General features: G+C 30.1%; 64 protein-coding genes and 1 pseudogene (2 of these 65 cut by a window edge). 20 read left to right on the top strand and 45 right to left on the bottom strand.

What is annotated here, in order from left to right; translation table 11 throughout:
* The 5 genes and pseudogenes from LPB03_RS15590 to LPB03_RS15575 form a co-directional block, all read left to right on the top strand.
* Positions 1-512, top strand: the 3' portion of a protein-coding gene (locus LPB03_RS15590) for a hypothetical protein (protein ID WP_065320215.1). 166 nt of this gene lie to the left of the window's left edge; only the last 512 of its 678 coding nucleotides appear in the window; its start codon lies off the left edge, out of view; it ends in the stop codon at positions 510-512.
* 45 nt (positions 513-557) lie between these two features.
* Positions 558-668 (top strand): annotated as a pseudogene (locus tag LPB03_RS16865) (dienelactone hydrolase family protein); the annotation flags it as partial.
* Positions 669-790: 122 nt separating this feature from the next.
* A complete protein-coding gene (locus LPB03_RS15585) occupies positions 791-1,354 on the top strand; it encodes a PAS domain-containing protein (protein ID WP_065320216.1) in 564 nt (187 codons plus the stop codon).
* Between the two features lie 106 nt (positions 1,355-1,460).
* Positions 1,461-2,282, top strand: coding sequence for a class I SAM-dependent methyltransferase (locus LPB03_RS15580; RefSeq protein ID WP_065320217.1), 822 nt, complete (start codon positions 1,461-1,463; stop codon positions 2,280-2,282).
* 73 nt (positions 2,283-2,355) lie between these two features.
* Entirely contained in the window at positions 2,356-3,096 is a 741-nt protein-coding gene (locus LPB03_RS15575; RefSeq protein ID WP_065320218.1) for a hypothetical protein, read from the top strand.
* Positions 3,097-3,099: 3 nt separating this feature from the next.
* Here the strand turns inward: LPB03_RS15575 and LPB03_RS15570 are convergent, their stop codons facing one another.
* The 36 genes from LPB03_RS15570 to rpsL form a co-directional block, all read right to left on the bottom strand.
* A complete protein-coding gene (locus tag LPB03_RS15570; RefSeq protein WP_065320524.1) occupies positions 3,100-4,014 on the bottom strand; it encodes a dimethylarginine dimethylaminohydrolase family protein in 915 nt (304 codons plus the stop codon).
* A gap of 72 nt (positions 4,015-4,086) precedes the next feature.
* The gene (locus LPB03_RS15565; RefSeq protein WP_065320219.1) at positions 4,087-5,373 is read right to left on the bottom strand and encodes a citrate synthase; all 1,287 of its coding nucleotides are present in this window, start codon (positions 5,371-5,373) and stop codon (positions 4,087-4,089) included.
* Positions 5,374-5,576: 203 nt separating this feature from the next.
* Entirely contained in the window at positions 5,577-6,866 is a 1,290-nt protein-coding gene (gene eno / locus LPB03_RS15560; protein ID WP_065320220.1) for a phosphopyruvate hydratase, read from the bottom strand.
* Positions 6,867-7,127: 261 nt separating this feature from the next.
* A complete protein-coding gene (carA, locus tag LPB03_RS15555) occupies positions 7,128-8,246 on the bottom strand; it encodes a glutamine-hydrolyzing carbamoyl-phosphate synthase small subunit (protein ID WP_065320221.1) in 1,119 nt (372 codons plus the stop codon).
* A gap of 184 nt (positions 8,247-8,430) precedes the next feature.
* Positions 8,431-8,913, bottom strand: coding sequence for a 50S ribosomal protein L17 (gene rplQ / locus LPB03_RS15550; protein WP_065320222.1), 483 nt, complete (start codon positions 8,911-8,913; stop codon positions 8,431-8,433).
* A gap of 149 nt (positions 8,914-9,062) precedes the next feature.
* Entirely contained in the window at positions 9,063-10,055 is a 993-nt protein-coding gene (locus LPB03_RS15545; RefSeq protein WP_065320223.1) for a DNA-directed RNA polymerase subunit alpha, read from the bottom strand.
* Positions 10,056-10,147: 92 nt separating this feature from the next.
* Positions 10,148-10,753, bottom strand: coding sequence for a 30S ribosomal protein S4 (gene rpsD, locus LPB03_RS15540; protein WP_065320224.1), 606 nt, complete (start codon positions 10,751-10,753; stop codon positions 10,148-10,150).
* A gap of 153 nt (positions 10,754-10,906) precedes the next feature.
* Complete coding sequence (gene rpsK, locus LPB03_RS15535; RefSeq protein WP_026775239.1) at positions 10,907-11,290, bottom strand: 30S ribosomal protein S11; 384 nt, start codon at positions 11,288-11,290, stop codon at positions 10,907-10,909.
* An 88-nt stretch (positions 11,291-11,378) separates the two neighbouring features.
* Positions 11,379-11,744 (bottom strand): 30S ribosomal protein S13, encoded by a 366-nt coding sequence (gene rpsM, locus LPB03_RS15530; RefSeq protein ID WP_065320225.1) that lies wholly within the window; start codon positions 11,742-11,744, stop codon positions 11,379-11,381.
* Positions 11,744-11,860, bottom strand: coding sequence for a type B 50S ribosomal protein L36 (gene ykgO / locus LPB03_RS15525; RefSeq protein WP_004568720.1), 117 nt, complete (start codon positions 11,858-11,860; stop codon positions 11,744-11,746). The genes rpsM and ykgO overlap by 1 nt, the downstream gene beginning before the upstream one ends.
* A 68-nt stretch (positions 11,861-11,928) precedes the next feature.
* Positions 11,929-12,144 (bottom strand): translation initiation factor IF-1, encoded by a 216-nt coding sequence (gene infA / locus LPB03_RS15520; protein WP_004568721.1) that lies wholly within the window; start codon positions 12,142-12,144, stop codon positions 11,929-11,931.
* A 1-nt stretch (position 12,145) separates the two neighbouring features.
* Entirely contained in the window at positions 12,146-13,468 is a 1,323-nt protein-coding gene (gene secY / locus LPB03_RS15515) for a preprotein translocase subunit SecY (protein WP_065320226.1), read from the bottom strand.
* A gap of 13 nt (positions 13,469-13,481) precedes the next feature.
* Positions 13,482-13,931, bottom strand: a complete 450-nt coding sequence (gene rplO, locus LPB03_RS15510) for a 50S ribosomal protein L15 (protein WP_065320227.1) — start codon at positions 13,929-13,931, stop codon at positions 13,482-13,484.
* A gap of 14 nt (positions 13,932-13,945) precedes the next feature.
* Positions 13,946-14,128: a 50S ribosomal protein L30 gene (gene rpmD / locus LPB03_RS15505; RefSeq protein ID WP_065320228.1), complete on the bottom strand. Its 183-nt coding sequence runs from the start codon at positions 14,126-14,128 to the stop codon at positions 13,946-13,948.
* Between the two features lie 11 nt (positions 14,129-14,139).
* On the bottom strand, positions 14,140-14,664 hold the full coding sequence (gene rpsE, locus LPB03_RS15500) for a 30S ribosomal protein S5 (RefSeq protein ID WP_036841128.1): 525 nt from the start codon (positions 14,662-14,664) through the stop codon (positions 14,140-14,142).
* Positions 14,665-14,667: 3 nt separating this feature from the next.
* A complete protein-coding gene (gene rplR / locus LPB03_RS15495; protein ID WP_065320229.1) occupies positions 14,668-15,018 on the bottom strand; it encodes a 50S ribosomal protein L18 in 351 nt (116 codons plus the stop codon).
* An 11-nt stretch (positions 15,019-15,029) separates the two neighbouring features.
* Positions 15,030-15,575, bottom strand: coding sequence for a 50S ribosomal protein L6 (rplF, locus tag LPB03_RS15490; protein WP_065320230.1), 546 nt, complete (start codon positions 15,573-15,575; stop codon positions 15,030-15,032).
* A gap of 10 nt (positions 15,576-15,585) precedes the next feature.
* Positions 15,586-15,984 carry a 30S ribosomal protein S8 gene (rpsH, locus tag LPB03_RS15485; protein ID WP_065320231.1) on the bottom strand — a complete coding sequence of 133 codons (399 nt, stop codon included), beginning with the start codon at positions 15,982-15,984 and terminating at the stop codon, positions 15,586-15,588.
* A 161-nt stretch (positions 15,985-16,145) separates the two neighbouring features.
* Positions 16,146-16,415 (bottom strand): 30S ribosomal protein S14, encoded by a 270-nt coding sequence (gene rpsN / locus LPB03_RS15480; protein WP_065320232.1) that lies wholly within the window; start codon positions 16,413-16,415, stop codon positions 16,146-16,148.
* A gap of 3 nt (positions 16,416-16,418) precedes the next feature.
* The gene (rplE, locus tag LPB03_RS15475; RefSeq protein ID WP_065320233.1) at positions 16,419-16,970 is read right to left on the bottom strand and encodes a 50S ribosomal protein L5; all 552 of its coding nucleotides are present in this window, start codon (positions 16,968-16,970) and stop codon (positions 16,419-16,421) included.
* Positions 16,971-16,978: 8 nt separating this feature from the next.
* The gene (rplX, locus tag LPB03_RS15470; protein WP_026775250.1) at positions 16,979-17,281 is read right to left on the bottom strand and encodes a 50S ribosomal protein L24; all 303 of its coding nucleotides are present in this window, start codon (positions 17,279-17,281) and stop codon (positions 16,979-16,981) included.
* An 11-nt stretch (positions 17,282-17,292) separates the two neighbouring features.
* The gene (rplN, locus tag LPB03_RS15465) at positions 17,293-17,661 is read right to left on the bottom strand and encodes a 50S ribosomal protein L14 (protein ID WP_004568733.1); all 369 of its coding nucleotides are present in this window, start codon (positions 17,659-17,661) and stop codon (positions 17,293-17,295) included.
* Position 17,662: 1 nt separating this feature from the next.
* Positions 17,663-17,920, bottom strand: a complete 258-nt coding sequence (gene rpsQ, locus LPB03_RS15460; protein ID WP_065320234.1) for a 30S ribosomal protein S17 — start codon at positions 17,918-17,920, stop codon at positions 17,663-17,665.
* Positions 17,921-17,940: 20 nt separating this feature from the next.
* Entirely contained in the window at positions 17,941-18,132 is a 192-nt protein-coding gene (rpmC, locus tag LPB03_RS15455; RefSeq protein ID WP_065320235.1) for a 50S ribosomal protein L29, read from the bottom strand.
* 11 nt (positions 18,133-18,143) lie between these two features.
* The gene (gene rplP, locus LPB03_RS15450; protein WP_026775252.1) at positions 18,144-18,575 is read right to left on the bottom strand and encodes a 50S ribosomal protein L16; all 432 of its coding nucleotides are present in this window, start codon (positions 18,573-18,575) and stop codon (positions 18,144-18,146) included.
* A gap of 22 nt (positions 18,576-18,597) precedes the next feature.
* The gene (gene rpsC / locus LPB03_RS15445) at positions 18,598-19,320 is read right to left on the bottom strand and encodes a 30S ribosomal protein S3 (RefSeq protein WP_065320236.1); all 723 of its coding nucleotides are present in this window, start codon (positions 19,318-19,320) and stop codon (positions 18,598-18,600) included.
* 11 nt (positions 19,321-19,331) lie between these two features.
* Positions 19,332-19,736, bottom strand: a complete 405-nt coding sequence (rplV, locus tag LPB03_RS15440) for a 50S ribosomal protein L22 (protein ID WP_015482225.1) — start codon at positions 19,734-19,736, stop codon at positions 19,332-19,334.
* 6 nt (positions 19,737-19,742) lie between these two features.
* Positions 19,743-20,021 (bottom strand): 30S ribosomal protein S19, encoded by a 279-nt coding sequence (gene rpsS / locus LPB03_RS15435; RefSeq protein WP_015482224.1) that lies wholly within the window; start codon positions 20,019-20,021, stop codon positions 19,743-19,745.
* 6 nt (positions 20,022-20,027) lie between these two features.
* The gene (rplB, locus tag LPB03_RS15430; protein ID WP_065320237.1) at positions 20,028-20,852 is read right to left on the bottom strand and encodes a 50S ribosomal protein L2; all 825 of its coding nucleotides are present in this window, start codon (positions 20,850-20,852) and stop codon (positions 20,028-20,030) included.
* Positions 20,853-20,860: 8 nt separating this feature from the next.
* A complete protein-coding gene (gene rplW, locus LPB03_RS15425) occupies positions 20,861-21,151 on the bottom strand; it encodes a 50S ribosomal protein L23 (RefSeq protein WP_065320238.1) in 291 nt (96 codons plus the stop codon).
* A 9-nt stretch (positions 21,152-21,160) separates the two neighbouring features.
* Positions 21,161-21,790 (bottom strand): 50S ribosomal protein L4, encoded by a 630-nt coding sequence (rplD, locus tag LPB03_RS15420; protein ID WP_065320239.1) that lies wholly within the window; start codon positions 21,788-21,790, stop codon positions 21,161-21,163.
* Entirely contained in the window at positions 21,790-22,407 is a 618-nt protein-coding gene (rplC, locus tag LPB03_RS15415) for a 50S ribosomal protein L3 (protein ID WP_065320240.1), read from the bottom strand. The genes rplD and rplC overlap by 1 nt, the downstream gene beginning before the upstream one ends.
* Positions 22,408-22,697: 290 nt before the next feature.
* Positions 22,698-23,003 carry a 30S ribosomal protein S10 gene (gene rpsJ / locus LPB03_RS15410; RefSeq protein ID WP_004568745.1) on the bottom strand — a complete coding sequence of 102 codons (306 nt, stop codon included), beginning with the start codon at positions 23,001-23,003 and terminating at the stop codon, positions 22,698-22,700.
* A gap of 18 nt (positions 23,004-23,021) precedes the next feature.
* The gene (gene fusA / locus LPB03_RS15405) at positions 23,022-25,139 is read right to left on the bottom strand and encodes an elongation factor G (protein WP_065320241.1); all 2,118 of its coding nucleotides are present in this window, start codon (positions 25,137-25,139) and stop codon (positions 23,022-23,024) included.
* 3 nt (positions 25,140-25,142) lie between these two features.
* Positions 25,143-25,622: a 30S ribosomal protein S7 gene (gene rpsG, locus LPB03_RS15400; protein WP_065320242.1), complete on the bottom strand. Its 480-nt coding sequence runs from the start codon at positions 25,620-25,622 to the stop codon at positions 25,143-25,145.
* Between the two features lie 26 nt (positions 25,623-25,648).
* Positions 25,649-26,023 carry a 30S ribosomal protein S12 gene (gene rpsL / locus LPB03_RS15395; protein WP_018943587.1) on the bottom strand — a complete coding sequence of 125 codons (375 nt, stop codon included), beginning with the start codon at positions 26,021-26,023 and terminating at the stop codon, positions 25,649-25,651.
* A 373-nt stretch (positions 26,024-26,396) separates the two neighbouring features.
* Between rpsL and LPB03_RS15390 the strand changes: the two genes are divergently transcribed.
* The 6 genes from LPB03_RS15390 to LPB03_RS15365 all read left to right on the top strand — a co-directional run bounded on the left by LPB03_RS15390 (position 26,397) and on the right by LPB03_RS15365 (position 36,317).
* Positions 26,397-27,863 carry a BamA/TamA family outer membrane protein gene (locus LPB03_RS15390; RefSeq protein ID WP_139058999.1) on the top strand — a complete coding sequence of 489 codons (1,467 nt, stop codon included), beginning with the start codon at positions 26,397-26,399 and terminating at the stop codon, positions 27,861-27,863.
* Positions 27,864-28,074: 211 nt separating this feature from the next.
* A complete protein-coding gene (locus LPB03_RS15385; protein WP_065320244.1) occupies positions 28,075-31,368 on the top strand; it encodes a SusC/RagA family TonB-linked outer membrane protein in 3,294 nt (1,097 codons plus the stop codon).
* 26 nt (positions 31,369-31,394) lie between these two features.
* Positions 31,395-32,918 carry a RagB/SusD family nutrient uptake outer membrane protein gene (locus tag LPB03_RS15380; RefSeq protein WP_065320245.1) on the top strand — a complete coding sequence of 508 codons (1,524 nt, stop codon included), beginning with the start codon at positions 31,395-31,397 and terminating at the stop codon, positions 32,916-32,918.
* Between the two features lie 57 nt (positions 32,919-32,975).
* Positions 32,976-33,707 (top strand): DUF1735 domain-containing protein, encoded by a 732-nt coding sequence (locus LPB03_RS15375; protein ID WP_065320246.1) that lies wholly within the window; start codon positions 32,976-32,978, stop codon positions 33,705-33,707.
* Positions 33,708-33,784: 77 nt separating this feature from the next.
* Complete coding sequence (rlmB, locus tag LPB03_RS15370; RefSeq protein ID WP_065320247.1) at positions 33,785-34,537, top strand: 23S rRNA (guanosine(2251)-2'-O)-methyltransferase RlmB; 753 nt, start codon at positions 33,785-33,787, stop codon at positions 34,535-34,537.
* Between the two features lie 193 nt (positions 34,538-34,730).
* Positions 34,731-36,317 carry an aryl-sulfate sulfotransferase gene (locus LPB03_RS15365; RefSeq protein ID WP_065320248.1) on the top strand — a complete coding sequence of 529 codons (1,587 nt, stop codon included), beginning with the start codon at positions 34,731-34,733 and terminating at the stop codon, positions 36,315-36,317.
* 265 nt (positions 36,318-36,582) lie between these two features.
* Here the strand turns inward: LPB03_RS15365 and LPB03_RS15360 are convergent, their stop codons facing one another.
* On the bottom strand, positions 36,583-37,326 hold the full coding sequence (locus LPB03_RS15360; RefSeq protein ID WP_231953112.1) for a rhomboid family intramembrane serine protease: 744 nt from the start codon (positions 37,324-37,326) through the stop codon (positions 36,583-36,585).
* Between the two features lie 22 nt (positions 37,327-37,348).
* On the opposite strand from LPB03_RS15360, the gene LPB03_RS15355 reads away from it, so the two are divergent.
* Positions 37,349-38,620, top strand: a complete 1,272-nt coding sequence (locus LPB03_RS15355; protein ID WP_065320249.1) for a replication-associated recombination protein A — start codon at positions 37,349-37,351, stop codon at positions 38,618-38,620.
* On the opposite strand, the gene LPB03_RS15350 is transcribed toward LPB03_RS15355, so the two are convergent.
* The 4 genes from LPB03_RS15350 to LPB03_RS15335 are packed head-to-tail and all read right to left on the bottom strand — an operon-like array spanning position 38,617 to position 42,065.
* Positions 38,617-39,411, bottom strand: a complete 795-nt coding sequence (locus LPB03_RS15350) for a hypothetical protein (protein ID WP_083187316.1) — start codon at positions 39,409-39,411, stop codon at positions 38,617-38,619. The genes LPB03_RS15355 and LPB03_RS15350 overlap by 4 nt on opposite strands.
* 2 nt (positions 39,412-39,413) lie before the next feature.
* Entirely contained in the window at positions 39,414-40,790 is a 1,377-nt protein-coding gene (locus tag LPB03_RS15345; protein ID WP_065320250.1) for a DUF5723 family protein, read from the bottom strand.
* 1 nt (position 40,791) lies between these two features.
* Positions 40,792-41,343: a hypothetical protein gene (locus LPB03_RS15340; protein ID WP_139059000.1), complete on the bottom strand. Its 552-nt coding sequence runs from the start codon at positions 41,341-41,343 to the stop codon at positions 40,792-40,794.
* A gap of 35 nt (positions 41,344-41,378) precedes the next feature.
* Positions 41,379-42,065, bottom strand: coding sequence for a YjjG family noncanonical pyrimidine nucleotidase (locus LPB03_RS15335; RefSeq protein ID WP_065320252.1), 687 nt, complete (start codon positions 42,063-42,065; stop codon positions 41,379-41,381).
* A 38-nt stretch (positions 42,066-42,103) separates the two neighbouring features.
* On the opposite strand from LPB03_RS15335, the gene LPB03_RS15330 reads away from it, so the two are divergent.
* A complete protein-coding gene (locus LPB03_RS15330) occupies positions 42,104-43,381 on the top strand; it encodes a lipopolysaccharide biosynthesis protein (protein ID WP_065320253.1) in 1,278 nt (425 codons plus the stop codon).
* A 1-nt stretch (position 43,382) separates the two neighbouring features.
* The gene (locus tag LPB03_RS15325; RefSeq protein ID WP_065320254.1) at positions 43,383-44,972 is read left to right on the top strand and encodes an asparagine synthetase B family protein; all 1,590 of its coding nucleotides are present in this window, start codon (positions 43,383-43,385) and stop codon (positions 44,970-44,972) included.
* Here LPB03_RS15325 and LPB03_RS15320 read toward each other — a convergent pair.
* The 3 genes from LPB03_RS15320 to radC all read right to left on the bottom strand — a co-directional run bounded on the left by LPB03_RS15320 (position 44,969) and on the right by radC (position 47,984).
* Positions 44,969-45,877, bottom strand: a complete 909-nt coding sequence (locus LPB03_RS15320) for a GNAT family N-acetyltransferase (protein ID WP_065320255.1) — start codon at positions 45,875-45,877, stop codon at positions 44,969-44,971. The genes LPB03_RS15325 and LPB03_RS15320 overlap by 4 nt on opposite strands.
* Positions 45,878-47,182 carry a polysaccharide deacetylase family protein gene (locus LPB03_RS15315; protein ID WP_065320256.1) on the bottom strand — a complete coding sequence of 435 codons (1,305 nt, stop codon included), beginning with the start codon at positions 47,180-47,182 and terminating at the stop codon, positions 45,878-45,880.
* Positions 47,183-47,297: 115 nt separating this feature from the next.
* Positions 47,298-47,984, bottom strand: a complete 687-nt coding sequence (gene radC, locus LPB03_RS15310) for a RadC family protein (RefSeq protein WP_065320257.1) — start codon at positions 47,982-47,984, stop codon at positions 47,298-47,300.
* Positions 47,985-48,094: 110 nt separating this feature from the next.
* Between radC and trkA the strand changes: the two genes are divergently transcribed.
* From trkA to LPB03_RS15285, 6 genes are all read left to right on the top strand, one after another.
* Positions 48,095-49,441: a Trk system potassium transporter TrkA gene (trkA, locus tag LPB03_RS15305; protein WP_065320258.1), complete on the top strand. Its 1,347-nt coding sequence runs from the start codon at positions 48,095-48,097 to the stop codon at positions 49,439-49,441.
* A 3-nt stretch (positions 49,442-49,444) separates the two neighbouring features.
* Positions 49,445-50,944, top strand: a complete 1,500-nt coding sequence (locus LPB03_RS15300) for a TrkH family potassium uptake protein (protein ID WP_065320259.1) — start codon at positions 49,445-49,447, stop codon at positions 50,942-50,944.
* A 619-nt stretch (positions 50,945-51,563) separates the two neighbouring features.
* Positions 51,564-54,479 (top strand): DUF8693 domain-containing protein, encoded by a 2,916-nt coding sequence (locus tag LPB03_RS15295; RefSeq protein ID WP_065320260.1) that lies wholly within the window; start codon positions 51,564-51,566, stop codon positions 54,477-54,479.
* 24 nt (positions 54,480-54,503) lie between these two features.
* The gene (locus LPB03_RS16790) at positions 54,504-54,674 is read left to right on the top strand and encodes a hypothetical protein (protein ID WP_170324237.1); all 171 of its coding nucleotides are present in this window, start codon (positions 54,504-54,506) and stop codon (positions 54,672-54,674) included.
* 93 nt (positions 54,675-54,767) lie between these two features.
* Positions 54,768-55,895, top strand: coding sequence for a hypothetical protein (locus LPB03_RS15290; RefSeq protein WP_231953111.1), 1,128 nt, complete (start codon positions 54,768-54,770; stop codon positions 55,893-55,895).
* A complete protein-coding gene (locus tag LPB03_RS15285; protein ID WP_065320262.1) occupies positions 55,885-56,997 on the top strand; it encodes a nucleotidyltransferase family protein in 1,113 nt (370 codons plus the stop codon). The genes LPB03_RS15290 and LPB03_RS15285 overlap by 11 nt, the downstream gene beginning before the upstream one ends.
* On the opposite strand, the gene LPB03_RS15280 is transcribed toward LPB03_RS15285, so the two are convergent.
* Positions 56,981-57,671 carry the 3' portion of a UDP-N-acetylmuramate--L-alanine ligase gene (locus LPB03_RS15280; protein WP_065320263.1) on the bottom strand. The gene runs 662 nt beyond the window's last position, so the window shows 691 of its 1,353 coding nt (coding positions 663-1,353); its start codon lies beyond the right edge, outside the window; the stop codon is at positions 56,981-56,983. The two genes, LPB03_RS15285 and LPB03_RS15280, sit on opposite strands and share 17 nt — an antisense overlap.

Below are 57,671 nucleotides of genomic sequence, written 5' to 3'. Positions count from 1 at the left end.
ATTTTAATAAAAAGAAAAAAGGCAAATACAAAAGTATTGAAGTTGATAATGTGAAAAAGATTACTGTATACGAATCTACAGGAAAAGTTGTTTACTATACCATAGTAGAAAAAAAGAAAAAAATAGATAAAAACTATTTGGTTCAGTTAGTTTATGACGGAAAAATAAAGCTTTTTTCACATAGATACTTATCAAATTTTGGAGGGACAACTCAATATAATTCTCACTCAACTCCTGCTGGTCAAATAAATGTAACTACAACAAATAGTTCAAGTTCATATAACATGAATATTCTTTACATAAAGAAAGAGGATGAAAAATATGCCACAAATATTACAATGGCAAAAATTGGTGGAAGAACAGATAAAAGTTTTAGGAGATTCCTTAGTGAATATTTTAATAGTTGTCGCGAATTACAAAATAAACTACTGACAGAAGAATTAACAAAAAATGATATCATAGAAATCTTAGAATTTTACGATAGCAAATGTTACAAATTAGAAAATCGTTAAACTTTTACGATATTTTTAAAGTAAATTTTATTGATTTTGTGTTAAAATATTAACTATGGTTTTCATAATAATACAACTCCAAGATTTGATAAAGCAGCAGCAGATTTATCTTGGAAAAGAACCATTGCATTTTTTAATAAACATTTAAAAGCATAGCTTAAAAGTGTGATGGAATAAAACAACGAAAAAATGATGTAAATTTTCAATTTAAAGTTTTAACTTTTCTCTAATCACATTTTTTATTTAACTTAGCTATCTGAAAGAAATAAACTGTAATCATGAAATATAATTTATCGAATATGATGTGTTTAGATTTCTTTTTATCTGCACAAAACAAAGAAGATTACAAAGCAATTGAACCTCTTCTCATTACCCCAGAATTTGCAAATTTCCCATTAAAAAGTTTCGACATATTTGTGGATTCTTTTACATCTAAAATGAAAACTTTAGATAGAGAAAATGATATCAATAGTATAAAAGAATTTGCTGCTAAATATAAATGGACTAGCAATATCGATATCATTTTTAAAGATATAGATTTCGAAGCCATCGTCTTAACAAACGATAAACAGGAAATTATTTGGGTTAATGAAGGTTTTAAAGAAATGACAGGTTTTACTAAAAAGTTTGCACAACAAAAAACACCTTCGTTTTTACAAGGAAAAGATACTTGCAAAGTAACAAAAGAGAGAATTAGAGAAAATATTAAATTAAACAAACCTTTTACAGACATCGTTATTAATTATAAAAAAGATAAAACCCCTTACAGATGTGAGATTAAAGTTTTTCCTCTTTTTACTGAAAATACAACACATTATATTGCTTTAGAAAAAGCTGTTTAAAATATATTTAGGTGTTTATCTATTGATGTCCTCATTTTAAATTTGAAAGGAAACTAACCACTGTTTTTATTTCAAATAAGTTACTTTTATCATTCAAATATTTAAAGTGAAAAACAAACCACTCATCAGCAAAAAACTAGAAGATTTTTACAACAATGCTTCAGAAGAAACCAGACTTGAAAAAGGAATGGGCATTTTTGAATTTGAACGCATTAAAGAACTTATTCAACTTCATATAACTAAACCAAAAGCAACGATTATAGATGTTGGTGGAGGAACAGGAAAATACAGTGAATGGTTGGCAAATAAGAATCATACAGTTCATTTAATTGAACCCGTTTTAAAACATATAAAATTAGCTGAAAAGAGAGCTAAAAAAATAAAAAATCCTTTTTCTGTTCAAATTGGTGAAGCTAAAAAATTACCTTATGGAGACAATGTTGCTGATTTGGTAATTCTTCATGGCCCTTTATATCATCTTCAAAAAAGAGAAGATAGAATTACAGCAATTTTAGAAGCAAAAAGAGTGCTTAAAAAAGGGGGAATTATTTTAGGTTTCGCCATTAATGCAACAGCTTCTACAGTTGTAGGTTTAATGAATGGTATGTTGCATGCAAACTCGTTTTTTGAAATGTGTAAAGAAGAACTCACTACAGGAATTCATAATGCTCCAAAAGATTTTCCTTTTTTATTGGCGGATGCTTTTTATCATAAGCCAGAAAATTTAAAAGCAGAATTTTTAGAACAAGATTTAACATTCATCAACCTTTTTGCTGTAGAAGGAATGATTTGGTTAGACAACGAATACTTTGCAAATATGCTAGATAAAAAGAAATCTAAAACTTTAAAAGCCTTGCAAAATCTTACTCAAAATGATGAGTATTTGTTACCTTTTAGTCCTCACATAATGATTGCTGTTAAGAAATAAAACTTCAAAAACTCTTTTTGTATCTTTGTTAAAATTGATAAAAGAATAAATATTTTACCCTTATTTACAACCAATGATAAAACAATATGAAAACACTTTAAGAAAATTAATTATTGATGTTCTTGGTGATGCTGATGAAAGCGAATATAATATTCCTAAAAATATTACAAATAAATGGTTTAAAAAAAGAACTTCTGAACAGGATAAAAACGATGGTTTTCTTTTTGAAAAAAGAATCATTTTTTATGCTGATTTTGAAAATCTAGGGTTAATTATTGATGAAAATTGGCAAAAGTTCGCTCCTATTTTAAATGATAAAAAAAGATTTTTTGTTTTTTTAAATGAAATTGAGCACTTTAAAAAAATAATTGATAGCGGAAAAAACCTTATAAAAAGTCAAGAAGATTTACTTTCTGGAATTCTGTCAGATTTAAAAAACACTATTACAATTTACAACAACAAGAATAATTTAGTGGATGATTATTTTATTGCCATTACAAAAATATCTGATAATTTAGGTACTTCTTGGACAAATTCAAATAAAGAAAATCAACAAAAACCAGTTCTTAAAGTTGGTGATGACTATGAATTATTAGTACAAGCTAATGATCCAAAAGATCGAGAAATTGAATATCAACTATCTCATTTTACAGGAAAATTAAGAATCAATCAAGATTCAAAAAGATTCAATTTTAAAATAGAAAAAGAATTCGTAGGTCAAAATACAATGCTCATCATCAAAGCATTTACTAAAGATGCTGATTATGTGAATGAAAGTATTTTTAAAATTTATCTAACTGTTTTACCCGAATAAAACTTACTCTCTAATTAATGGCATCGTAGAACAGCGTAATAAACCTTCTTGCTTAGCAATTTCTGTATAAGGTACTTCTTCTACTATAAATCCGTTTTCTCTTAACCACGTATTTAGTCTTGTAAAATTTTGTTCAGAAACAATTACCTGTTCAGAAATAGAAAAAATATTACTGTTCATATTGTACATTTCCTCTTTTGTAATTTCAAACACGTTGTCTTTTCCGAAGTAATTTAGCAACCATTCGTATTCACTTTCAACCAAAAAACCATTTTTATGAAGAATAGCTTTATCTTTTCCTATAGGTTGAAAACAACAATCTAAATGTAGGGCATTTTCTTTAGCATTTGTGTTCGATTTTCTCAACTCAAAAGCTTTGACTATTTTATGTGGAAATAATTTTTGAAGTTCTTTTACAGCCTGTACATTTGTTCTAGCAGTTATAAAATCTGCATAATCATCACCTGAATAAGTACCCATAAAAACATACTCATTCCAAGGCATTACATCTCCTCCTTCTACATGACAATCTGCTGGCAATTGAATTATATTCTTTGGATTAATTTGATCTAAGACATGTTGTATGGCTAAATATTCTTTTTCTCTGTCAGGTAAAATGTTTGCCTTTATCAATTTATCATCAATAACAAAAGCGATATCTCTTGTAAATATTTGATTGTAATTTTCTAAAATTTCTGGCCTAAAGACTTTTATATTATACTTTTTAAAAATAGCTGCAACTGCGTCCATTTCAGAAATCATATCTTGCTCTTTTGGATATGTTCCATTTAAAACATGCTGTAAACTTTTAGGATCATAACAATCTTCTGGTTTTGGAATTGCTCCAATACTCTTTGCTGTTCCTAAAATTACTGCTTTTAATGTAGCAGTTTCATTCTGAATATTAAGTTGTAACATATCTCTTATCATTAAAAAAAAGCTCCATAAAATATGAAGCTTTTAATTATTTAGTAAAAATAATATTATTTTTTATCTTTTATCAATATCTACAAAATCTCTAGTAGTTTTTCCTACGTAAATTTGACGAGGTCTTCCTATAGGTTCTTTGTTCAATCTCATTTCTCTCCATTGAGCAATCCAACCAGGTAAACGTCCTAAAGCAAACATTACTGTAAACATTTCTACAGGAATTCCCATAGCTCTGTAAATAATACCTGAATAGAAATCTACATTAGGATATAATTTTCTATCCACAAAATAAGGATCATTTAATGCTTCTTGCTCTAAACCTTTTGCAATTGCTAAAATAGGATCTTCTACACCTAAATCATTTAAAACTTCATCTGCAGCTTTTTTAATGATTTTTGCTCTTGGATCAAAGTTTTTATAAACTCTATGTCCAAAACCCATTAATCTAAAAGGATCATCTTTATCTTTCGCTTTCGCCATATATTTTTTAGTATCTCCACCATCAGCTTTTATAGCTTCCAACATTTCTAATACTGCTTGGTTTGCACCCCCATGAAGTGGTCCCCAAAGTGCAGAAATTCCTGCTGATAATGATGCAAATAATCCTGCATGAGAAGATCCTGCAATTCTTACTGTAGATGTTGAACAGTTTTGTTCATGATCTGCATGTAAAATTAATAATTTGTTTAAAGCTTCAACAACAATATCGTTTGTAACAAATTCTTTGTTAGGTTGCTTAAACATCATTTTATACATGTTTTCTACATAGCCTAAATTACAATCTCCATAATCTAAAGGTAAGCCTTGTTTTTTACGCATTGTCCACGCTACTAATACAGGAAACTTACCTAATATTTTAACAATAGCTTTGTACATGTCTTCTTCAGAATTTACATTTACAGAAGAAGGATTAAATGCTGTTAATGCAGAAGTTAAAGAAGAAATAACACCCATTGGATGTGCAGACTTAGGAAAAGCCTCTACAATTTTTCTTACATCTTCATCTAAAATAGATTGATCACAAATATCTTGTTTAAACTTTTTTAGTTGATCTGTAGTTGGTAAATCACCAAAAATTAATGCGTAAGAAACTTCTAAAAATGTAGCTTGCTCTGCTAATTGTTCAATAGGATATCCTCTATATCTTAAGATACCTTTTTCACCGTCTAAAAATGTAATAGCACTTTCACAAGAACCTGTATTTTTAAAACCTGGATCTATTGTAATTACTGAGTCTGTTACTCCTCTTAAAGATTTTATATCAATGGCAACTTCATTTTCTGTTCCTTTAATTAAAGGAAATTCGTAGGATTTATCTCCAATTTGTAATTTAGCTATATCTGACATTTATAGTGATTTTTTTATATAATTTTCTAATCACGAAGATACCAAAATTTACAGCATTTTAAAAGAGGTTAAGCATAGATTTTTAATATAAAAAAATAAGTAGTATTGATTTAACAATTCCTTAATAAAAACATAAAAGCCTTGCAAATTTGCAAGGCTTTTAAAGTAAGTATATTATATTATTCGTTTTAAAAATAATCTAATTAAATATTAAACGCATTCTGTTTAGGAAAATAAGCTACATCTCCTAATTCTTCTTCAATTCTTAATAATTGGTTGTATTTTGCCATTCTATCTGAACGTGAAGCAGAACCAGTTTTAATTTGACCACAGTTTAAAGCTACTGCTAAATCTGCAATTGTATTATCTTCAGTTTCTCCAGATCTATGAGACATAACAGAGGTATAACCAGCATTTTTTGCCATATTTACAGCAGCAATAGTTTCTGTTAACGTACCAATCTGGTTTACTTTAATTAAAATTGAATTAGCAATTCCGTTTTCGATTCCTCTTCCTAAACGTTCAACGTTTGTTACAAATAAATCATCTCCAACTAATTGAACTTTATCACCAATTTTATCAGTTAAATATTTCCAACCTTCCCAGTCATTTTCATCCATACCATCTTCAATAGAAATAATAGGATATTTTGTAGAAAGCTCAGCTAAATAATCTGCTTGTTCTTCAGATGTACGGATTTTTCCTGTTTCACCTTCAAATTTTGTATAATCGTATTTACCATTTACATAGAATTCTGCAGCAGCACAATCTAAAGCAATCATAATTTCATCACCAAAAGAATACCCAGCATTTTTAACAGCTAAAGCAATTGTTTCTAAAGCATCTTCTGTACCACCTGCTAAGTTTGGTGCAAAACCACCTTCATCTCCAACAGCTGTAGATAAATTTCTATCGTGTAAAACTTTCTTTAAATTGTGGAAAATTTCAGAACCCATTTTCATAGCTTCTGTAAAATTTTTAGCTTTTACTGGCATTACCATAAATTCTTGAAAAGCAATAGGCGCATCAGAATGAGAACCTCCATTGATAATATTCATCATTGGTAAAGGCAACGTATTTGCTGAAACACCACCAACATATCTATATAAAGGCATTCCTAATTCATTAGCTGCAGCTTTTGCTACTGCTAAAGAAACTCCTAAAATTGCATTGGCTCCTAATTTCGATTTATTTGGTGTTCCATCTAAATCAATCATTAATTTATCAATACTATTTTGTTCAAAAACAGAAACTCCTAAAAGTTCTTCAGCAATTAAAGTATTTACATTTTCAACTGCTTTAGAGACTCCTTTACCCATGTAATCTTTACCTCCATCACGTAATTCTACAGCTTCATGTTCTCCTGTAGATGCTCCAGATGGAACAGCTGCTCTTCCTAAAACTCCATTTTCTGTAGTTACATCAACTTCTACTGTTGGATTTCCTCTTGAATCAAAAATTTGACGTGCATGAACGTTTATGATAATACTCATTGTATTTTTTGTTTAATTAATTTAATATTCAGTTACTTCTGCTAAATTACAAAATGTAAAAAGAATTTAAGAAAATGTATTTAATTAATTACGAAAACGTTTGCTACCTTAAATAAAAAAACCCACTCAATAAATTGAGTGGGAAAATTGCTATGAAAAAGAATGTGATTTTTCAATCACACATCAAAGATAGTAGAACTATAAAGAAAAAATTCTTTAAAATGATGAACTACTTTTAACGTTAGACGAATAACTTTTAAGTTAAGATAAAACTACTTTTGATGCTTTTATATTTGCTATAAATTGATCAAATAAATATACAGAATCATTAGGTCCTGGACTTGCTTCTGGATGGTATTGAACAGAAAAAGTATTCTTATCTTTTAATCGAATTCCTGCAACAGTATGATCATTTAAATGAACATGTGTAATTTCTACTTGTTCATTTGCTTCTGTTTCTTCTCTATTGATGGCAAAACCATGATTTTGAGAAGTAATTTCTCCTTTTGTTGTTAATAAATTCTTTACAGGATGGTTAATTCCTCTATGACCATTATGCATTTTATATGTTGATATTCCTTGTGATAATGCAATAACTTGATGTCCTAAACAAATACCAAATAAAGGTAAATCTCTGTTAATAATTTCTTTAGCTAATTGAATCGCATCTGTTAAAGGTTCTGGATCTCCAGGTCCATTTGAGATAAAGAATCCATCAGGATTAAAAGATGATAAATCTTCAAAAGATGAATTATAAGGAAACACTTTTATATAAGCTCCTCTTTTTGATAAATTCCTTAAAATGTTCTTTTTGATACCTATATCTAAAGCTGAAATTCTTATTTCTGAATTTTCATCGCCTACAAAATAAGGTTCCTTAGTAGATACTTGCGAAGCCAACTCTAAACCTTCCATACTTGGTACATTAGATAATTGTTTTTTTAATTCGTCAATATTATCAACTTCAGTAGATATGATTGCATTCATAGCTCCATGATCTCTAATGTAAGAAACTAATGCTCTAGTATCAACATCAGAAATTGCGACTAAATTATGCTTCGAAAAATAATCTTTTAAATTTCCATCAGAATCTGCTCTAGAATGTGTAAAACTAAAATTTCTACAAATTAAACCAGAAATTTTAATCCCATCAGATTCAACATCATTATCATTTACTCCATAATTACCAATATGGGCATTTGTTGTTACCATTAATTGCCCAAAATAAGATGGATCTGTAAATATTTCCTGATACCCAGTCATCCCTGTATTAAAACAAATTTCTCCAGTAGCTGTTCCTTCAATTCCTACAGATTTACCGTAAAAAATTGTTCCGTCTTCTAATAATACTAATGCCTTTTTTCTTTGTTGATATTTCATTGGTGATAATTAAATTACTTACTTTACAAATTTACAAAATATATATTTCTGTATTTTGAAATTTATATATTGGTTTTAAAAAAATTAATAACTTTTGATTTATTATTTAATAATACAAAACATAAAAAAAGGAGATAAACGTTAACGTTTATCTCCTTTATATAAATTAAAAAATTTTCATTTTTTATTCTTCTGATTTTTCTTCGGTAGCAGTATTTTCTACTTGAGCAGTTTCAGTTTTATTAGATCCTCCTCTTCTACTTCTACGTGTAGATTTTTTAGCTTTTGTTCCTTTAGGATTATAAATTTCGTTGTAATCAACTAATTCAATCATAGCCATAGGAGCATTATCTCCCTGACGATTTCCTAATTTTATGATACGTAAGTAACCTCCTGGTCTGTCAGCTACTTTTACAGAAATTTCTTTGAATAATTCTGTAACAGCATATTTATCACGTAAGTGAGAAAAAACGATACGTCTGTTGTGAGTTGTATCACTTTTAGACTTTGTAATTAAAGGCTCTGCAAAAACTCTTAAAGCTTTCGCTTTAGCAACAGTTGTATTAATACGTTTGTGTTCAATTAAAGAACATGTCATATTAGCTAACATTGCTTTTCTGTGAGCTGTTTTTCTTCCTAAATGATTATGCTTTTTTCCGTGTCTCATTTTATGTTTGTTTTATGTTTTCATCTTGCATCTACCCATTTTGAGGAGCAAATTATGAAAAATTATTGTTTACTATAGATTATAAAATACGTCATATAAAAATATTAGAAATTAAAATTAACTTCTAATATTTTTATATGTTTTTAGTATTAATCTCTATCTAATTTATATTTTGTTAAATCCATTCCAAAACTTAAACCTTTAACAATCACTAGTTCTTCTAGTTCTGTTAATGACTTTTTACCAAAGTTTCTAAATTTCATTAAATCACTTTTATTAAAAGAAACTAAATCTCCTAATGTATCTACTTCTGCTGCTTTTAAACAATTTAAAGCTCTAACAGATAAATCCATATCGATTAATCTAGTTTTTAATAATTGACGCATATGTAATGATTCCTCATCATATGTTTCTGTTTGTGCAATTTCATCTGCTTCTAAAGTGATACGCTCATCAGAGAATAACATAAAGTGATGAATTAAGATTTTTGCTGCTTCAGTTAATGCATCTTTAGGATTAATTGAACCATCAGTATCGATATCAAATACTAATTTTTCGTAATCTGTTTTTTGTTCTACACGATAATTTTCGATTGCATATTTTACATTCTTAATAGGAGTGTAAATAGAATCAGTAAAAATTGTACCTATAGGTGCAGATGCTTTTTTATTTTCTTCAGCAGGAACAAATCCTCTACCTTTTTCAATTGTAATTTCTGCGTTTAACTTCACAGATTTATCCATATTACAAATTACTAAATCAGGATTCAATACTTGAAAACCTGAAATAAATTTCTGTAAATCTCCAGCAGTAAATTGCTCTTGACCAGAAATTGAAACAGATACAGTTTCTCTATCAGTTTCATCAATTTGTTTCTTAAAACGTACTTGTTTTAAGTTTAAAATAATTTCTGTAACATCTTCTACAACACCAGAAACAGTAGAGAACTCATGTTCTACACCATCTACACGTAAAGATGTAATTGCAAACCCTTCTAAAGAAGATAAAAGAACTCTTCTTAAAGCGTTTCCAACAGTTAAACCAAATCCTGGTTCTAAAGGTCTAAATTCAAATCTACCAGAAAAATCTGTAGATTCAATCATGATAACCTTATCAGGTTTTTGAAAATTTAAAATTGCCATTTTTCTTCGTTTTAATTGTTATTTAGTTGCGCGATTTATGAGTGTGAAGAAATACAAATAAATCCTTTGGCTAAATGTCAATATTATTAATATTACTTAGAATATAATTCTACGATTAATTGTTCTTTAATGTTTTCTGGAATTTGTAGTCTTTCTGGTACTTTTACAAAAGTTCCAGTTTTTGTATCATTATTCCAAGTTAACCATTCAAAAACATTACTGTTAGAAGCTAATGCATCTTCAATAGCTACTAAAGATTTAGATTTTTCTCTTACAGCTACTACATCTCCTTCTTTTAATTGATAAGATGGTACGTTAACGATAGAACCATTAACAGTAATATGTCTGTGAGAAACTAATTGACGAGCTCCACTTCTTGAGTTAGAAACTCCCATTCTGTAAACAACATTATCTAAACGTGATTCACATAATTGTAATAAGATTTCACCTGTAATTCCAGATGCAGCTTGTGCACTTTTAAACAAGTTACTGAATTGACGCTCTAATATACCATAAGTATACTTTGCTTTTTGCTTCTCCATTAATTGAGTAGCATATTCAGATTTTTTTCCTCTTCTTCTTGCATTTCCATGTTGTCCTGGAGGAAAGTTTCTTTTTTCGAAGTTTTTATCTTCTCCGAAGATTGCCTCGCCAAATTTACGAGCAATTTTAGTTTTTGGTCCTGTATATCTTGCCATTTCGTTGTTGTTAAATTAGGGATTATGAATTAAGGCTTTCTCCTTCGATAATCTTAGCTCCTAATTGATTAAAAATATAAATAAATACTAATTGTTATATACAATAAAGTAGATTTAGAAAAAATCTAAATCTACTTAAAATATATAATTTTCTTAAACTCTTCTTCTTTTCGGTGGACGACATCCATTGTGAGGAATAGGAGTAACATCAATAATTTCTGTTACTTCAATACCTGCATTATGAATAGATCTAATTGCAGACTCTCTTCCATTACCTGGACCTTTCACATAAACTTTTACTTTACGTAAACCTGCTTCTTTTGCAACATTTGCACAATCTTCTGCTGCTAATTGAGCTGCGTAAGGTGTGTTCTTTTTAGAACCTCTAAAGCCCATTTTTCCAGCTGATGACCATGAAATAACATCACCTTTTTTATTTGTTAAAGAAATAATGATATTGTTAAAAGATGCTGTTACATGCGCCTCTCCAATAGCATCAATTATTACTTTACGTTTTTTTGCACTTGCTTTTGCCATAATTTTTATTGTTCTGTTATTACTTTCTAGTAAATTGTAATTTAAAATTACGGCACACTAGTAGTTGATAACAAGTTTAATCTCTAACTTATTTTTTCTTGTTAGCTACAGTTTTTCTCTTACCTTTTCTTGTACGAGAATTGTTTTTAGTTCTTTGCCCTCTTAAAGGTAGACCTAATCTATGACGAATTCCTCTTTGGCAACCAATATCCATCAAACGTTTGATGTTTATCTGAACTTCAGAACGTAATTCACCTTCAATAGTGAAAGAACCTACTTGCTCTCTAATTGCTGCGATTTGATCATCAGTCCAATCTTGAACCTTAATACTTTCGTCTACTTTTGCATCTGCTAAAACTTGTTTTGCTCTGCTGTTCCCTATACCAAAGATGTAAGTTAAAGCGATAACACCTCTTTTATTCTTTGGAATATCAATACCTGCTATTCTTGCCATTACCCTTGTCTTTGTTTAAATCTAGGATTTTGTTTATTAATTACATATAATCTACCTTTTCTGCGTACTATTTTGCAGTCGGCACTTCTTTTTTTAACTGATGCTCTAACTTTCATCGTTTCTAATTTTTATTTAAAAATTAAAAGATTAAAACTAATCCTCCAATCTTCTAATTATTTAATTTTTAATATCTATAAGTTATTCTCGCTTTCGATAAATCGTAAGGACTCATTTCTAGTTTCACTTTATCACCAGGTAATAATTTGATATAATGCATACGCATTTTACCAGAAATGTGTGCTGTTACAATATGTCCATTTTCTAATTCCACACGAAACATAGCATTTGATAATGCTTCTGTAATAGTTCCATCTTGTTGTATTGCTGATTGTTTAGCCATATTATTTATTAGATTTTCTATTACTGTTTCCTGCTTTCATTAAACCATCATAATGGCGATTTAACAAATAAGAATTAATTTGTTGTAACGTATCAATTGCAACACCAACCATAATAATCAATGAAGTACCTCCGTAAAACATTGCCCAACTTTGTTGAATTCCAAATTGAAATGCTATAGCTGGTAAGATTGATAAGGCTGCCAAAAATATCGATCCTGGAAAAGTAATTCTAGACAATACAGAATCTAATCTATCTGCTGTATCTTTTCCTGGTCTAATTCCTGGTATAAAACCACCACTTCTCTTTAAATCATCTGCCATCTTATTCGTAGGAATAGTGATTGCAGTATAAAAGAATGAAAATACAATGATTAAAATCGCAAATATCAAGTTGTAACTTAAACCGTTAATATCAGTTAAACCTGCTAAAAAAGGAAACTTATTCCCCAATGCCATTGGTAAAAACATAATTGCCTGTGCAAAAATGATTGGCATAACACCAGCAGCATTTAATTTCAATGGAATATAGTCTCTTGAACCAGCAACATTTTGAACGTTACCTGCAACTGTTCTTCTAGCATATTGAACTGCAATTTTTCTAACAGCTGTAACTAATAGAACTGTAAGTAAAATAACTACAAGCCAAACAATAATTTCAATTAAAATCATCATTATTCCACCAGCACCAGCATTTGTTGTTTTTGCAACAAATTCTTGTAAAAAAGCTGCTGGGAAATTAGCTATAATACCAACTGTAATTAATAAAGAGATACCATTACCAACTCCTTTGTCAGTTATACGTTCTCCTAACCACATAGCAAAAATTGTACCTGCAGTAAGAATAATTATAGATGAAACCCAAAAAGTTGCTCCACTCACTAAAAAAGCTTCAGGACCTAAACCAAATTGTGTTTTAATAGCTGTTATATAAGTTGGTGCTTGAACTAAAGTAATACCAATAGTCAACCATCTCGTTATCTGTGTAATTTTTTTACGACCACTTTCACCATCTTTTTGAAGTTTTTGTAAATAAGGAACCGCAATTCCCATTAACTGAACAACAATAGATGCTGAAATATAGGGCATAATACCTAGTGCCATTACTGACGCTCTTGCAAATGCTCCTCCTGTAAATGCATTCAATAATCCTAAAAGACCACCTTGAGTACTATCTTTTAATGCTGCTAATTGTAAAGGGTCTACTCCAGGTAATGGAACAGCCGCCATAAAACGATATACAGCAATTAAACCGATTGTTAGAAGAATCTTATTTTTTAATTCTTCAATACTAAAAATTTCTTTTAATCTATTAATTAAATTCATCCTTTAAGAATTCTTATAAAGTAACAGCTTCTCCACCAGCTGCTTCAATAGCTGCTTTTGCGGTTGCTGAAAATTTATGTGCAGTTATATTCAATTTAGTTTTTAACTCTCCATTCCCTAGTATTTTTACTAGTTCATTTTTACCTGCTAAACCATTAGCAACTAAAATTTCTAAATTAACTGTATCAGAAATAGTTCCATTATCAACTAAAGATTGTAATTTATCTAAATTGATACCTTGATATTCCTTACGGTTAATATTTGTAAAACCAAATTTTGGCACACGTCTTTGAAGAGGCATTTGACCACCTTCAAATCCTACTTTTTTAGAATATCCTGAACGAGATTTCTGACCATTGTGACCTCTTGTTGAAGTACCACCTTTACCAGAACCTTCACCTCTTGCTATTCTCTTTTCCTTTTTAACGGAACCTTCTGCAGGTGTTAAATTATGTAAACTCATTTTATTTAAATATCTTATTTAATTTCTTCGAAAGAAACTAAGTGTTTAACTGTATTTACCATACCAATTACTGAAGGAGTTGCCTCATGTTCTACAGTTTGGTTCATTTTACGTAAACCTAAAGCTTCTAAAGTCCTTTTCTGACTTTGAAGACGACCGATTTGACTTTTTACTTGGGTAACTTTTATTCTTGCCATCGTTTTTAGATTTATCCGTTAAATACTTTTTCTAAAGATATACCTCTTTGTTTTGCAACATCTACAGCACTACGTAATTGTAATAAAGCATTAAAAGTTGCTTTTACTGCATTATGAGGATTAGATGATCCTTGAGATTTTGATAAACAATCATGTATTCCCACTGATTCTAATACTGCACGAACTGCACCACCAGCAATAACTCCTGTACCAGCAGAAGCAGGTTTGATAAATACTTTTGCACCACCAAACTTACCTTTTTGCTCATGAGGTAAAGTTCCTTCTAAAATAGGTATTCTTACTAAATTTTTCTTTGCATCTTCAACTGCTTTCGCAATTGCAGATGATACGTCTTTAGATTTTCCTAATCCATGACCAACAACACCATTACCATCACCAACAACTACGATTGCAGAGAAACCAAATGCTCTACCACCTTTTGTTACTTTAGTTACACGTTGTACACCAACTAATCTATCTACAAGCTCTAATCCGCTTGGTTTAACTCTTTCTACGTTTTTATATCCTTGCATAATTTCTTAAAATTTTAAACCAGATTCCCTTGCAGCATCTGCTAATACTTTAACTCTTCCGTGATATAAATATCCGTTTCTATCAAAAGCAACAGTATCTACACCTGCTTTTATAGCTTTTTCAGCAATCGATTTACCAACTTCTGTAGAAGCTTCAACCTTAGTAGTTGCTTTAATATTTTTATCTCTAGATGAAACTGAAGCGATTGTCACTCCGTTTACATCGTCTATCAATTGAGCGTAAATTTCTTTATTACTTCTATAAACCGATAATCTTGGTTTTGTAGGAGTACCTGAAATGATTTTTCTGATTCTACGCTTAATTCTTAATCTTCTTTGTAGCTTTGATAATGCCATAATACTATATATTATGCAGATTTACCTGCTTTTCTTCTTAATATTTCACCAACAAACTTAACTCCTTTTCCTTTGTAAGGTTCAGGTGCTCTGAAAGATCTAATCTTTGCAGCTATTTGACCAACTAATTGTTTGTCAAATGAAGATAATTTAATGATTGGGTTTTTCCCTTTCTCTGATATTGTCTCAACTTTTACTTCTGGAGCTATTTCTAAAACAATATTATGAGAGAAACCTAAAGCTAAATCTAATTTTTGACCTTGATTAGAGGCTCTATAACCTACACCAACCAATTCCAAGTCCTTAGTCCAACCTTTACTAACACCTTCAATCATGTTACTGATTAAAGCTCTCATTAAACCATGTTGTGCCTTATGGTCTTTACTTTCTGATGCTCTATCTAAAGTGATAATTCCATCTTCAATTTCAATTGTAATACCGTCAGAAATAGTTTGAGTTAACTCACCTAATTTTCCTTTTACAGTAACTACATTGTCTTTTATGTTTACATCTACACCTTGTGAAATGCTAACGGGATTTTTTCCTATTCTACTCATTTCTTCTAGATTAATAAATATAACATAAAACTTCTCCTCCAACATTGTCTTGCTTAGCCTTCTTGTTTGTCATTACACCTTTAGATGTAGAAACAATTGCGATACCAAGTCCGTTTAAAACTCTTGGCATTTCTGAAGAACCAACATACTTTCGTAAACCTGGCGTACTAATTCGTTGAATTTTTCTGATTACTGACTCTTTTGTTTCTTTATCATACTTTAAAGCTATCTTGATAGTCCCTTGAACTTTATCGTCATTGAACTGGTAACTTAAAATATAACCTTGATCAAACAAAATTTTAGTCATTTCCTTCTTCAAGTTAGAAGCCGGAATTTCTACTACTCTGTGTCCTGCAGCTATTGCATTCCTTACTCTTGTAAGATAATCCGCGATTGGATCTGTATACATACTTATTTATATTGCGACTATGGTTTTCAACTACCTCTATTTACCTACAAATTTCTCTGTGATAATTGAACCTATAATCAGTTAAATTTCTAATACTCAAAAAAAATAGAGCGTGCAAAGATACACATTCTATTTTAGTTTTTATGATTTATTATAATTTTCTACCAACTTGCTTTTTTAACGCCTGGTATTAACCCTTGGTTTGCCATTTCACGAAATGTTACACGTGATAAACCAAACTGACGCATATATCCTTTTGGACGACCAGTTAATTTACATCTATTGTGTAATCTTACTGGTGATGCATTTTTAGGTAATTTCTGCAAAGCTTCATAATCGCCAGCTTCTTTTAAAGCTTTTCTTTTATCAGCATATTTTGCAACAATACGTTCTCTTTTACGCTCGCGCGCTTTCATTGATTCTTTAGCCATAATTTAATTTTTTTGGAATGGTAAACCTAATTCTCCTAATAATGACTTTGCTTCCTTATCAGTATTTGCAGATGTTACAAAAGTAATATCCATACCGTTAATTTTTTTAACTTGGTCAATATTTATTTCTGGATATATAATTTGTTCAGTAATACCTAAATTGTAATTACCTCTACCATCAAATCCATTAGCTTTTATTCCATTAAAGTCTCTTACACGTGGCAAAGAGGCAGTAACTAATCTGTCTAAAAACTCATACATTTTATCACCACGTAAAGTAACTTTTGCACCAATTGGCATACCTTTACGTAATTTAAATGCTGCAACATCTTTTTTAGACATTGTAGATATAGCTTTTTGACCTGTAATTTTAGTCAACTCTTCTAACGCGTAATCTATTAATTTTTTATCAGCAATTGCAGCACCAACACCTTTAGAAATTACAATTTTTTCTAATTTAGGTACTTGCATTATATTTGTATAACTGAATTCCTCAGTAAGAGTATTCACTACTCTTTCTTTGTATTCTGCTTTTAATCTTGGTACGTAACTCATGATTATTATTATTTTTTAGTTTTTTTAGAGAATCTAGTCTTAGTATCTCCATCAACTTTATAACCTACTCTTACAGCTACACCATCTTCTACTAACATTAAATTAGAGATATGTAACGATGCTTCTTTTTTTACAATTCCACCTTGAGGACTTTGAGCACTAGGTTTAGTATGTTTAGATACTAAATTAACTCCTTCTACAAGAACTCGATCTTTATCCTTAATGATTTGTAAAACCTTTCCTTCAGATCCTTTATGATCACCTGCAATAACTTTTACAGTATCTCCTGATTTTATTTTAAACTTCTTCATTTTATGATGATTTAAAGCACTTCAGGTGCTAATGAAACTATTTTCATGAATTGTTTCTCACGAAGTTCACGAGCAACAGGACCAAATACACGTGTTCCTCTCATTTCCTCTGTAGGATTTAATAAAACACAAGCGTTGTCATCAAATCTAATGTAAGATCCATCTTTACGTCTAACTTCTTTTTTTGTTCTTACAACAACTGCTCTAGATACTTGACCTTTTTTTACAGTTCCGTTTGGAGTTGCAGATTTAACAGATACTACAATTTTGTCTCCAATACTTGCGTAACGTTTTCTTGTACCTCCTAAAACTCTAATTACTAAAACTTCTTTTGCTCCAGTATTATCTGCGACTTTTAATCTTGATTCTGTCTGTAACATATTATTTAGCTCTTTCTAGGATTTCTACTAATCTCCAACGTTTAGATTTACTCATAGGTCTTGTTTCCATGATTCTAACAGTATCTCCTTCGTTGCAATCATTCTGTTCGTCGTGTGCAACGTACTTTTTCGTTTTTAATACGAATTTACCGTACATTGGGTGCTTTACTCTCTTAGTTTCAGCAACAACAATAGATTTTTCCATTTTGTTACTAGAAACTACACCAATTCTCTCTTTTCTAAGATTTCTTTTTTCCATCTTTAAAATTGACTATAGAATTATTGTAATTCTCTTTTTGTTAATTCTGTTGCAATTCTTGCTACAGTTCTTCTTAAACTTCTCAACTGCAATGGATTTTCCATTGGAGTTATTGCATGAGACATTTTAAGATCAGTATAATTCTTTTGCAACGCTCCCAACTTTTCATTAAGATCTGCTGTGGATAAATCCTTTATTTCTGATTGTTTCATTCTATTTAGAATTATGCGTTAATATCAAAATCTCTTGCAACTATAAACTTCGTTTTTACAGGAAGTTTTTGTGCAGCTAATCGTAAAGCCTCTTTTGCTACTTCAATTGGTACACCACCAACTTCAAACAAAATTCTACCTGGTTTGATAACAGATACGAAATGATCAGGAGCTCCCTTACCTTTACCCATACGTACTTCTAAAGGCTTTTTTGTAATAGGCTTATCTGGAAATATCTTAATCCATAATTGACCTTCTCTCTTCATGTGACGTGTAGCTGCAATACGAGCCGCTTCAATTTGACGTGAAGTTAATAAATTCTGATCTATAGATTTAATACCAAACATTCCATTAGAAAGTTGCGTTCCTCTACCTGAAAGACCAGACATATTTCCTTTACCTTTCTGTACTTTACGGTATTTTACTCTTTTTGGCTGTAACATTTTTAATTTCTAATTTTAAAAATTATTTTCTTCTACGAGGTCCACGCTTAGATCTATCACTACCACCTTTATTGCCACTTTGTTTCTTAGACAAACCAACTAATGGAGATAATTCTCTCTTACCATAAACTTCACCCTTCATAATCCATACTTTAACACCTAATCTTCCATAAGTAGTATGTGCTTCAACTAATGCATAATCAATATCAGCTCTAAAAGTTGAAAGAGGTATTCTTCCTTCTTTAAAATGCTCTGAACGTGCCATTTCAGCTCCGTTCAAACGACCAGAAATCTGAATCTTTATACCTTCAGCATTCATACGCATAGTAGCTTGAATAGCCATTTTAATTGCTCTCTTGTAAGAAATTCTATTTTCAATTTGACGAGCCACACTAGTTGCAACTAATTTTGCATCTAGTTCAGGACGTTTAATTTCAAAAATATTAATTTGAACTTCTTTACCAGTAATTTTCTTAAGCTCTTCTTTCAGTTTGTCTACTTCTTGACCACCTTTACCGATAATAATACCAGGTCTTGCAGTAGTAATTGTTACTGTAACAAGTTTTAAAGTACGCTCAATAATAATTCTAGATACACTTGCCTTAGAAAGTCTTGCATTAATATACTTTCTAATTTTATCATCTTCAGCTAATTTATCTCCGTAGTCATTACCACCATACCAATTAGATTCCCAACCTCTGATGATACCTAAACGATTTCCTATTGGATTTGTTTTCTGTCCCATTTATACTTCGATTAATTACTTAAATTTTTACTACCTAACTCTAAAGTAACATGATTAGAACGCTTACGAATTCTATGAGCACGTCCTTGTGGAGCTGGTCTTAATCTCTTCAACATACCTGCACTATCAACACAAATTGACTTTACAAATAAACCTGCATCTTCAATAGATGAGTCTTCATTTTTAGCTTGCCAGTTTGCAATTGCAGATAATAATAGTTTTTCTAAATTTATAGATGCTTCTTTAGGACTGAACTTTAAGATTTGTAAAGCTTTTTCAACTTCCACACCTCTTACTTGATCTGCTACTAAACGCATTTTTCTTGGTGATGTAGGGCAGTTTGTTAGCTTTGCGAAAGCGCGTTGCTTTCTATCTGCTTTCAACTGATCTGCCATATTTTTTTTACGAACTCCCATTGCCTACTATTTTTTACCTTTATTTTTAGCACCTGCATGTCCTCTAAAAGAACGAGTTGGTGAAAATTCGCCTAACTTGTGCCCTACCATGTTTTCAGTAACATAAACTGGTACAAATTGACGTCCATTGTGAACAGCAATTGTTTGACCAACGAAATCTGGAGTAATCATACTTGCTCTAGACCAAGTTTTAATTACTGTTTTATTTCCAGCTTCTACATTAGCTAAAACTTTTTTCTCTAATTTATAGTGAACGTAAGGTCCTTTTTTTAATGATCTTGCCATAACTTATTATTTCTTTCTACGTTCTATAATATACTTATTACTTGCTTTGGTTTTAGACCTAGTCTTATAACCTTTAGCAGGTATACCGTTTCTAGATCTTGGATGTCCACCAGAAGCACGTCCTTCACCACCTCCCATTGGGTGATCTACAGGGTTCATTCTTACAGCATTTACTCTTGGTCTTCTACCCAACCATCTTCTTCTTCCAGCTTTACCAGAAACTAAAAGTTGATGATCTGAATTTGAAACAACTCCTATTGTTGCTAAACAGGTTAACAATATTAATCTTGTTTCACCTGAAGGCATTTTAACAGTTGCATATTTACCATCTCTTGCCATTAATTGAGCAAATGAACCTGCTGAACGAGCCATTACAGCTCCCTGACCAGGACGTAACTCAATACAAGATATAGTTGTACCTAATGGAATTTCACTTAAAGCCATTGTATTTCCAATCTCTGGTGCAATACCACTTCCTGAAACAACAGTTTGACCTACTGTTAAACCATTTTGAGCAATTACATATCTTTTTTCTCCATCAACATAGTTTAATAATGCGATAAAAGCAGTACGATTTGGATCGTACTCGATAGTTTTTACAATTGCAGGAACATCTTTCTTATCTCTTTTAAAATCGATAATACGATATCTTTGTTTATGACCACCTCCTATATTACGAGTTGTCATTCTACCTTGACTGTTTCGACCTCCAGATCTTTTTTTCGGAGCAAGTAAACTTTTCTCCGGCTTATCAGTTGTAATGGCGTCGAATCCATTTACAACTCTAAAACGCTGACCTGGTGTTATTGGTTTTAATTTTCTAACTGACATTTTGTATCTTAAAGATTGTTATAAAAATCAATACTTTCTCCTTCTGCTAACTGTACAATAGCTTTTTTATACCCACTCTTAATACCAGTTACTAAACCTTTTTTAGTAAATTTAGTATTTCTTTGAATTGGGTAATTTAAAGTTTTTACACTAGAAATAGAAACTCCATAAGCTGATTCAACAGCATTTTTAATTTCTACTTTATTAGCTTTCTTATCCACAACAAACGTATAACGATTAAATACTTCACTATCGTTTGTAGCTTTTTCCGTAATAATAGGTTTAATTAGAATACTCATTTTGAATCCCTATTTGCTTAAATTTGTATTAATTCCCTCTAAAGAACTTTCAGTAATCACAATCTTATTAGCGTTTAAAACACCATAAGTATTTATTTCTGAAGCTTTCAATACCTTAGAGTTTTTTAAGTTTCTAGACGATAAATACACATTTGTATTTTCACTATCTAATATAAATAATGATTTTTTAGCATCTATGTTTAAAGCTTTTAAAACATCTACAAAGTTTTTTGTCTTTGGTGAATCAAAATTAAAATCTTCAACTATCACTACATTTTCATCACTTACTTGAATACTCAAAGCTGATTGACGCGCTAATCTTTTTAAATTTTTATTCAACTTAAAAGAATAACTTCTTGGTCTTGGACCAAACATACGACCTCCACCTCTAAAAACTCCAGACTTAATTGAACCTGCTCTTGCAGTACCTGTCCCTTTCTGTTTCTTTATTTTTCTTGTAGAACCTGAAATCTCAGCTCTTTCTTTAGACTTATGTGTTCCCTGACGTTGATTTGCCAAGTATTGTTTTACATCTAAATAAATAGCATGATTATTAGGCTCTATCCCAAATACATCTTTAGAAAGCTCTACTTTCCTTCCTGTATCTTTTCCTGTAATATCTAAAACTGCTACTTTCATTATTTCTGAATAGTTACAAAAGCGTTTTTGTGACCAGGAACTGCTCCTTTAACAACAAGTAGATTCTTTTCAGCAACTACCTTTAACACTTTTAAGTTTTGTACTTTCACTTTATCTCCACCCATTCTACCTGCCATACGCATTCCTTTGAATACTCTAGCTGGATACGATGCAGCACCAATAGAACCCGGAGCTCTTAAACGGTTATGCTGACCATGAGTAGCTTGACCTACACCAGCAAAACCATGACGTTTTACAACACCTTGAAAACCCTTACCTTTAGAAACACCAGATACATCAACAAACTCACCTTCTTTAAAGTGATCTACAGTAACTGAATCCCCTAATTTATAAGCTTCCTTAAATCCTTGAAATTCAAAAACTTTCTTTTTAGCAGTGGTGCCAGCTTTCTTAAAGTGACCATCTAACGCTTTGTTAGAACTTTTTGCTTTTTTGTCATCGAAACCAAGCTGCAACGCATTATATCCGTCAACCTCTTCAGTTCTGACTTGAGTGACAACGCAAGGACCTGCTTCAATGACAGTACATGGTATATTTTTACCATTCTCATCAAACAAACTGGTCATTCCAATTTTCCTCCCTATTAACCCAGACATTCTGTTAATTTTTTAGACGATTAAATAATATATTCAGCGCGTCTATTATTAATTTATTATTTGAAACAAAGTTTCATTAACATCCTTTAAGTATTAAGCAAAAAAAAAGCGCAAAACAAATTCAACGCTGATTTTGTTTTTCCGTTTTTCCGTCGCGAAACGCTCTGGACATGTTACCATTTATTAAGCAAAACTTAACAAATAGTTTCCCTACTCTATTTGGGATTGCAAAAGTATAAAAAATTTTCGGTTTAATAAAATTAAACCGAAAATAATTTTAAACTATTTTATTATACTTTTATTTCAACTTCAACACCACTTGGTAACTCAAGTTTCATTAAAGCATCAATAGTCTTTGAAGAAGAACTATAGATGTCTAACAATCTTTTATACGAAGCTAATTGAAATTGCTCTCTAGACTTTTTGTTTACGTGTGGTGAACGTAATACTGTAAAAATCTTTTTATGTGTTGGTAAAGGTATTGGTCCATTTACAACTGCACCAGTACTTTTTACAGTCTTTACAATTTTTTCAGCAGATTTATCTACCAAATTGTAATCGTAAGACTTTAATTTTATTCTAATTTTTTGACTCATCTTGTATTATTTAGTAGATTATCCTTTTGCTTTTGCGATTACATCCTCTGAAATATTTGATGGAGTTTCAGCATAATGAGAAAATTCCATAGTAGATGTTGCTCTACCAGAAGACATAGTTCTTAAAGCAGTTACATATCCAAACATTTCTGATAATGGTACAATAGCTTTTACAACTTTTGAACCTGCTCTATCTGACATATCGTTAACTTGACCTCTTCTTCTGTTCAAATCTCCAACAATATCTCCCATATTTTCTTCAGGAGTTAATACTTCTAACTTCATCAATGGTTCCATAATTTTTGCTTTTGCAGATTTTGCAGAAGCTTTATATCCCATTCTTGCAGCTAATTCAAAAGATAATGCATCAGAATCCACTGCGTGGAAAGATCCATCTCTTAAAGTAACTTTCATTGAATCCATTTCGTATCCTGCTAAAGGTCCGTTTTTCATAGCTTCTCTGAAACCTTTCTCTACAGAAGGAACAAATTCTCTAGGAACATTACCACCTTTAATTACAGATTCAAATTGTAAACCTTGAACACCTTCATCTGCAGGTCCAATAGTAAATACAATATCAGCAAATTTACCACGACCACCAGATTGTTTCTTATAAATCTCTCTATGTTCTGCTTCTGCAGTAATAGCCTCTTTATATTCCACTTGAGGTTGACCTTGGTTAACTTCTACTTTGAATTCACGTTTTAAACGATCTACAAGTACATCTAAATGCAACTCACCCATTCCAGAAATAATAGTCTGCCCTGAAGCTTCGTCTGAACGCACTGTAAACGTAGGATCTTCTTCTGCTAATTTAGCAAGTCCAACACCTAACTTATCTACATCCGCTTTTGTTTTAGGCTCAATAGCAATACCAATTACTGGATCTGGAAAATCCATAGATTCTAAAACGATAGGATGCTTCTCATCTGTTAACGTATCACCAGTTTTAATAGATTTAAAACCTACTGCTGCTCCAATATCTCCAGCTTCGATAAAATCGATAGCATTTTGCTTGTTAGCATGCATTTGATAAATACGAGAGATTCTCTCTTTTTTACCAGAACGATTATTTAATACATAAGATCCAGCATCTAATCTTCCTGAATATGCTCTAAAGAAGGCTAAACGACCAACGAAAGGGTCAGTAGCAATTTTAAATGCTAAAGCAGCGAAAGGCTCTTCAACACTTGGCTTACGTAATTCTTTTTCTTCTGTATCTGGATTTATACCTATAATACCTTCCTTATCCATTGGAGAAGGTAAATAACGACATACAGCATCTAAAAGAAACTGAACACCTTTATTTTTAAATGAAGAACCACAAATCATTGGAATGATAGCCATATCCATAACAGCAGCTCTCAATGCAGCATGCACTTCGTCTTCTGTAATAGAATCTTCATCTTCCATGAATTTTTCTAATAAGTTCTCATCATAACTAGCTACTTCTTCGATTAATAAAGCACGGTATTTACGTACTTCATCTTTCATATCTTCTGGAATAGCAACAACATCGAATGTCGCTCCGAAGTTATCATCATGCCATACAATAGCTCTGTTTTTCACTAAATCTACAATACCTTTAAACTCATCCTCATCACCAATATTTAAAACAATTGGCACTGCGTTAGACTTTAACATATCTTTAACCTGTTGACAAACTTTTAAGAAGTCAGATCCTTGACGATCCATCTTATTAACGAATCCAATTCTTGGAACTTTATAGTTATCTGCTAATCTCCAGTTTGTTTCAGATTGAGGCTCAACACCATCAACTGCCGAAAACAAAAACACCAAACCATCTAATACACGTAAAGATCTATTTACTTCAACAGTAAAATCTACGTGACCAGGAGTATCAATGATGTTAAAATGATAATCTTTTGCCTCTGGAGTTGGTTCTGCATTTTCTTTTGGAAAAACCCAAGTACAAGTTGTAGCAGCAGAAGTAATTGTAATACCTCTTTCCTGCTCTTGTTCCATCCAGTCCATTGTAGCTGCACCATCATGAACCTCACCAATCTTGTGAGAAACACCTGTATAGAACAAAATACGCTCTGTTGTTGTGGTTTTACCAGCATCAATATGCGCTGCAATTCCAATATTTCTTGTATATTTTAAATCTCTAGCCATTTCTTAAAATCTAAAGTGAGAGAATGCTTTGTTAGCTTCTGCCATTTTGTGAGTATCTGTACGTTTTTTAACAGCTGCACCTTCTTCTTTAGCCGCAGCTAAAATTTCAGCAGCTAAACGTTGCGCCATAGTTTTTTCGTTTCTCTTACGAGTATACAAAATCATCCACTTAATAGCCATAGACACTTTACGATCTGGTCTAATTTGCATTGGTATTTGGAATGTTGCTCCACCAACACGTCTAGAACGAACCTCTACATGTGGCATTACATTTGACAAACCTTCTTTCCAAATTTCTAAAGCCGACTTTTCCTCGCCTTCTCCTTTTCTTTCTTCGACTAACTCTAAAGCGTCATAAAACACTTTAAATGCTACTGACTTCTTACCACTCCACATTAAGTTATTAACAAAACGTGTTACTAACTGATCATTAAACTTTGGATCTGGTAATAAGACTCTTTTTTTTGCTGCTCTTTTTCTCATGTCTTTACATTAAAAAAGTTACTAAATTACTTTTTTGGGCGTTTTGCACCATACTTAGACCTACGTTGAGTTCTACCCTCAACACCTGCTGTATCTAATGCTCCACGTACCACGTGATATTTAACACCTGGTAAATCTTTTACCCTTCCACCTCTAACTAATACTATCGAGTGCTCCTGTAAGTTATGTCCTTCACCTGGGATGTATGCGTTTATCTCATTACCATTTGTTAATCTAACTCTGGCAACTTTACGCATTGCTGAATTAGGTTTTTTTGGTGTTGTAGTATAAACACGAGTACATACTCCACGTCTTTGAGGACAAGACGACAAAGCAGCCGATTTACTCTTCTTAGTTATTTTGGTTCTTCCTTTACGAACTAATTGTTGAATAGTTGGCATACTAAATTGTTGCTGTTTTTCGTTTATAATTAAACCTTGCTCTTTTTTAAGAGTTTGCAAATGTACAATTAAAATCTAATTATTCAAATATCAACGAGTTATTTTTTCTAAATGAATTTTTATTAGCTAATTTTTTGAGATTTTAATATACATTTGAATATCATATAAAAATATCTTGAAGCAAAACATATTTATCAAACCACTTATACTACTCTTATTTTTTAGTATAGAAAGCTTATATACTCAAAGGATAAATTTAAAAATATCTAGTGTAAATAAAAATGAAGTAACTATTTTAAATAAAATAAAATATCAAAAAAAACATATTGATTCCACTTCTATTAATTTTGAAATTAATAAGATCTCTAAATATTTGAAAAACATCGGGTATTTTACAAATACGATTGACTCTTTAGTAAAAACAAAAAACAACTACTCAGCTTACTTTTCTTTAAATGAAAAAATCAATCAAAGTGAAATTTACGTAAAACTAAAAGACCAGTATCTTTTTAATGGTTTTGAATTTACAAACAACACGATTAATATTTCTATAGAAAAACTTCAATCTACATTATTAAATATTTCAAAAAATATTGATTTAGAAGGGAAATCATTTTCAAAAATTCAATTAAAAAATATTAAAATTAAAGATAAAAAGTTATTCGCAGAACTCTCAATAGAAACCTCTTCAAAAAGAATTATAAATAAAGTAGTTGTAAAAGGTTATGATGATTTTCCTAAATCATTTTTAAAAAATCATTTTAACATTAGAGCAAATTCAGTTTTTAATGAAAAAAAAATAAAAAGCATCTCTGAAATTTCCAAAAACCTGCAATTTGTATCAGAAATAAAAACTCCAGAAGTTTTATTTACAAAAGATTCAACCTTTTTATACGTATATTTAAAAAAAAGGAAAAATAACAGTTTTGATGGACTCATAAATTTTGCAACAAAAGAAAATGGAGATTTATTATTGAATGGCAATATCGACTTAGAATTAAATAACATTCTAAATACAGGAGAAAAATTCAAACTTTTTTGGAATAAAATTGCAGATGAACGTCAAGAGTTTGAGATTGCATTAAAAACACCTTATATATTTAAATCAAAAATAACACCTGAACTATCATTTTCTATATACAAACAAGATTCTACATTTTTAAATACCAAGTTTGACTCAAAAATATTCTATAACCTAAATACAAAAATTAAATTTGCATTAACATATAATTCTGAATCCTCTATTAACTTAGATAAAAGAATTGAAAATAACATAGAAAATTTCAGTAATTATTTTTTAGGCTTTCAATTTGACTTTGTAGTCCAAAAAAATGATTTCTTTTTTAATGATAAAATTCTTTTAAAAATTAACCCATCATTTGGAGAAAGAAATTTAAACTCTAGTAGTACGAATCAAATAAAAATAGAAACCACTGCATCTTACATTTGGGAATTAAATTCACGAAATAGTTTTTACATTAAAAACACTAATGGTTTTTTAAAATCAAACACATATTTAAATAACGAGCTTTTTAGAATTGGAGGACCAAAATCCATAAGAGGTTTTAACGAACAAAGTATTTTTGTAAATAAATACATTATGTTCAATTTGGAATATAGATTTTTAACATCTGAAAAATCATATTTATATACTATTACAGACTTTGCAAAAACAGCAACTCTTGAAAATACTAAAAATTTAAATTCATTAGGTTTAGGATTTCTATTTATTAACAAAAACTCACTTATCAATATAAGCTCCTCAATTGGAAGAAATGAAAGTGAAAAATTTGATTTTAAAAACGCAAAATTACTTGTAAGCTGGAAGAAATCCTTTTAAACAGAACTCTTACAAATAATATATTTTTTTTTACTTGAGCTAAATAGTTTACAAAAAATCAACACAAATCAAATAAAACTCAACTAAACAAATATTAACTTTATAAAGATTTTATAATAAAGAAATTATTTTGAATAAATTACTGTTAAAAAATTGTTTTTTTAAGTTTTATTTAAGACTTTTGGCATTAATTAATTCAAATAATTATACAATGAAGACAAAGTTTAATGGAATTTTAACGCTATTACTGGCGTTTATCGTGCAAGTTTCCTTTGCACAGGTTAAGACTATTACTGGTACTGTTTCTGATAATTCAGGTAGTTTACCAGGAGTAAGTGTTATAATTAAGGGAAGTACTATTGGTGCAGAAACAGATTTTGACGGTAAATACTCTATAAAAGCTAAAGCAGGCGATGTTTTAGTTTTTAGATATTTAGGCTATAAACCTTCTGAAAAAACTGTAGGTTCTTCCAATATTATTAACCTAACGATGGAAGAAGATGCTAATGTATTAGAAGAGATAGTAGTTGTAGGTTATGGTACAAGTACAAAGAAATCTTTTACGGGTACTGCAACAACAGTTACTGCTGAAAATTTAGAAGCTAAAAACTTCACAAACGTTTCACAAGCTTTAACAGGTGAAGTTGCTGGTGTATCTGTAATTAACACATCTGGTCAACCTGGTACTATTGGTACTGTACGTATTAGAGGTTATGGTTCTCCTTTAGGAAATCGTGCTCCTTTATATGTAATTGATGGTGTTCCTTTTAGTGGAGCAGGAGAATTAAATGCAATTAACCCTGGTGATATTAAAACTACTACCGTTTTAAAAGATGCAACTGCAACTGCTATTTATGGTTCTAGAGGTGCTAATGGTGTAATTTTAATTACTACTAAAAGTGGATCTTCTAACGAAAAATCATACATAGAAGTAGATGTTAAAAGTGGTGTAAACTTTCAGCAAATAGCTAGATATGACGTTATTAAATCACCAGAACAATATGTTGGTTTGGTATGGGAAGGTCTATACAATAGAGGTGTTGTAACAAATAATGCTAATCCTACAGATTTCGCAAATAATACATTACTTACTATTAATGGAATAGGAGATGGATATAATATGTGGGATGCTGCAACTGGAGATGCTTTAATAGATCCATCAACAAGAACAGTTAGAACTGGAGTTAATAGATTATATACACCAGAAAGATATGCTGATATAGCATTTGGAACTGGAATACGTACAGAAACAAATTTAAGAATGAGTGGTGGTTCAGAAAAATCGAAATATTTTGTTTCTGCAGGATATTTAGAAGATGCTGGATATTCATTAAATTCTGAATATAAAAGATATACTACTAGAATCAATTTAACCTCTGATGTTAAATCTTGGTTAAAACTTGGTGCAAATTTTGGTTACGCTTATTCTGAAAGCAAAAACAATGGTCAAACAAATGGTGCTGAAAACATATTTGAATTTTCAGATAAAATGGCACCTCTTTACCCAGTTTATGCAAGATATCCAAACACTGGAAATTTAGTGCCAGATCCTGTTTATGGTGGAGCACAATTTGATTATGGTTCTCCTACAGGACTTACTGCTCCTGTTCCTTTTACAAGATCTAGACCAAATTCAGACCTTTTAAACCCAATTGGATCTGCTACATTAGATTTTGTTGGTTCTCAAGAACATGCTATAAATGGTAATTTTTCTGCAGATTTTAAATTTACAGATTGGTTAAAATTCGAAACTCGTTTCGGAGGGCAATATTCTTTCAATAGAGCTCATAATGCTGCAAATCATGTATATGGCCCATCATCAAATTCAAATGGAACTTTAACTATTTCTGATGGTATTAATTGGTCTAAAACTTTTTTACAATTATTACGTTTTAATAAATCTTTTGATGATCATTCTTTAGAAGTAATTGCTGCTCACGAAACATTTGAAACTAGCTTAGCATATTCTCAACAATACAAGCAAGAAGTTTTATTACCAGGAGTTTTTAACTTATCTAATTATCTATTAGAAAATCAACCTTCTTTTGGATATATAAATGAATCTGGTATTGAGTCTTATTTTGGTCAAGCTACTTATAATTATGCTAATAAATACTTTTTTAGTGGTTCTATTAGAACAGATGGATCTTCTAGATTTATAAACGAAAAATGGGGTACTTTTGGTTCTGTTGGTGGTTCTTGGATAGTAAGCGAAGAAGACTTTATGACGGATAGCTTTTTATCTTATTTAAAACTGAAAGCATCTTATGGTATTACAGGAGATCAACAAGGACCAGGAACTGCTACTGCGTTTACAAGATATAACACTAGTTATGTAGGTGGTTTAGCAATTTCTGAGGCTGTAGTTGGTAACCCAGATTTAACTTGGGAAACTTCTAAAATGATACAAGGTGGTGTTGAAATGAGTTTTGGAAATTATTTAGATGTTAATGTAGATTACTATAGAAAAAATACAGACAACTTATTCTTTAATCAAAGAGTTGGACCTTCATCTGGTATCTCTTCTATTTTAGTAAATGATGGTGAAGTATTAAACTCTGGTTTAGAATTTGAAGTAAATGCTTACCTTATTAAAAAAGAAGATTTTTCTTTAAATCTATCTTTTAATGGAGAAATGTTAAGTAACGAAATGGTTACGTTACCTTTAGATGTTTCAACTGGTTTACCTAAAATTATTGACGAAAACTCAAGTACAGATGGTAATTACGCTTTTACAGAAGGACGTTCAATTTTTGATTTTTATATGAGAGAATGGGCTGGAGTAGATCCTTCTGATGGAGCGCCAATGTGGTACCAATATTATGATGATAAAAACAATAATAATGTTTTAGATGCTGGTGAGGGTGACTTTGCTACTTTAGAAGATGGTACATCAAGTTCAACATCAACAATGTATGAATATCAATTATTAGCAGAAAATGCAAATATTAAGAAAACTACTACTAAAACCTATGCAGATGGTACTCAAAAGTATATTGATAAATCTTTTATACCAGATTTAAGAGGAGCATTTAGAATATCAGGGAAAATTAAAAATTTCGACTTTTCTACGCAGTTTACATATAGTTTAGGTGGTTATGCTTATGATGCGCAATATGCAGAATTAATGAGTGATCGTTTTGGAGCTGCTGGTAATAATTATCATAGTGATATTTTATTAAGATGGCAAAATCCTGGAGATGTAACTGGTGTTCCAATATTATCTGATAACGCAGTTGTAAACGCATCAAGTACTTCTTCACGTTTTATTACAAGTACAGATTACTTAGGACTTAATAATGCAAGAGTTGGCTATACTGTTCCAAGCAACTTTATAACAAAATCTGGTGTTGATTCAATTAACTTATGGGTTTCAGGTGACAACCTTTTCCTTAACACTGTTAGAAATGGATTTAATCCTAACACTTCAGAAGCAGGAAACTCAGGTAGAGCATTATATGCACCTGCTACTACTATAACAATGGGAGTTAGAGTTAAATTTTAATTTTTAAATTTTAAACAACAAGAATTATGAAAAAAATAATAAAACTATCTTTTATTACTGCAATACTAGCAATGAGTTTTGGTTGTAGTGAAGATATATTAGATAATAGTGGAGTATCTGGTGTAAGTAACCAGACACAGTCTATTACCAATGCACAATTAGAACAGGGTGCGTTCACAAACTTAGAAATACCTGCTGCCTTTGTTGGTGGAATGTATTCTCAGATGATAGAAACTCAAACTGGTGGAACTACTAGCCATACTGATTTTGGTCAAAAAGCTTATGATATTTTTGCAGATATGCTTTGTGGAGATATGGCTTTAAGTGCGAGTGGTTATGGTTGGTATCGTGCAGATATTACAGAATTTCAAGCTCCTTTAGATTTTACTAGAGGAAGTAATAGACAAGTATGGAGATATTACTACAGAATCATAAGATCTGCAAATAATATTATTCAAAATCTTGGTGGTAATGATGCAATTCCAGAGATTGATGACAATAAATTTTCAATGGGACAAGCAAAAGCTATGCGTGCTCATTCATATTTTTATTTAACTCAATATTACCAAAAAGAATTTGTTGGTTCAGAAGCAATACTACCTATGCCATTAGAACCAATTGGTACTAATTTACCTAAGTCTACTGCAGATGAAGTATATACTCAAATCGAAAAAGATTTGACAGAAGCTATATCTTTGTTAAATGGATTTAGTAGAAGCACAAAAAATCAAGTAAATCAAGATATCGCAAAAGCTATTTTAGCATATGCTTTAGCTGCTAAAGGTGGTAGAGATGGAGAAGTAGCTACTCTAACTCAACAAGTAATTTCTTCTGGTAATTATACAATGTTAGCTGAATCAGAGGTTGTAGCTGCTCCAGGTGGAATTAATGGATTTAATGATGTTAATACGCCAAGCTGGATGTGGGGTGTAGATTTAACACCAACTATTGGTTTAGGTTTAGTTTCATGGTGGGGTCAAGTTGATTCTTATTCTTACAGCTATGCTTGGGTTGGTGACTACAAAGCTATCGACAAAGCTTTATATGATCAAATACCAGCAAATGATGTTAGAAAAGCACAGTTTTTTGGAAATGATGCTAGTGGAAGATATTTACAGCCATTATTTAAATTTAGAGCAACAGATGTAATTGGAGGTACTTCTACAACTACGGTTGCAGATTATGTTTTTATGAGAATAGAAGAAATGTACTTATTAAATGCAGAAGCAAATGCTAGAGCTGGAAATGAAGGAGCTGCAAGAACTAGTTTAAAAGCATTAGTATCCAGAAGAGTTCCTGACGCTTCTTTTATTGATGGTTTAAGTGGTGCTCAATTATTAAACCAAATATACCTACAAACCAGAATAGAACTTTGGGGTGAAGGGAAAAGTTTCTTAGCTATGAAACGTAACAAAGCTACCACTACTAGAGGTACTAATCACTTATCTTTTGTAGGTGAGGCAATTCCTTATAATGATGAAAGAATGCAATTTGAAATTCCTTTAGATGAAATTCAAAATAATCCATTCTTGAGTAATCAAAATCAATAATATTAATAGCTACCATTTTTCTAAAAAAATGGTAGCTATTATAAAATCTAAAAAATCATGAATAAAATAAAATATATATTATTAGCACTAACAGTATTCATTTATACTGGTTGTGAAGAGGAAGTTCCAACACCAGAAGGAACAAATTATATAGCATTTGCAGACTCAGAGTTTTCAACTGGAGTTGATGTAGGTTCATCAAACTCTTTTGATATTCCAGTATATAGTGCAAATATTACTGGATCTGACAGGTCTTTTGATATTTTGGTTGATCCTGCTTCAGCAGCTGCAGCTGGTTCTTATACAGTTCCATCTACAGTAACTATTCCTAGTGGATCTAATGAAGGTACATTAACAGTTCAGCTTACAGATACTAATTTAGGAATTGGTGTTAATAAATTAATCTTAAATTTCGGTGTAGTTGAAAATTTATATAATGGAGGTAGTACTACTGTTAACTATATACAAAATTGTACTGAAGTTACTGCAACTTTAGAAATAAATTTTGATGGTTATGGTAGTGAATCTTCTTGGTCAATTACAGATGCTTTAGGTGGTATCGTTGTTTCTAAAGCAGAAAAATTTTATGCTGATGGACAAGCTTCTGCAACTGAAACTATTACATTATGTGCTGGTAGAGACTATACTTTTACTTTCAATGATGCTTATGGAGATGGTTTAAGTTATCCAGCTGATGGAAATGTAACATTAACTATTAATGGTGAAGAAAAAGCCGCAGTAACAGGTGATTTTGGTACTAAATATGAAGTTGCTTTCGATACAAATTAAAAAAAATAAATTAAAATTTTAACCACCAATTTAAATTGGTGGTTTTTTTTTGGATAACATTTAAGTACATTTGCACTATGGAAAAAAATACTACCAACATTTTTGGATTAAGAGCAATTATTGAAGCTATTGAAAGTGGCTCTTCAATTAACAAAGTTTACCTTCAAAAAGGGTTAAGAGGTACTTTATACTATGAATTAGATAAGCTCATAAAAACACATAAGATTTCAACAAGTACAGTACCTGTAGAGAAATTAGATAGATTATCTAAAAATAGTAACCATCAAGGAGCTGTTGCCCAAATATCTCCTGTAGAATTTTATGATTTAGAAAAGATTATTGAACAAACCGTTGATTCTGAAAAGACACCTATCTTTCTAGTTTTAGATCAACTTTCTGATGTCAGAAATTTTGGTGCAATTATTAGAACTGCTGAATGTACTGGAGTACATGCAATTATTATTCAAAAAAATGGAAGCGCTCCTGTAAACGCAGAAACCATTAAAACATCTGCTGGTGCTGCTTTTAAAATGCCAATTTGTAAAGTAGATCACATTAAAGATGCTTTATTTTTATTACAAGCATCTGGAATAAAAACAGTTGCAGCTACTGAAAAAACAGAAGATTCTGTTTATAAAGTCGATTTTAATCAGCCAATAGCAATTGTTATGGGTTCTGAAGATAGAGGTGTGAATCCTTCCGTATTAAAGATAGTGGACTATAAAGCAAAACTACCTTTATTAGGTGAAATTGCGTCTTTAAATGTTTCTGTAGCTTGTGCCGTTTTTCTTTATGAGTCTGTAAGACAAAGAACAATAACTAATATTTAGCTTATTATAAGCTATTCAAATTTATCAACATAAAAATCAAAAAGTATTTATTATAGATAAAAATTAACAATACGTTATTCAATGTTTTTTTTAAAATTTAATATGTTTACTGAAATTTAAACTTAAAAATACAACAAGGGTAAATTAGGAAATCATAACGTGTTTAATTATTTTTGCATAAAATATAAAATATATGAGGAATATAATTTTTTTAAGTTTATTATTTGTTTTTAAACTTAATTTCGCTCAAGAAACCATTGGATTAGTATTTAATGATATCAATAAAACGAAGTCAAATGGTTACACTCTAATTAACCCTATTTCTGATACTAGAACTTTATTAATTAATAATTGTGGTGAAGTAGTTCATCAATGGAGTTTTCCAGACGATAACGCAAGAAATTATTATATATTAGAAAATGGTAACATATTTCAGAGTTCAGGAACCTATGCAGAAATTAGAGATTGGGATAATAATATTCTTTGGAGTCTGAATTATCAAAGTGAACTTGGCTTTAGGATTCACCATGATATACAGCCTTTACCAAATGGAAACTTTTTAGTATTGGTTAAAGATAACTATACTGATATAGAAATGTTTGCTGTTGGTATGGATACCTCTTATCCTAATGATGTTTTAGCATTAGAAAAAATTGTAGAAATAGAACCAGTGGGCACAAATAGTGCTAATGTAGTTTGGGAGTGGAAACTTTTTGATCATTTAGTTCAAGAATTTGATAGCTCTAAACCTAATTATGGTTCAGTTGCTAACAATCCTCAATTGCTAAACATGAATTATGAAGATGGAGAAGGTTCGAATCCAATACATGCAAATGCAATTGATTATAATCCAAGTTTAGATCAAATTGCAATTTCAGCAAGACATTTAAAGGAGGTGTTTGTAATAGACCATAGTACAACAACTGCTCAAGCAGCTTCTCATTCTGGAGGTAATTATGGAAAAGGTGGAGATTTTCTTTGGAGATGGGGAAATCCTGAAGTATATAATAAAGGAACAATAAATGATAGAAAATTAGGAAAACAACATGATATAAAATGGATTACTGAAGGTCCTGATAAAGGTAAAATGTCAGTGTTTAATAATGATGGATATGGAACAAGTACTACTTTTTCTTCTATACATATTATAGATCAGAATGATACAAATGGAGTATACAGCACAGGATCTGGCAAATTTTTACCAACTGATTATTTCTGGTCTTGGGATGGGACTATTTTAAATAAAGTTGTATGGGAAACTGCCCAATCTGGTGTTCAAATAATGGCTAATGGAAATGCTTTGATTAATGAGACTAGTTATGGAAGAATTACAGAAGTTGATAGAGATGGTAATGTAATTTGGGTTTACATAATACCTGTCGGAAGCAATATTAATTACAATCAATTTACAGAAGCTGTTGGAAATAACGCTTTTAGAGCTCATAGATACGCTTTAGATTATAAAGGTTTTGAAGGTAAAACTTTTAATAACACAGGTATCATTGAAAATGTAAATTCTATTTCTGATAATTGTAGTAAAATTTTATCTGTTGATAATTTATTCTCAGATAAGTTACGTGTATATCCAAATCCTACAAATAGTTATTTAAATTTCAACATGCATATTGATGTAATTAATGTGTATGATGTGTCAGGAAAAAATGTTTTAAGCAAAACAAATTCTAAAAACATAAATTTAGAAAATTTAAAAAACGGAATATATATTGTTAAAGTTATATCTGATGAAAATTATAGAGTTCTTAAAATAATTAAAAATTAGATCGCTAAAATTAAATTTTAATATCTAGTTCATATAAAACTTAAAGATTACAGAAAACTGTAATTTTTAAGTTTTTTTTATTAATTCATTTAAAAGAAGATAAATTTCATTCATTGAACTTTTAATATTAAAATTATTAAAAAAGTTTAAGTATATAATAATTTACTGCATAAAGATCCTAAAGAATTAGATTCTGTTTTTTTTAAAAAAACTCTTTAAATCGATAAAATTATACGTTTCTTCAAATCAAAAAAAGAAATAAAAATTAATCAATTTTTTCGTCAATGGTATTTTTTGGAATTTCTTCATTAATTTCAGGTGGGGAAAAATTTCCATGTTCATCAAACAATAAATCGAATTCTGTTTCTATAAACTGATGTTCTTCTTTAACAATTCCTTTTTTTCTAAAGAGTATTGCAAAAATTAATCCAACTAAAAAACCTGATAAATGTCCTTCCCAAGACATCCCCTCTTTTATTGGAAAAACATACCAAATCATACTTCCATAAAGAAAGATGATTATTAAAGATAAAGCAACCAACCTAAAATGTTTTCTTATAATTCCGCTAAAGAAAATAAAACTAAATAATAAATATACAATTCCACTTGCTCCTATATGATAGGAATCTCTTGCTATAACCCAAGTTAAAAATCCTGTAAAAAAGCCTCCTATTAGAAGTATTTTATATGCTAAATCTTTATAAAAGTAAAAAAGACTGGTTAATAGCACAAATAAAGGAATAGAATTATTAAAGAGATGACTTGTGTTACTATGTATAAAATGTGTAAAGAAAACACCTCTAAAACCTTTTAAAGTTCTTGGATAGACTCCAAACTTATTAAAATTGAAGGAGAAATATATTTCAACCCAATAAATAAACCAAATTGCCACTATATAAACAACTGGTATAAAAAAAACTGACTTCGATATTTTTAAATGGTTCTCATCATTCATCAACATAAAAATAACAAAAAATGAACCAAATGGTTTTTTTACAAATTCTGTCATAAATCTTTATTATTTTTACACCATGAATGAACCTTTGGCAGAAAGAATTAGACCAAAAACACTTGAAGATTATATTAGCCAGCAACATTTGGTGGGTAAAAATGGTGTTTTAACAAAATTAATCAAACAAGGAATAATACCTTCTTTGATTTTATGGGGCCCTCCAGGCATAGGAAAAACTACGCTTGCTAATATTATTGCAACAGAATCTAAACGTCCATTTTACACCTTAAGTGCCATAAGTTCTGGTGTAAAGGATGTTAGGGAAGTTATTGAAAAAGCTAAAAATAGTGGTGGATTATTTACAGCAAAAAATCCTATTTTGTTTATTGATGAAATTCATAGATTTAGCAAATCTCAACAAGATTCTTTATTAGGTGCTGTAGAGAAAGGTTGGGTAACTTTAATTGGAGCAACTACAGAAAACCCAAGTTTTGAGGTAATTCCTGCCCTACTTTCTCGTTGTCAAGTTTATATTTTAAATTCGTTTGATAAAAATGATTTAGTAGCTTTATTGCATAGAGCTATGGGAAAAGACGCTATTTTATCGACCAAAAAAATAACTTTAAAAGAAACAGATGCATTATTACAAGTTTCTAGTGGTGATGCAAGAAAACTCTTAAATATTTTTGAGCTGTTAGTTTCTGCTGATGATGAAATTGAAATTACTAATGAATTAGTTTTAGAAAAGATTCAGAAAAATACAGTTAGATATGACAAAACTGGTGAGCAACATTATGATATTGTTTCTGCTTTTATAAAATCGATTAGAGGAAGTGATCCTAATGGAGCTGTTTATTGGTTGGCTAGAATGATTGAAGGTGGAGAAGATGTTAAATTTATTGCTAGAAGGCTATTAATTGCTGCCTCTGAAGATATTGGCAATGCAAACCCAACTGCGCTAATTTTGGCAAATAACACCTTTCAAGCAGTTTCTGTAATTGGTTATCCTGAATCTAGAATTATATTAAGCCAATGTGCAGTGTATTTAGCAAACTCACCAAAAAGTAATGCTTCTTATTTAGCGATAGGAAATGCTCAAAATTTGGTTCAAAAAACTGGTGATTTGTCTATACCTCTTCATTTAAGAAATGCGCCTACAAAACTAATGAAGGACATGAATTATGGAAAAGAATATAGATATTCTCACGATTATCCAAATAATTTTATAGCACAAGAATTTTTACCTGATGAAATCTCTGGAACAAAATTGTATGAACCAGGAAATAACCAAAGAGAAAATCAGTTTAAAGAAACGTTAAAACAACGATGGAAAAACAAGTATAATTATTAAAATTTTACTTGATACTCTTCTTTCACTAACTTATTGTCTAAATAATATTCAGCAACCCAAATAGTATCTTTTTTATAAAAACTTCCATTTTTATCTTTAATTAAATACGTGTCTTTTATATTCGTTTTTAAAAGTATAAAAATAACTTCTGGCTTTGTATTTACTAATTGAAATCCATTTTCTATGGTTTGCGCATATAGAGTTGTTAAGTCTTTACCTTTGGTAGTTTCAGTATTTTTATCTTCAGAATTTATAATAACTTTAGGAGAAGCCACAACATTACTTACAACTTCATCAGAAATATTTTTAGCAATTATTTCTTCTTTTTCAACCGCTTTTTCCTCTGAAATTAAAGTAGGATTGAAACTGTATTCAAAATCCTCCATTGATTCATAAGCATTTCTAATAGCATCTTGATATCCTTTTTTATAATCTTTATATTTACTTTTTCCTTCTTCTGAACTATATACAACTTTACCATAACAATCTTTAAATTCTATGGTATTTTTAATTGTAAACATGCTAGAATTGTCTTTTACACTAACAAATAATGATAAACATCTATTGTTATTTAAGTCTTGAGGCAATTTTTGATTACTTAAAAAAACTTCAAACCCTTTCTTTTCTAGTAAAAATTTAGTCAAGGAACTTGTTTGATATTGATCTACTTCTTTCAAAAAATCGAACTTATCTGCTACAATAATATATTGATATTTATTTAAATTGGTTTGTTGGCTTAAAAGCGAATTACTCACTAAAAGCATCAGTAAAAAGATTGTTTTTTTAATCATTTTTAATTAAATATTAAATTAAAACCTACTTGCAAAGATAAACTATTTGCTGCTGATAGATTTCTATAGGATAATAGATTATCTACCATTCCATAAAAATTAACATTCCCAATTTGTGCTGACAAACCTGCACCAATGTTGGTGAAAGATAAATCATCGATTGTATATGTAAATTTTGTATGAAGTTTATTGGTGATTGATTTTTGATAAAACCCAGTGAAAGCCAATTGTGGATTGAAAGGCCTAAACACAGTGTGCAATTGAAAACCCAAAGCATCTGTATAAAAATCTTTGAAGCTATTATCATAACAAACCTTGCTCCTTCTCTCTCCAAAACTATATTTTAATGCAGCATTTATTTTTGTGGGTCTCCAAGAAATATAGGATTCTTGATCTTCAGTAATAGGTAATTGTTCTTTAAGACGTTGATCTATTTCTCCCCAATAATTTCTTGGATTATCTGGATCGAACGTAAAATTTACACCTTCATATACAAAATTACCTTCTACTTTTGTGTTTTTTATATTAGTTTTATGGTTGATAAAACCCACATCTAAAATGCTCCCAGAAATCTCAAGCTGAGGAGACATATGATAGGTAAAACCTACATCAAAACCCAAACCTAAATTATCACCAAAAAAAGTATTTTTTAAATATTGACTTGTATCTTCTATATATTGATTTGTTTCTGAATTGACCAAACCAGAAGTTCTTGCATTTAAATTTACGGCATTGAAATAACTTGTGTACAAATTATTTGTGCTTTCATAAGTTGAAAAAGTTCCTGTGTTGTTGGTCGATTGCATATTGAATGCAGAAGAATACATTTTAAATCTAGCTCCTAATGTAAGTTTCTCATCAATTTTTTTTGAGAATCCTGCATGAAGAACTCCCAAAACATCTAATTGATATGATATTTGAGAAATTCTAAAATTTTTGTTGATAAAAGCGTTGTTTCCTTCAGTAAGCAAAGTTAAAATATCTTTAGGATAATAGCCAAAAGCATCTATTTCCTCATAAAAACCGAAATTAATATAGGTTTTATCGTTTAAGCGAAAACCACCACTTATAACTTCTATTTGTGTGTTTAATTTTATAAAATCGTTCGTTTTTAAATTGCTGATAACTTCAGATATTTTATCATTAATATTTCGATTATCCACAGCAAAAATATCTGACAACACAAATCCTTTAGAACCAGTTTGTATTGAAATATTAGACAAAAAAGGAATTCCAACATGAAATTTATAGTTAGTTTCTGATGCAGGATTTAACAGAAGCGTTTGTGGTAATTCTGCAAAATTGTACAAAATTTGTTTGTTTTGAGCCGTAATTTTAAGCGCAAATAAAATCAGTAATAAAAATAAAAGTTTCTTCATCTTAAAATTCTGATTCTATAAATAGTGTTACAGAAGATTTAAAATCAAATTCACTTGTATCTGTAGGATTTAGCTGCGTTGTTGTGTTTTCTAGAGATGCCGTAATTTTTACTTGAGTCGCATTTAAGACTTGAAGATTATCAGCAATTATAATTTCCTCTTCATAAGGAGCTGGATTTACATCGAAACTTTCTACAAAAATGGGCGAAAAAGAATAAATAATAATATTATTACGATTCAAAAAATCTACCTGAATTGTAACATCTCTATCAAATTCATTTTTAAATTCTGCATTAAAAATCAACTTTACAACATTATTTCTAAGGTAATTTTCATCAAAACCTTTAAATTCAAAAACATCAGAAACACTGTTTTTTTGAATAGTTCCAGAAGAATCAAAAAATTGAATAGGTTTTGCTTTAAAAGAGACTAAAGCAGTAGTGAAAACAGGTTTTAATGTATACGCTTCAATTTGCTTGAAATCTAAGGATTCTGCACAACTTATTAATATAAATAGGCTGAAGATTAAGGCTATATTTTTAGGAAATTTCAAAGGGTATTTCATTTAGATACATAACGCTTTTATTTTTATAAATATTGCTTTAATTCTAAAAGCGATGTAATACTTGTGTAAGAATCGCTTGTTTTAACATCATTATTAAAATTGCAATAAATTGCTGGCATGCCAATATTAATCGCTCCAAAAATATCTGCTTCTAAACTATCCCCAATCATAATTGAATTTTCTTGATTTGCGTTGGCAACTTTTAAAGCATGATGAAAAACTTTAGGATTCGGTTTTTTAACGCCCACAGATTCTGATGTAATTATCGCATCAAAATAAGGCAGCAATTTAGAACTCTTCATTTTTTTATACTGAACTTCCTCAAATCCGTTTGTAATAATATGCAATTGATATTTATCTTTTAGATAGTCTAAAATTTCGAAAGTTCCCTCAAAAAGATGATTGAAATCTGATAAATACTCAATGTACTCAATAGCAATTGTATCAATTAAATCGTCTGAAATAGTGTAATTTATACTATCAAAAGCTTTTTTAAGTCTACCATATCTTAATTCTTTTTTTGATACTTTTTCATCTCTAAACAATCGCCAATACTCCAGATTTATAGGTCTGTAAACTTCTAAAAAAGCATTTAGATCTGTATTTATTTGTTGTTTTTTAAACACTTTTTCAAAAGTTAAATCAGAATTTTTCTCAAAATCCCATAAAGTATGATCTAAATCAAAAAAGACGTGCTTTATATTTATCATTTAAGGTATATTTGATTTCCACTATTTAAGTAGGTAATATGCAACTATTTTCTTTTTTAAAAAAAGAGTTTGTTAAAAATGTATTAACATTAGTAACAGGTTCTGCTTTGAGTCAAATAGTAATCTATGCATCAATTTTAATACTTACAAGGCTTTTTTCTACCGAACTTTTTGGAATTTACATGCTGTTTTCATCAGCCACTATTATATTGAAACCTTTAGCAACATTACAATACGAGTTTGCGATTGTTTTACCGAAAAAAAATAAAGATGCTCTTAATTTATTAGGTTTTTCTTTAATTGTTTTAATTGGTTATTCAATTTTACTGTTACTAATACTTTTTATTTTTAATGATCAAATAGCCGATTTTTTTAATATTCATAAACTTGCAAATTTCATTTATCTTTTGCCTTTAAGCGTTTTGCTTTTTGGGAGTGTTTCTATTTTTGATTATTGGAATAATAGAATGAATAACTTTAAAAACATCTCTAAAGGATTGTTGGTAAAGTCTTCTACAATGAGTGTTGCTCAAGTTGCAACTGGTTTTAGTGCATTTAATGGGATAGGTTTAATTCCTGGTATGCTTTTAGGGCAATTTTTACAATTACTTTTTCTACTAAAAGTTTCAGTAAAATCTATAAAGAGTGCTCGTAAAGAAATCTCTTTTAAAAACATGCTTTTTCTGGCTAAAAAATATAAAGATATTCCTGTTTTTAACACGATAATCAATTTAACAAACAATCTTTCTAATGAGCTTCCTGTATTGTTAATCACCAAATATTTTGGATTGGCAAGTTCTGGAATTTATGGGTTGGCTATAAAATTTATGAGAGCTCCAGTTGGCATTTTTCAGCAATCTGTAAGTCAAGTTTTTTTTAATAAAGCAAGTAAAGTTTATAATCAAGATGGTAATTTGCACACACTTGTAAAAAAGACAGCTAAAAATTTATTGTTGATTAGTGCTTTTATATTTATACCTCTTTTTGTAATTTCTTTTTATTTAGATTTTCTTTTTGGAGACGATTGGCAAGATGTTGGTTTGTATGCTAGAATATTAATTCCATGGTTATTTTTTGCTTTTTTAAGCAACCCAATAAACTCTTTAATCATGATTTTAAACAAGCAAAAAACCATGGTTATTTTTGATGTTTTACTATTAATTTTTAGATTTTTAGGTTTGTTTTTAGGCTATTATTATTATAATGATATTGTAATTTCATTAATTTTTTTCTCTCTTGTAGGTATGTTGTTCAATATCCTTATTTTTATCTATCTTTTAAAAACAGCGAAAGAGAAAAAAATTGCGTACAAATAATATGAACATAACTTTAAAAAATAACAAAGGTTTTAAGTGGTACAAAACAGCAACTTTCTTTTTTAAAGGATATTTTTATGTTGATGATCTCTTTTACGAAAAAGAAAATGCTTTAAATTATGTTTCTAAAATTAAGAATAGTCATCAATTTAAAGAACTTTTATCAGAATTAAATGGTGTTTTTACCCTTGTTTTTAAGGATGGAAACAAGATTTTTTCAGCATCTGATCTTACAAGATCATTCCCTATTTTTTATACTTTACAAAACAACCAACTATATTTTAGTGATGACATTTTTTACCTTAAAAATCTTTTTAAAATTGATGATTTTGATGGGTTGTCAGAAATTGAATTCAAAGCATCTAATTACACACATGGTAAAAAAACATTGTTAAAAAATGTTTTTCAAATACAGCCAAGTGAATCTTTAATTGTAGAAAATAATACAATTGTAGAAAGTAATTTCTTTTATTCTTATGCCATACCTAAAGAAAGTTCCGATTCTTATGATGAGTTAAAAAACAAAGCAGTTATTGCTTTCGAAAATTCTTTTAAAAGATTTATTACATCTTTAAATAATAGAACTGCTGTAATTCCTTTAAGTGGTGGTTATGATTCTCGATTAATTGCTGTAATGTTAAAAAAACATCAGTATAAAAATGTAATCTGTTTTACCTATGGGAATAAAAACAGTTTTGAAATAGAAAACTCAAAAAAAGCAGCAAAAGCATTAGGTTTCAAATGGTTTTTTGTTGAATATAATTCTAAATTAATTGAAGGATATATACACACAGATGAGTTTAAAGAATATGCTCATTTTGCAGGTAAATTATCTTCAATGCCCTATTTACAAGAATATTTCGCAATTAAACATCTACAAAAAGAAAAAATAATTACTGATGACGCCATTTTTATTCCTGGTTTTGCTGGCGACATTTTAGGAGGTAGCGAGTTTTACAAAACAATACCTGAAAATTTAAAAACAATAGAAATTGAAAGCCTAATTCTTGCAAAAAAATTAGATAATTATAAATTATCAAACCAAGATGAAATAAAATTAAAAAAAGAACTTACAAAAAATTTAAAAAGATTCGATGAAAGCTATCATCAAAAACTACCAGAAACAGTTTTTGAAGATTATAATATTAAAGAAAGAATAGCAAAATACGTTTTTAATTCAGCTAGTTTTTATGCGTTTTTTGGTTATGAATATCGCTTTCCTTTTTGGGATAAAGAGCTGCTAAATTTCTTTAAAACTGTACCCATAAAATATAAAGTAATGAAAACACTTTTTGATGATGTTTTAATTAAAACGTATTTTAAACCACAGAATGTATATTTTAAAAAGGAAATTCAACCCACTACAAAAGCAATCGAACTACAGAAGATTAAAAATAAAATTAAGCCTTTGTTGCCAACATTTATCAAACAAAAAGTTTTAGAAAAAAATGATTGGAATAATTACAAACCCATTACCCAACAAATGGTTGATGAAATGCGTTTAAAAAAGCTTAAATTTCAAAGAATGTCTAAAGATTACAACGAAATTATTGCTCAATGGTATCTTTATTTTTCTAAAAACAAGTTTTAGCTTTTAAATAATTTTACCCAAAAAGGCAAATTACTATATTTTATTTGTTGATACGTATGCGTTTCTGCACCAAAGCTTAAGAAAAACTTTGCAATACTTTCCATGGATGAACCTCCAAAATGAAAAATATCATAATTATGTTGATATTTAAAAATTGCACGATCTATTAAAAAAGTATTCTCGCCATTTTTACGATGATTAAAATCTGTAGACGAAACTAAAATAGTTACTTTATTTTTATGTTTTAAGAAAAAACCAGCTGCAACCAATGTATTTTTTTTATTGTAAATGGATAGGATATCTCCTACTCCATTATTCATAAACGTTTCCATTAATTCCTCTAAAACGGTGTAGTCTTTACTCGTAATATATGGCGTTCTTTTGCCTACATTATTTTTAAAAAGCTGAATTAAATTCTTTGGAGAATCTCCCCATTTTTCTACTAAATTTGCGTTTTGCGCTTTTCTTAAATCTTTTTTCCTATCTTTTCTATACCCATCAAAAACAGCTTCATAATCATCTTTAATAGATAATAGCTGCATTTGTTTATCCAACATAAAAGTTGCTGATTTTTGAATCCTATTATCAACATTTAATCTTGTTTCTACAGCTTTAAATTTCTTAAAAAGCATGTCAAAAAAAGGTTGATAATCAATGGAATCATCCAAAGAAAAAACGCCCAATTCTAACAACCAAAAAGGTGGATATACATATTTAATGCCATATTTTTTTCGAATAGGAATTGGCATTACAGCCTTATAATCATCCAAAACCAAAACATCCCAATTGTCTGCAACAATATCTAAATACCAAGAAAAAGCATAAATTCTACTTTGTAGAGAATCCTCTATACAGGCATCGTATTTCACGACATTTAAATCTTGTCTTTTTATGTATTTTATCATTTAAGAGTTGGCTACTTTTAACATCGATTCATATAAACGTTTCCAACCTTTCCAACGTAAATAATCGCTTAAACTTTCGTTATGAAATAGCGTTATAAAAGTTCCATTTACAGCTTGCACTTCGTTTTTTAAGTCTCTAATTCTACCTAAAGATTGCTTTGGCGTTAACTTCATATAATCGTTTAAAGTAGTATCCATCAAAGCAAAAGGAAATATTTTTAAAGGCGTTTGAATCTCAAAATCCAAATCGTAAAAATAAAAAGGGGTACAAGTGCTGGCTCTAAACCCAACATTGCTTGCATAGCCCATAGAATAATCTTCTTCGATTTCTAAATCTATTAAATGTTGATACGTTTCTGGCAAGCTAAATCTTAAATAATGCTGCCTTGAACTTTTTACTGGCGAGTTTGTAATACTTTCTAAACGCTCTTTTTCTTTCTTTAAAAGTTTCGCTTTTTCCATCGTAAAATAAGAAGGATGCAAACCTACTTTTGCATAATCGCCCATTTGTTTAATCAGCAATCTATATTTACTTTTTGAAGCAGAAACATTGGTATCAAAAGTGGTATAATCGCCAATTAAAAAAAAGAAAATAGTTTTTACATTGTATTCTTTTTTAAGTCTTAATATTTTTTGAAACGTATCAAAAGGATCGTCTTTTAAATTAAAAATAACTGCTAATCGATATAATACATTTAACAGCCTAAACTTGAATAAATCGTTAAAAAAACCACCTAAACTTCGTATCAAACTTTTATGTTTATAGGCAAAAGCATTGTCTATATCAATCGTAGAAATATAGTTGTAGGTTCTTGTTTTACATTCGTATTCTGGGAATTTTTCTTTCAGTAATTTTAAAAATTTATACGCCCAAATATCAACTACAGGTTTTTCTAAAAAACCTTTTTTATAGGCTAAACTTTGCTCTGCAGAATAACGTCCATGAACGTCTTTTACGTGTGGCAAATATTCTTCATAACGAGTTACCAAATAAAAACTTGCTGCAAAAATATCAAAAGGAATTGCCGATTTTAAATTGGTGGAAAAAAAACAAGGAACCTCATCCCATTTATTTAGCGTAATTTCTAAATCGTTTACACCTTGCTCAAATAATAACGGATTACTTTTTATAAAAAATTCGCCTCCTAAAGGTGTTTTTGTATATGACAATTTTGGACCATTATGCGCCACAAATTCTTCTACCTTAGAAGTAAAATCTACAGGAATCAATAAAATTCTTGTAAGAAGATGCTTAAAAATATAACGAATTCTTGGTGTAATTTTATGTGTGTAAACTAGTATCATTTTTTTGTTTAGTTGGCAGTCTTCAGTCATCAGTTGGCAGTCTTCAGTTGGCAGTAATCAGTCTATTGATGACTGTCTACTGCAAACTGTTTTACTGCAAACTATGTTCTGCATCCTACAAAATCCCTTCATCTGCAAAGCTAAAATAATCTTTTTCAGTAATGATTAAATGATCCAACAATTTAATATCTAAAGTTACACCAGCGTTTTTTATTTTTTGCGTAATTTGTTTATCAGCATTACTGGGTTGTAATTTTCCTGAAGGATGGTTATGACACACAATAATTGCAACACAAGAAAGCTCTAAGGCTCTTTTAAAAAGCAACCTTATATCTACAATCGTAGCTGTTAAACCACCTTTGCTAATTTGTGTTTTTGCTAAAACTTTATTAGAATTATTTAAAAATAATACCCAAAATTCTTCGTGTTCTAAATCCCCAATAATGGGTTGCATCAAATTAAAACCATTTTTACTTGAATTAATTTTGGGTTTTTCGAGTGCAATTTCCAATTGTCTTCTTTTACCAATTTCTAAAGCAGTAATAATGCATATTGCTTTGGCTTCTCCAATTCCTTTAAATTCGCATAATTTTTCTACGGATAATTTTGCTAAAGCATTAATATTACCATCTACAGATTGTAAAATTCTTTTCGATAAACCGACTGCACTTTCGTTTCTATTTCCAGAACCAATTAAAATTGCAATTAATTCTGCATCAGACAAAGCCAATTTACCTTTTGCCACTAATTTTTCTCTTGGCCTGTCATCTAAAGCCCAGGTTTTTATGGTGAGTTTTTCCATCATCAATTTTTATAAATGTACAAAAAACCTTGAAAATGCTAAAAAACGTATTTTATTACGTTACCTCCTTAACTCTTCTTATCTTTGTAAACTATTTCTATTTTTAAAATATGAAGATTATAATTGCAGGTGCTGGAGATGTTGGTTTTCATTTAGCGAAATTACTTTCTTACGAATCTCAAGATACTTATATCATTGATTTTGATGGTGATAAATTAGAATATCTCAACAATCATTTGGATGTAATTACCAAAAAAGGAGATGCTACTTCCATAAAATTGCTAAAAGAAATTGGTATCGATTCTGCTGATTTATTAATTGCTGTCACAGAAAGTCAGAACACAAATTTTACGATTTCTGTGATTGGTAAATCTTTGGGCGCAAAAAAAACGATTGCAAGAATTGATAATCCTGAATTTTTACACAATTGCGAAGTAGATTTTACCAAGTTCGGATTAGATTTTATGATTTCTCCACAAGAATTAGCAGCGAACGAAATAAAAATGTTGCTAAATCAATCTTCTTTTAACGATACTGTTCAGTTTGAAAGTGGTCTGTTTAATGTTATGGGAACTGAGCTTTCTTACAAATCTCCTTTGGTAGATTTAACTGTAAAGGAAGCAAAACAAAAATTTAAAAACGTAGATTTTATTACAATTGCCATTAAAAGAGAAAATGTATCGCAAACCATTATTCCTAGAGGAGATACTGTTTATAATTTAGATGATCAAGTGTATTTTTCTGTACCCAATTATAGCATTAAAGATTTATATCCCATTATTGGTAAAGAACAATTCAACATTAAAAATGTAATGATTCTTGGTGGAAGTAGCATTGGCGAAAAAACAGCAAGACATCTTTGTGAAGATAATTTTAAAGTGAAGTTGATAGAAAAAAATAGAGAAAAAGCAGAAGCACTTGCTGAAACTTTATGCGACACTTTAATTATAAATGGCGATGGACGTGATTTAGAACTTTTAGAAGAAGAAAACATCAGAGAAATGGACGCTTTTGTAGCTGTTACTGGTAATTCTGAAACCAATATAATGTCTTGCTTAGTAGCAAAATCTAAAGGTGTTAAAAAGACAATTGCTTTAGTTGAAAATATGGATTATATTGATATTTCTCAAACTATTGGAATTCAATCTTTAATTAACAAAAAACTAATTGCAGCTAGTAATATTTTTAAACATATTAGAAAAGGTGGTATTTTAGAATTAGCAAATCTACATAATATAGATGCTGAAGTTTTTGAGTTTGAAGTAAAGCCAAATGCAAAAGTTACAGAAAAACCAATTAGAGATTTACGTTTTCCAAGAGAAGCAGTTTTTGGAGGTATTATTAGAGATGGAAAAGCTTTAATGTCTTATGGGGACATGCAAATACAAAGTGGAGATAAAGTAATTGTTTTCTGTTTGCCAGAAGCAATTTCTACCGTAGAAAAACTATTCAAATAAAAAATGGGTACTTTAAATTTAAAAATAATTTATCGATTTTTAGGAATTACAGCCATCTTAAACGGTTTTTTTATGTTTATAGCATTTCCTTTTAGTTTCTTTAATTTAGAACCTGAAGCTTGGGGAATTTTAAATGCAGGAGTTATTACACTTCTTATTGGTCTTTTACTTTTTACTTTTAACAAACCTACCAACACAAATATTCATAAAAAAGAAGGTTATTTAATTGTTACTTTAGGTTGGCTAACCTTATCTATAACAGGAATGTTGCCTTATTTATTATCAGGAGCAATCCCCAGTATTACAGATGCTTTTTTCGAAACAATTTCTGGGTATTCAACTACAGGATCCTCAATTTTAATAGATATTGAATCCATGCCAAAAGGAATTCTGTTTTGGAGATCTGCCACCCATTGGATTGGTGGAATGGGAATTATCGTTTTAACTATTGCTATTTTACCACTGTTAGGAATTGGAGGAATGCAACTATTTATGGCTGAAGCTCCTGGACCCTCTGCAGATAAACTACATCCAAGAATAACAGATACTGCAAAACGTTTATATTTAATTTATGTAGTATTAACTTTTGCACAATTTCTTCTATTAAAATTTGCTGGTATGACTTGGTTCGATGCTATAAATCATGCAATGGCAACTGTAAGTACAGGTGGTTTTTCAACCAAAAATAATAGTGTTGCTTTTTATAACAACTTACCATTTGTACAATATATTATCATCTTTTTTATGCTGGTTGCAGGTACCAATTTTGTCTTAAACTATTTTGCTTTAAAAGGGAAAATTCAAAAAGTTTTTCAGAGTGAAGAATTTAAATATTATTTATTCGGAATTATTGGTGTTTCCGCATTTATTACCATTATAATTTACTTTTTCCAAGACCCAAACTTGCAAACTACCATTGCTCATCCAAAAGTGTATGGTGAAGCAGAAAGTGCCATAAGACATGCATTATTTATGGTGACTTCTGTAGTTACCACCACTGGTTTTGTTACTGCAGATTTTACTATGTGGAGTTTCTTTGCAACAGGAATTTTCTTTGCCTTATTTTTTACAGGTGGTTCTGCAGGCTCTACAAGTGGAGGTGTAAAAGTGGTTAGACATATTATAATGCTTAAAAATAGTTTTTTAGAATTTAAAAAAGCATTGCATCCAAATGCTATTATTCCAGTACGTTATGATGGTAAATCTGTAAACCAAACCATTGTTTTTAACATTCTTTCTTTTTTTATCATTTACATGCTAATTTTTATCATAGCCTCTGTAATTTTAACTTTATTAGGGTTAGATTTTTTATCTGCCATTGGTGCAGCAGCCTCTTCTTTGGGTAATATTGGCCCAGCAATTGGCTCTGTAAGCCCTGTAGATAGTTTTGCACATCTTAGTGCTGCAGCAAAATGGTTTTGTTCTTTTTTAATGTTAATTGGTCGATTAGAACTTTTTACAGTGCTAATTTTGTTTACTCCTTTCTTTTGGAGAAATAATTAAATGACTCACCCATTTTTAGATTTTTATTGATGAAATAATCATATCTAAATCCTAAAATTCTTTGATATTTAGGCACTCCGAAAATGGATGCTTTGTGAAAGATTTTGACATATTCTAACACATCCTGACACACAATTACACAACATGACACAAAATTCAATTTTTTAGGGGGTTTTCTTCGAGTCTCCTTCGAGTCTTCTTCGAGAGAGCTAGGACTGTATTTTCAAAAAATACATTGTTTTGGGAGAAAGACACGAACAAGCCCCTAACAAGATGCTAAACTAGAGGCAATTATTAACAAAATCTTATATCATTACATTTAAGTGTAAAGACAACCATACAGAAATTCCAACTCAAGTACGAGCCTTCCTTAAAATTAAAAAAAACAATTAAAAGGCATATTGATGTTTATAAAGAACCTAAAAATAAGAGTTGAGGTTGTATGATTAATGGGAAAATCAAAACTTTTCGTATCATCAATTTTATCCATTCCTTTTTTTTAAAAATAATTAAATTTGACTTTATTATAAGTTTAAATCCTGATTAAGTTATAGTTAAACATTTTTTCTGGTTTTATTTTCTATTAATTTTTTGTATTTTTAACAAAAATTAACAAATTATGAAAAAGAAAAACTCATTAAAAATTGCATTGACTTTAGTCTTTGCTTTTTCAATTTCAACTTTATCAGCACAAATTTATAATGCTGATTTCTCAAATGATGGAGATGGTTTTGCAGACCATACATCAGATCTCTCTCCACCAGTTGATGCACCTGCTTCTGTTGGGCCTTTTGGAAGTTTTGGTAACCAATGGTCTTTGTCTTATACAACTACTCCTAGTTCTGATACGTCAGCAAACTCTTTTAAAGTAGATGGAGGTGCTTTAGTTTCTGATGACTGGGGAGGGCAAGGAATTTTCCAAAGCCAAAATATAGATGTATCTGCAATTACTTCCGTTGATATTTCTGCATTATCTGTTAATTCTGGAGCTAATGAAAATAAATTCAAATATTTTTATATTCTTGATGGAGGTGCAAGGGTTGAAACAGCTGATATACCTTCTGCAGATGGGGATAATGTTAACTATTCAATTTTAAATTTAGATGTTTCAGGAGTAAACACGCTTGTAGTTGGTTTTGAATTTTCTGAAAATGGTGGTAGCCAAGGCTACACAACATCATCTTTTACAGTAACACTTCCTACACCAGGTATCACTTTAAGTACAGCTTCTAATAATACAAAAGAAGATACTACAACTGCTACTTTTACAGCAGTTCTTAATCTAGAACCTACTACAGACGTAGTTTTAAATATTACAAGTGGAGATACTGGAGAAGTGACAGTTTCTCCTGCAACACTTACATTTACTAACGCAAACTGGAATACTCCACAAACTATTACAGCAACTGGAGTTGATGATGCTTTAGCTGATGGAAACGTAGATGTTACTATAACTGTAGCTGTAGATGATGCTTCTTCTGATAATGCTTATGCCCCAGTTGCTGATGTAACAACAATAGTTACGAATGAAGACGATGATTTACCAAACATTATTATCAATGAAATTTTAGCGGATCCAACTGGTATTGATGCAAATGGAGATGGAACTATAGATACTGGTGATGATGAGTTTGTTGAGTTAGTTAATTTAGATATTACCTCTCACGATTTAACTGGTTACACAATTTCTGATGCAGGTTCTGTTAGATATACTTTTGGTGCAATTACAATACCAGCAGGAGGTTCTGTTGTTATTTTTGGAGATGGAACTCCAACAGGAATATCAGGTTTTGCAGATACAGCTGGAACTCTTTCTTTAAACAATGGAGGAGATACTGTTACACTTGCAAATTCTGGAGCAACAACAATAGCAACATATACTTATGGGAGTGAAGCTAATTCTGCTGAATCAATTGGAAGAAACGATGATTTAACTGGAACTTTTGTAAAACATTCTACAATTTCATCAAACCCTGTTACAGCTTCTCCAGGAAGATATAATTCTTCAAACTTACCTTTTTCTACCCTAACTTGGACAGGAGCAACTGATAATTCTTGGACAACAGGCTCTAATTGGAGCACAGGAACTGCACCAACAGCTAGTGATGATGTTCAAATTTTGAAAACTTCAAATCAACCTACAGTTAGCACAGCTGTTACTGTTAATTCAGCTACAATAAATTCTGGTGCTACTTTAATTTCCACTGGGACACTTTCTGGAACAGTAACTTATAATAGAGCTTTAACAAATGGTAGTCAATGGTATTATATGTCTTCACCTGTAATTGATGAAAATTATAATAACACATGGGTAACAAATAATGCTATACCATCAAGCACGCAAGATGTAGATAACAGAGGTATAAGTTGGTATGACAATTCATCTTCTGATACAGATTCTGATGGAGCTAGTACTGCAGATAGTGCAACAGGTTTTTGGAGATATATGGAAGAAGGGACTTCAAGCCCTTTTGCAGTTGGTCGTGGATATGGTATAATAAGGTCAGGTGCAGGTAATATCTCCTTTACAGGAACAGGTATCTATAATTCTGATCAAACTTTTTTACTAACACAAGGTGTTAATAATTTTAATTTAATAGGGAACCCATTTACTGCATTTATTACGCTAGGAACTTTTTACACTACAAATTCTGCAAATATAGATACAGATTTTTATTTCTGGAATGGCTCATCCTATACAACTAAAACTTCTAGTGCTGATTCTGCTTATGAAATAGCACCAGGTCAAGGATTTTTTGTAGAAGCCACTTCAGCAGCTAATGTAACTTTTGAAATTGCTGATGCATCTCATCAGAGTTCAGATACATTTCAAAAATCAACAAATACAAGACCTGAAATTATTTTAACCGCTAGTCAAGGGAATAATGAAAGGTTTGCGAGAATTCTATATATTGATAACACTACAAAAGGATATGATGCAGGTTATGATGGTAAATTATTTGGGGGTGTTTCTTACAGTTTTTCATTATATTCTGATTTAGTTGAAAGTGATGGTAAAAAATATCAATTACAATCTTTACCAAATTCAAACCATGAAAACATGGTAATTCCTATTGGTTTAATTGTTGATGCTAATAAAGAAATTTCTTTTTCTGCAGAAGCTTTAAACCTTCCTGCTGATATCAATGTATATTTAGAAGATAGACTTACCAATACCTTTACAAGATTAGATGAGGTAAATAGTACTTACAAAGTAACATCGGATGTTGCTTTAGATGGAATTGGACGTTTTTATCTACATACAAAAAACAGTAGTGCTTTGAGTGTTGATTCTTTAAATATGGATAACATCAGCATCTACAAAACAACCAATTCTAATTTAAGAATTGTTGGGATCTCTCAAGGAAAAGCTTCTATTAAATTATATTCTATTTTAGGAAAGCAAGTTTTAGAGAATTCATTTACTTCTAATGGAGTTCAAGATATTACTCTACCTGCATTATCTCCAGGAATTTACATTGTTCAATTAGAAACTGAAACTGGTAGCTTAAACAAAAAAATAACCTTAGAATAATTACGAGATTTTAAATAAAAAATTATGCAAAAAAACATAGACAATAAACAAGAAATTACTCGTAAAGAAGCTATTAAAAAAATAGGTAATTACGGAAAATATGCAGCTTTAACTGCTTTAGGAACCTATATGATTTTAAATCCACAAAAAGCACAAGCAGCATCTGTTCCTCAAGATCCTGGAACTGGATTTTAATAAAAATTATTTCAACTTTAAACGCCTCAAAATTTTTGAGGCGTTTTTATTTTTATATATTTATTGTAAGTATATTTATCAACTATGAAATCAATGAAAACGCTGTATAAAGTTATCGAAGACAAAACGATTGCTTGGTTTGAAAACACCAACAAATATGTAGTCTTAGAAAATACTACAGCCGATATTTTAAAAAGATTAAGCAAAGGAATTTCTGTAGAAATTATAGCAAATGCACTTTCAAAAAAATTAGATGTCCCTTTAGAAAAAGCTGAAGATTTTATTCTAAATCTAAAAAAGAAACTTTACGAACCTAATAATAACACTAAAAAAGAAGTTATTAACGATGATAGAGACATAAAAAAACCATCTTCTTATAATTTTGTAACCTTCTATAAAATAAATGAAGTTATTTTTAAAATCTCTTATTTAAACGAAAAAGAGCAATCTTTAATACATCCTAAATTTGAGCATTTGGTAATTGATGCTGTTGAAAATTTTGACAATGAATTTGAAGTTTTTATCAATAGCAATTTTATATTTCTGTATGTAGATAAAGACTATATTGGATCTTGGAGTCATCATGATGTTCATTATTTTCAAGGAAAGTTTTCAATGGAAATCATTCAAAAAATACATCAAAAGAAAGAAGAGGAATGGTTGGGAGTTTTTCATGCATCTGCTATTAGTAATGGAAAAAAATCAATGTTATTTTTAGGTGATTCTGGCAATGGAAAAAGTACTTCTTTAGCACTTTTACAGGCTAATGGTTTTACTTGTTTGGCAGATGATTTTGTTCCTGTTGATGCAAAAAAACAAGAAGTATATAGTTTTCCTGCATCCATATCTATCAAACAAAATAGTTTAAAAACGTTGATGCCAATTTACCCTGAACTAGCAACTAGTAAAGAGTATAATTTTACAAGATTGAATAAAGTTGTTCGTTATTTAAAACCAAATAACGCTAATTTCTTTGCACATATACCTTGCAACGATTTGGTTTTTATCAAATATGAAAAAGAGGCAAAACTTAGGTGTAAAAAGATTTCTAAAATTGATGCTTTTCAGCAACTAATTCCAGATTCCTGGTTATCACCCAAAAAAGAAAATGCTCAATTATTTTTAGATTGGTTTGGTGGTTTAAATTGCTATCAATTAACCTATTCTAATAATGAAGAAATGATAAAAACGGTTACTAAAATATTTGACAATGACTTATAAAGAAACCTTACTTTTTGTTGGAAAATGTTTGACAATTAATCACGAAGAACATCATAAAAAAATCGTTGAAAAAGAACTAAAATCAAATTCTATTGATTGGGATGCTGTTGTGAAAGTTAGCACAGCTCATTTTGTTTTTCCTGCTTTATATTGCAACTTTAAAAAAGCTGATTTTCTACATTATCTACCAACAGATTTGGTTGAGTATATGATATATATAACTGATTTAAATCGTGATAGAAATGAGCAAATTATAGAACAAGCTAAAGAAATTAATGAATTATTATTGTCAAATAACATCACTCCTATTTTCTTAAAAGGAACAGGAAATTTATTAGAAGGCTTGTATGAAGATATTGCTGAAAGAATGGTGGGTGATATTGATTTTATTTTCTCTAAAGAGGAATATCCGAAAGCTATAGAGGTTTTACAAAATTTCGAGTATTCTAAAGTTCATGATACAACCTATGATTTTCCACAGTTTAAACATTATCCAAGGCTACAAAAAGCAAACAATATTGCAGCTGTAGAAATTCACAAGGAATTATTACTTGAAGAGTATGCAGATGAATTCAATTATAGGTATATTAAAAAAGATGCACAAATCATTCATGGCATTCATTTTTTGAGTTTTAAAAATCAACTAAATTTATCCATTATTGCTAAACAGATAAATGATAAAGGTTTTCATTACAAAGATATTTCTTTAAGAAATGCCTATGATGTTTTTTTACTTTCTAAAAAAACTACTGCAAAATCGGCTTTTAATGATTTTATCAACCTTAAAAATCCTTTAAATTGCTTCTTAGCCTCTTGTGCTGTTATTTTTAACCATCCTAAATCGTTAAAATATATAGAAACTAAGGAATCAAAAGAATATATTGACTTCTTTACAAAAAACATCGAAAATAATGCTAACAGTAAAAAGTTTCATAAAAAAATTGAAACAAAACTTTTTATAAAACAAAGATTAAAAATCATTAAAGATTCAATTTTTGATAAAGAAAAAAGAACCTGGCTCGTAAAAAGGACAACCGATAAAAATTGGCAAAATGAAAAATTGGTTCAGTTAGGTTTAAAAAAAGCTAAACCAACCCCTTAACTTCATCAAAATCTAAACCTCCATAATTACCAGAACTCATTAAAACAACTGCTGAATTTGTTAAATTTTCAGCAAACAAAAACTCTTTAAAAGCTGCTGGATTGGTATAAATAACCAAATCTTCTCTTTCAAAAGCATTGGCAATTTGTTGATGAGTAACTTCTTCCAATTGTTTAATTTTAACAGCATCAGGAGAATAAAAAACAACTGCTTTATCTGCAAAATCTAGTGCTCCTTTATATTCTGCTAAAAATTCGGCATTTAAGCTAGAATACGTATGTAATTCTAAACATGCCAAAACAGTTCTTTCTGAGTATTGCTCTTTTACTGCTTTTGTAGTGGCAGCAACTTTACTAGGTGAATGGGCAAAATCTTTAAAAATTACGGTTGAATTACTTTCAGCAATTTTCTCTAAACGCTTGCTTGCGCCACTAAAACTTGCAATTGCTTCGTAAAAATCGTCTTCATCAACTTGCATATGTTGACAAATCCATTTTGCACCTGCTAAATTTTGTAAGTTATGTTTTCCGAAAATTTCTAAAGGTAAATTCCCTTCTGCAGTTTCTAGATATGTAATTCCGTTTTCTATAAAATGATTGGGTGTTTCGTAAGGATATTTTTTAATGTGGTTTTCAGAAGATTCTACAATGTCTTTCACATGTTCATCTTCAATA

The organism is Polaribacter vadi (assembly GCF_001761365.1).
Lineage (GTDB): Bacteria > Bacteroidota > Bacteroidia > Flavobacteriales > Flavobacteriaceae > Polaribacter > Polaribacter vadi.
Note: the sequence above shows the minus strand (reverse complement) of the source record. Positions and strands in the feature narration are given on the sequence as shown.

Bases quoted from the DNA above. Each gene is read 5' to 3' on its own strand.
- LPB03_RS15585 (WP_065320216.1), top strand. From the start codon at position 791: ATGAAATATAATTTATCGAATATGATGTGTTTAGATTTCTTTTTATCT.
- LPB03_RS15575 (WP_065320218.1), top strand. From the start codon at position 2,356: ATGATAAAACAATATGAAAACACTTTAAGAAAATTAATTATTGATGTT.
- LPB03_RS15570 (WP_065320524.1), bottom strand. From the start codon at position 4,014: ATGTTACAACTTAATATTCAGAATGAAACTGCTACATTAAAAGCAGTA.
- LPB03_RS15565 (WP_065320219.1), bottom strand. From the start codon at position 5,373: ATGTCAGATATAGCTAAATTACAAATTGGAGATAAATCCTACGAATTT.
- eno (WP_065320220.1), bottom strand. From the start codon at position 6,866: ATGAGTATTATCATAAACGTTCATGCACGTCAAATTTTTGATTCAAGA.
- carA (WP_065320221.1), bottom strand. From the start codon at position 8,246: ATGAAATATCAACAAAGAAAAAAGGCATTAGTATTATTAGAAGACGGA.
- rplQ (WP_065320222.1), bottom strand. From the start codon at position 8,913: ATGAGACACGGAAAAAAGCATAATCATTTAGGAAGAAAAACAGCTCAC.
- LPB03_RS15545 (WP_065320223.1), bottom strand. From the start codon at position 10,055: ATGGCAATTTTAAATTTTCAAAAACCTGATAAGGTTATCATGATTGAA.
- rpsD (WP_065320224.1), bottom strand. From the start codon at position 10,753: ATGGCAAGATATACAGGACCAAAAACTAAAATTGCTCGTAAATTTGGC.
- rpsK (WP_026775239.1), bottom strand. From the start codon at position 11,290: ATGGCAAAAGCAAGTGCAAAAAAACGTAAAGTAATAATTGATGCTATT.
- rpsM (WP_065320225.1), bottom strand. From the start codon at position 11,744: ATGGCAAGAATAGCAGGTATTGATATTCCAAAGAATAAAAGAGGTGTT.
- ykgO (WP_004568720.1), bottom strand. From the start codon at position 11,860: ATGAAAGTTAGAGCATCAGTTAAAAAAAGAAGTGCCGACTGCAAAATA.
- infA (WP_004568721.1), bottom strand. From the start codon at position 12,144: ATGGCTAAACAATCAGCAATACAACAAGATGGAACTATTACAGAAGCA.
- secY (WP_065320226.1), bottom strand. From the start codon at position 13,468: ATGAATTTAATTAATAGATTAAAAGAAATTTTTAGTATTGAAGAATTA.
- rplO (WP_065320227.1), bottom strand. From the start codon at position 13,931: ATGAGTTTACATAATTTAACACCTGCAGAAGGTTCCGTTAAAAAGGAA.
- rpmD (WP_065320228.1), bottom strand. From the start codon at position 14,128: ATGGCAAGAATAAAAGTTACCCAAGTAAAAAGTCAAATCGGTCGTCTT.
- rplR (WP_065320229.1), bottom strand. From the start codon at position 15,018: ATGGCATTATCAAAGCTACAAAGAAGATTAAGAATTAAGCGTAGAATC.
- rplF (WP_065320230.1), bottom strand. From the start codon at position 15,575: ATGAGTAGAATAGGAAAAAATCCCGTTAGCATTTCACAAGGTGTAGAT.
- rpsH (WP_065320231.1), bottom strand. From the start codon at position 15,984: ATGTATACAGATCCAATCGCGGATTATCTTACAAGAGTAAGGAATGCA.
- rpsN (WP_065320232.1), bottom strand. From the start codon at position 16,415: ATGGCTAAAGAATCAATGAAAGCGCGCGAGCGTAAAAGAGAACGTATT.
- rplE (WP_065320233.1), bottom strand. From the start codon at position 16,970: ATGAGTTACGTACCAAGATTAAAAGCAGAATACAAAGAAAGAGTAGTG.
- rplX (WP_026775250.1), bottom strand. From the start codon at position 17,281: ATGAAGAAGTTTAAAATAAAATCAGGAGATACTGTAAAAGTTATTGCA.
- rplN (WP_004568733.1), bottom strand. From the start codon at position 17,661: ATGTTACAGACAGAATCAAGATTAAAAGTCGCAGATAATACTGGAGCA.
- rpsQ (WP_065320234.1), bottom strand. From the start codon at position 17,920: ATGGAAAAAAGAAATCTTAGAAAAGAGAGAATTGGTGTAGTTTCTAGT.
- rpmC (WP_065320235.1), bottom strand. From the start codon at position 18,132: ATGAAACAATCAGAAATAAAGGATTTATCCACAGCAGATCTTAATGAA.
- rplP (WP_026775252.1), bottom strand. From the start codon at position 18,575: ATGTTACAGCCAAAAAGAGTAAAATACCGTAAAGTACAGAAAGGTAAA.
- rpsC (WP_065320236.1), bottom strand. From the start codon at position 19,320: ATGGGACAGAAAACAAATCCAATAGGAAATCGTTTAGGTATCATCAGA.
- rplV (WP_015482225.1), bottom strand. From the start codon at position 19,736: ATGGGAGTTCGTAAAAAAAATATGGCAGATCAGTTGAAAGCAGATAGA.
- rpsS (WP_015482224.1), bottom strand. From the start codon at position 20,021: ATGGCAAGATCATTAAAAAAAGGACCTTACGTTCACTATAAATTAGAG.
- rplB (WP_065320237.1), bottom strand. From the start codon at position 20,852: ATGTCAGTTAGAAAATTAAAACCAATAACACCAGGTCAGCGTTTTAGA.
- rplW (WP_065320238.1), bottom strand. From the start codon at position 21,151: ATGAGTATTCTAATTAAACCTATTATTACGGAAAAAGCTACAAACGAT.
- rplD (WP_065320239.1), bottom strand. From the start codon at position 21,790: ATGAAAGTAGCAGTTTTAGATATTACAGGAAAAGATACAGGAAGGAAA.
- rplC (WP_065320240.1), bottom strand. From the start codon at position 22,407: ATGTCTGGGTTAATAGGGAGGAAAATTGGAATGACCAGTTTGTTTGAT.
- rpsJ (WP_004568745.1), bottom strand. From the start codon at position 23,003: ATGAGTCAAAAAATTAGAATAAAATTAAAGTCTTACGATTACAATTTG.
- fusA (WP_065320241.1), bottom strand. From the start codon at position 25,139: ATGGCTAGAGATTTAAAATATACAAGAAATATTGGAATTGCAGCGCAT.
- rpsG (WP_065320242.1), bottom strand. From the start codon at position 25,622: ATGAGAAAAAGAGCAGCAAAAAAAAGAGTCTTATTACCAGATCCAAAG.
- rpsL (WP_018943587.1), bottom strand. From the start codon at position 26,023: ATGCCAACTATTCAACAATTAGTTCGTAAAGGAAGAACCAAAATAACT.
- LPB03_RS15385 (WP_065320244.1), top strand. From the start codon at position 28,075: ATGAAGACAAAGTTTAATGGAATTTTAACGCTATTACTGGCGTTTATC.
- LPB03_RS15380 (WP_065320245.1), top strand. From the start codon at position 31,395: ATGAAAAAAATAATAAAACTATCTTTTATTACTGCAATACTAGCAATG.
- LPB03_RS15375 (WP_065320246.1), top strand. From the start codon at position 32,976: ATGAATAAAATAAAATATATATTATTAGCACTAACAGTATTCATTTAT.
- rlmB (WP_065320247.1), top strand. From the start codon at position 33,785: ATGGAAAAAAATACTACCAACATTTTTGGATTAAGAGCAATTATTGAA.
- LPB03_RS15365 (WP_065320248.1), top strand. From the start codon at position 34,731: ATGAGGAATATAATTTTTTTAAGTTTATTATTTGTTTTTAAACTTAAT.
- LPB03_RS15360 (WP_231953112.1), bottom strand. From the start codon at position 37,326: ATGACAGAATTTGTAAAAAAACCATTTGGTTCATTTTTTGTTATTTTT.
- LPB03_RS15355 (WP_065320249.1), top strand. From the start codon at position 37,349: ATGAATGAACCTTTGGCAGAAAGAATTAGACCAAAAACACTTGAAGAT.
- LPB03_RS15350 (WP_083187316.1), bottom strand. From the start codon at position 39,411: ATGATTAAAAAAACAATCTTTTTACTGATGCTTTTAGTGAGTAATTCG.
- LPB03_RS15345 (WP_065320250.1), bottom strand. From the start codon at position 40,790: ATGAAGAAACTTTTATTTTTATTACTGATTTTATTTGCGCTTAAAATT.
- LPB03_RS15335 (WP_065320252.1), bottom strand. From the start codon at position 42,065: ATGATAAATATAAAGCACGTCTTTTTTGATTTAGATCATACTTTATGG.
- LPB03_RS15330 (WP_065320253.1), top strand. From the start codon at position 42,104: ATGCAACTATTTTCTTTTTTAAAAAAAGAGTTTGTTAAAAATGTATTA.
- LPB03_RS15325 (WP_065320254.1), top strand. From the start codon at position 43,383: ATGAACATAACTTTAAAAAATAACAAAGGTTTTAAGTGGTACAAAACA.
- LPB03_RS15320 (WP_065320255.1), bottom strand. From the start codon at position 45,877: ATGATAAAATACATAAAAAGACAAGATTTAAATGTCGTGAAATACGAT.
- LPB03_RS15315 (WP_065320256.1), bottom strand. From the start codon at position 47,182: ATGATACTAGTTTACACACATAAAATTACACCAAGAATTCGTTATATT.
- radC (WP_065320257.1), bottom strand. From the start codon at position 47,984: ATGGAAAAACTCACCATAAAAACCTGGGCTTTAGATGACAGGCCAAGA.
- trkA (WP_065320258.1), top strand. From the start codon at position 48,095: ATGAAGATTATAATTGCAGGTGCTGGAGATGTTGGTTTTCATTTAGCG.
- LPB03_RS15300 (WP_065320259.1), top strand. From the start codon at position 49,445: ATGGGTACTTTAAATTTAAAAATAATTTATCGATTTTTAGGAATTACA.
- LPB03_RS15295 (WP_065320260.1), top strand. From the start codon at position 51,564: ATGAAAAAGAAAAACTCATTAAAAATTGCATTGACTTTAGTCTTTGCT.
- LPB03_RS16790 (WP_170324237.1), top strand. From the start codon at position 54,504: ATGCAAAAAAACATAGACAATAAACAAGAAATTACTCGTAAAGAAGCT.
- LPB03_RS15290 (WP_231953111.1), top strand. From the start codon at position 54,768: ATGAAAACGCTGTATAAAGTTATCGAAGACAAAACGATTGCTTGGTTT.
- LPB03_RS15285 (WP_065320262.1), top strand. From the start codon at position 55,885: ATGACTTATAAAGAAACCTTACTTTTTGTTGGAAAATGTTTGACAATT.